59 protein-coding genes, 1 tRNA gene and 1 pseudogene (1 of these 61 running past the window's edge) are annotated in these 55,856 nt (G+C 59.9%); 19 read left to right on the top strand and 42 right to left on the bottom strand.

Going from position 1 to position 55,856, the window contains the following annotated elements; all coding sequences use genetic code 11:
• Positions 1-159 precede the first annotated feature (159 nt).
• Both ACN0X7_RS04790 and ACN0X7_RS04795 read left to right on the top strand, forming a co-directional pair.
• Positions 160-1,233 (top strand): annotated as a pseudogene (locus tag ACN0X7_RS04790) (LLM class flavin-dependent oxidoreductase).
• A gap of 138 nt (positions 1,234-1,371) precedes the next feature.
• Positions 1,372-1,773: an MAPEG family protein gene (locus ACN0X7_RS04795; protein WP_417514677.1), complete on the top strand. Its 402-nt coding sequence runs from the start codon at positions 1,372-1,374 to the stop codon at positions 1,771-1,773.
• Between the two features lie 74 nt (positions 1,774-1,847).
• Here the strand turns inward: ACN0X7_RS04795 and ACN0X7_RS04800 are convergent, their stop codons facing one another.
• From ACN0X7_RS04800 to ACN0X7_RS04835, 8 genes are all read right to left on the bottom strand, one after another.
• A complete protein-coding gene (locus ACN0X7_RS04800; protein ID WP_417514679.1) occupies positions 1,848-2,885 on the bottom strand; it encodes an LLM class flavin-dependent oxidoreductase in 1,038 nt (345 codons plus the stop codon).
• Positions 2,886-2,889: 4 nt separating this feature from the next.
• The gene (locus tag ACN0X7_RS04805) at positions 2,890-3,627 is read right to left on the bottom strand and encodes an enoyl-CoA hydratase/isomerase family protein (RefSeq protein ID WP_417514681.1); all 738 of its coding nucleotides are present in this window, start codon (positions 3,625-3,627) and stop codon (positions 2,890-2,892) included.
• 17 nt (positions 3,628-3,644) lie between these two features.
• Positions 3,645-4,277, bottom strand: a complete 633-nt coding sequence (locus tag ACN0X7_RS04810; RefSeq protein ID WP_417514683.1) for a ceramidase domain-containing protein — start codon at positions 4,275-4,277, stop codon at positions 3,645-3,647.
• A 65-nt stretch (positions 4,278-4,342) separates the two neighbouring features.
• Positions 4,343-4,615 carry a hypothetical protein gene (locus ACN0X7_RS04815; RefSeq protein ID WP_417514685.1) on the bottom strand — a complete coding sequence of 91 codons (273 nt, stop codon included), beginning with the start codon at positions 4,613-4,615 and terminating at the stop codon, positions 4,343-4,345.
• 203 nt (positions 4,616-4,818) lie between these two features.
• Entirely contained in the window at positions 4,819-5,547 is a 729-nt protein-coding gene (locus ACN0X7_RS04820) for a TVP38/TMEM64 family protein (protein ID WP_417514687.1), read from the bottom strand.
• A 110-nt stretch (positions 5,548-5,657) separates the two neighbouring features.
• On the bottom strand, positions 5,658-6,275 hold the full coding sequence (locus tag ACN0X7_RS04825) for a glutathione S-transferase family protein (RefSeq protein ID WP_417514689.1): 618 nt from the start codon (positions 6,273-6,275) through the stop codon (positions 5,658-5,660).
• A 26-nt stretch (positions 6,276-6,301) separates the two neighbouring features.
• Positions 6,302-7,444 (bottom strand): trans-sulfuration enzyme family protein, encoded by a 1,143-nt coding sequence (locus tag ACN0X7_RS04830; protein ID WP_417514691.1) that lies wholly within the window; start codon positions 7,442-7,444, stop codon positions 6,302-6,304.
• A complete protein-coding gene (locus tag ACN0X7_RS04835; protein ID WP_417514693.1) occupies positions 7,444-8,139 on the bottom strand; it encodes a glutathione S-transferase N-terminal domain-containing protein in 696 nt (231 codons plus the stop codon). Before ACN0X7_RS04835 ends, ACN0X7_RS04830 begins: the two co-directional genes overlap by 1 nt.
• Positions 8,140-8,233: 94 nt before the next feature.
• Here ACN0X7_RS04835 and ACN0X7_RS04840 point away from each other — a divergent pair, with 94 nt between their 5' ends.
• Complete coding sequence (locus ACN0X7_RS04840) at positions 8,234-8,587, top strand: hypothetical protein (RefSeq protein ID WP_417514695.1); 354 nt, start codon at positions 8,234-8,236, stop codon at positions 8,585-8,587.
• Positions 8,588-8,619: 32 nt separating this feature from the next.
• Here ACN0X7_RS04840 and ACN0X7_RS04845 read toward each other — a convergent pair whose 3' ends face one another.
• Positions 8,620-9,324 (bottom strand): hypothetical protein, encoded by a 705-nt coding sequence (locus ACN0X7_RS04845; RefSeq protein WP_417514697.1) that lies wholly within the window; start codon positions 9,322-9,324, stop codon positions 8,620-8,622.
• A gap of 69 nt (positions 9,325-9,393) precedes the next feature.
• Here ACN0X7_RS04845 and ACN0X7_RS04850 point away from each other — a divergent pair, with 69 nt between their 5' ends.
• From ACN0X7_RS04850 to ACN0X7_RS04860, 3 genes are read left to right on the top strand one after another with little or no spacing between them, the layout of a single operon-like run.
• Positions 9,394-10,074, top strand: a complete 681-nt coding sequence (locus ACN0X7_RS04850) for a cupin domain-containing protein (RefSeq protein WP_417514699.1) — start codon at positions 9,394-9,396, stop codon at positions 10,072-10,074.
• Complete coding sequence (locus ACN0X7_RS04855) at positions 10,071-10,661, top strand: DsbA family protein (protein WP_417514701.1); 591 nt, start codon at positions 10,071-10,073, stop codon at positions 10,659-10,661. Before ACN0X7_RS04850 ends, ACN0X7_RS04855 begins: the two co-directional genes overlap by 4 nt.
• Positions 10,662-10,669: 8 nt before the next feature.
• Positions 10,670-12,115 carry an N-acyl-D-amino-acid deacylase family protein gene (locus tag ACN0X7_RS04860; RefSeq protein WP_417514703.1) on the top strand — a complete coding sequence of 482 codons (1,446 nt, stop codon included), beginning with the start codon at positions 10,670-10,672 and terminating at the stop codon, positions 12,113-12,115.
• Positions 12,116-12,124: 9 nt separating this feature from the next.
• On the opposite strand, the gene ACN0X7_RS04865 is transcribed toward ACN0X7_RS04860, so the two are convergent.
• Both ACN0X7_RS04865 and ACN0X7_RS04870 read right to left on the bottom strand, forming a co-directional pair.
• Entirely contained in the window at positions 12,125-12,913 is a 789-nt protein-coding gene (locus ACN0X7_RS04865) for an enoyl-CoA hydratase/isomerase family protein (RefSeq protein WP_417514705.1), read from the bottom strand.
• 48 nt (positions 12,914-12,961) lie between these two features.
• Positions 12,962-15,313, bottom strand: coding sequence for a molybdopterin-containing oxidoreductase family protein (locus ACN0X7_RS04870; RefSeq protein ID WP_417514707.1), 2,352 nt, complete (start codon positions 15,311-15,313; stop codon positions 12,962-12,964).
• Between the two features lie 105 nt (positions 15,314-15,418).
• Between ACN0X7_RS04870 and hemB the strand changes: the two genes are divergently transcribed.
• The gene (hemB, locus tag ACN0X7_RS04875; RefSeq protein WP_417514709.1) at positions 15,419-16,477 is read left to right on the top strand and encodes a porphobilinogen synthase; all 1,059 of its coding nucleotides are present in this window, start codon (positions 15,419-15,421) and stop codon (positions 16,475-16,477) included.
• Positions 16,478-16,512: 35 nt separating this feature from the next.
• Positions 16,513-17,145 (top strand): hypothetical protein, encoded by a 633-nt coding sequence (locus ACN0X7_RS04880; protein ID WP_417514711.1) that lies wholly within the window; start codon positions 16,513-16,515, stop codon positions 17,143-17,145.
• A 347-nt stretch (positions 17,146-17,492) separates the two neighbouring features.
• Here the strand turns inward: ACN0X7_RS04880 and ACN0X7_RS04885 are convergent, their stop codons facing one another.
• From ACN0X7_RS04885 to ACN0X7_RS04965, 17 genes are all read right to left on the bottom strand, one after another.
• The gene (locus ACN0X7_RS04885) at positions 17,493-18,722 is read right to left on the bottom strand and encodes a beta-ketoacyl-ACP synthase (protein WP_417514713.1); all 1,230 of its coding nucleotides are present in this window, start codon (positions 18,720-18,722) and stop codon (positions 17,493-17,495) included.
• Complete coding sequence (gene fabG, locus ACN0X7_RS04890; protein WP_417514715.1) at positions 18,719-19,456, bottom strand: 3-oxoacyl-ACP reductase FabG; 738 nt, start codon at positions 19,454-19,456, stop codon at positions 18,719-18,721. Before fabG ends, ACN0X7_RS04885 begins: the two co-directional genes overlap by 4 nt.
• On the bottom strand, positions 19,453-19,923 hold the full coding sequence (locus tag ACN0X7_RS04895; protein WP_417514717.1) for a hypothetical protein: 471 nt from the start codon (positions 19,921-19,923) through the stop codon (positions 19,453-19,455). Before ACN0X7_RS04895 ends, fabG begins: the two co-directional genes overlap by 4 nt.
• On the bottom strand, positions 19,920-21,086 hold the full coding sequence (locus tag ACN0X7_RS04900) for a beta-ketoacyl-ACP synthase (RefSeq protein WP_417514719.1): 1,167 nt from the start codon (positions 21,084-21,086) through the stop codon (positions 19,920-19,922). The genes ACN0X7_RS04895 and ACN0X7_RS04900 overlap by 4 nt, the downstream gene beginning before the upstream one ends.
• A 33-nt stretch (positions 21,087-21,119) precedes the next feature.
• Positions 21,120-21,650: a DUF3261 domain-containing protein gene (locus tag ACN0X7_RS04905; RefSeq protein WP_417514721.1), complete on the bottom strand. Its 531-nt coding sequence runs from the start codon at positions 21,648-21,650 to the stop codon at positions 21,120-21,122.
• A 50-nt stretch (positions 21,651-21,700) separates the two neighbouring features.
• Positions 21,701-22,927 carry an NAD(P)/FAD-dependent oxidoreductase gene (locus ACN0X7_RS04910; protein ID WP_417514723.1) on the bottom strand — a complete coding sequence of 409 codons (1,227 nt, stop codon included), beginning with the start codon at positions 22,925-22,927 and terminating at the stop codon, positions 21,701-21,703.
• Positions 22,911-25,136, bottom strand: coding sequence for an MMPL family transporter (locus ACN0X7_RS04915; RefSeq protein WP_417514725.1), 2,226 nt, complete (start codon positions 25,134-25,136; stop codon positions 22,911-22,913). The genes ACN0X7_RS04910 and ACN0X7_RS04915 overlap by 17 nt, the downstream gene beginning before the upstream one ends.
• A gap of 38 nt (positions 25,137-25,174) precedes the next feature.
• Entirely contained in the window at positions 25,175-25,675 is a 501-nt protein-coding gene (locus ACN0X7_RS04920) for a LolA-related protein (RefSeq protein ID WP_417514727.1), read from the bottom strand.
• 56 nt (positions 25,676-25,731) lie between these two features.
• On the bottom strand, positions 25,732-26,151 hold the full coding sequence (locus tag ACN0X7_RS04925) for an acyl-CoA thioesterase (protein WP_417514729.1): 420 nt from the start codon (positions 26,149-26,151) through the stop codon (positions 25,732-25,734).
• On the bottom strand, positions 26,148-27,863 hold the full coding sequence (locus ACN0X7_RS04930) for a glycosyltransferase family 2 protein (RefSeq protein WP_417514731.1): 1,716 nt from the start codon (positions 27,861-27,863) through the stop codon (positions 26,148-26,150). Before ACN0X7_RS04930 ends, ACN0X7_RS04925 begins: the two co-directional genes overlap by 4 nt.
• On the bottom strand, positions 27,863-29,545 hold the full coding sequence (locus ACN0X7_RS04935) for a hypothetical protein (RefSeq protein WP_417514733.1): 1,683 nt from the start codon (positions 29,543-29,545) through the stop codon (positions 27,863-27,865). Before ACN0X7_RS04935 ends, ACN0X7_RS04930 begins: the two co-directional genes overlap by 1 nt.
• Positions 29,542-30,090 (bottom strand): hypothetical protein, encoded by a 549-nt coding sequence (locus ACN0X7_RS04940; protein ID WP_417514735.1) that lies wholly within the window; start codon positions 30,088-30,090, stop codon positions 29,542-29,544. The genes ACN0X7_RS04935 and ACN0X7_RS04940 overlap by 4 nt, the downstream gene beginning before the upstream one ends.
• 79 nt (positions 30,091-30,169) lie before the next feature.
• The gene (locus ACN0X7_RS04945) at positions 30,170-30,439 is read right to left on the bottom strand and encodes an acyl carrier protein (protein WP_417514737.1); all 270 of its coding nucleotides are present in this window, start codon (positions 30,437-30,439) and stop codon (positions 30,170-30,172) included.
• Positions 30,432-30,695: a phosphopantetheine-binding protein gene (locus ACN0X7_RS04950; protein WP_417514739.1), complete on the bottom strand. Its 264-nt coding sequence runs from the start codon at positions 30,693-30,695 to the stop codon at positions 30,432-30,434. Before ACN0X7_RS04950 ends, ACN0X7_RS04945 begins: the two co-directional genes overlap by 8 nt.
• The gene (locus ACN0X7_RS04955) at positions 30,676-31,470 is read right to left on the bottom strand and encodes a lysophospholipid acyltransferase family protein (protein WP_417514741.1); all 795 of its coding nucleotides are present in this window, start codon (positions 31,468-31,470) and stop codon (positions 30,676-30,678) included. The genes ACN0X7_RS04950 and ACN0X7_RS04955 overlap by 20 nt, the downstream gene beginning before the upstream one ends.
• Positions 31,470-32,165: a beta-ketoacyl synthase chain length factor gene (locus ACN0X7_RS04960; protein WP_417514743.1), complete on the bottom strand. Its 696-nt coding sequence runs from the start codon at positions 32,163-32,165 to the stop codon at positions 31,470-31,472. The genes ACN0X7_RS04955 and ACN0X7_RS04960 overlap by 1 nt, the downstream gene beginning before the upstream one ends.
• A gap of 5 nt (positions 32,166-32,170) precedes the next feature.
• Positions 32,171-32,596, bottom strand: coding sequence for a hypothetical protein (locus tag ACN0X7_RS04965; RefSeq protein ID WP_417514745.1), 426 nt, complete (start codon positions 32,594-32,596; stop codon positions 32,171-32,173).
• Between ACN0X7_RS04965 and ACN0X7_RS04970 the strand changes: the two genes are divergently transcribed.
• On the top strand, positions 32,579-33,340 hold the full coding sequence (locus ACN0X7_RS04970) for a hypothetical protein (RefSeq protein WP_417514746.1): 762 nt from the start codon (positions 32,579-32,581) through the stop codon (positions 33,338-33,340). The two genes, ACN0X7_RS04965 and ACN0X7_RS04970, sit on opposite strands and share 18 nt — an antisense overlap.
• Positions 33,341-33,351: 11 nt before the next feature.
• Here the strand turns inward: ACN0X7_RS04970 and ACN0X7_RS04975 are convergent, their stop codons facing one another.
• Positions 33,352-33,876 (bottom strand): acyloxyacyl hydrolase, encoded by a 525-nt coding sequence (locus ACN0X7_RS04975; RefSeq protein WP_417514748.1) that lies wholly within the window; start codon positions 33,874-33,876, stop codon positions 33,352-33,354.
• Positions 33,877-34,025: 149 nt separating this feature from the next.
• Here ACN0X7_RS04975 and ACN0X7_RS04980 point away from each other — a divergent pair, with 149 nt between their 5' ends.
• A complete protein-coding gene (locus tag ACN0X7_RS04980) occupies positions 34,026-34,544 on the top strand; it encodes a DUF4823 domain-containing protein (RefSeq protein WP_417514750.1) in 519 nt (172 codons plus the stop codon).
• A gap of 154 nt (positions 34,545-34,698) precedes the next feature.
• Here the strand turns inward: ACN0X7_RS04980 and ACN0X7_RS04985 are convergent, their stop codons facing one another.
• From ACN0X7_RS04985 to ACN0X7_RS05005, 5 genes are all read right to left on the bottom strand, one after another.
• Positions 34,699-35,784, bottom strand: coding sequence for a tyrosine-type recombinase/integrase (locus tag ACN0X7_RS04985; RefSeq protein ID WP_417514752.1), 1,086 nt, complete (start codon positions 35,782-35,784; stop codon positions 34,699-34,701).
• Positions 35,759-36,229: a helix-turn-helix domain-containing protein gene (locus tag ACN0X7_RS04990; RefSeq protein ID WP_417514754.1), complete on the bottom strand. Its 471-nt coding sequence runs from the start codon at positions 36,227-36,229 to the stop codon at positions 35,759-35,761. Before ACN0X7_RS04990 ends, ACN0X7_RS04985 begins: the two co-directional genes overlap by 26 nt.
• Before the next feature lie 42 nt (positions 36,230-36,271).
• The gene (locus ACN0X7_RS04995) at positions 36,272-36,490 is read right to left on the bottom strand and encodes a helix-turn-helix transcriptional regulator (protein ID WP_417514756.1); all 219 of its coding nucleotides are present in this window, start codon (positions 36,488-36,490) and stop codon (positions 36,272-36,274) included.
• A gap of 133 nt (positions 36,491-36,623) precedes the next feature.
• Entirely contained in the window at positions 36,624-37,331 is a 708-nt protein-coding gene (locus tag ACN0X7_RS05000) for a hypothetical protein (RefSeq protein ID WP_417514758.1), read from the bottom strand.
• 60 nt (positions 37,332-37,391) lie between these two features.
• Positions 37,392-38,579, bottom strand: a complete 1,188-nt coding sequence (locus ACN0X7_RS05005; protein WP_417514760.1) for a tyrosine-type recombinase/integrase — start codon at positions 38,577-38,579, stop codon at positions 37,392-37,394.
• Between the two features lie 376 nt (positions 38,580-38,955).
• On the opposite strand from ACN0X7_RS05005, the gene ACN0X7_RS05010 reads away from it, so the two are divergent.
• From ACN0X7_RS05010 to ACN0X7_RS05030, 5 genes are all read left to right on the top strand, one after another.
• Complete coding sequence (locus ACN0X7_RS05010) at positions 38,956-40,182, top strand: tyrosine-type recombinase/integrase (protein WP_417514762.1); 1,227 nt, start codon at positions 38,956-38,958, stop codon at positions 40,180-40,182.
• A 274-nt stretch (positions 40,183-40,456) separates the two neighbouring features.
• Positions 40,457-41,185, top strand: coding sequence for a hypothetical protein (locus ACN0X7_RS05015; protein ID WP_417514764.1), 729 nt, complete (start codon positions 40,457-40,459; stop codon positions 41,183-41,185).
• A 95-nt stretch (positions 41,186-41,280) separates the two neighbouring features.
• Entirely contained in the window at positions 41,281-41,625 is a 345-nt protein-coding gene (locus ACN0X7_RS05020) for a helix-turn-helix transcriptional regulator (RefSeq protein WP_417514766.1), read from the top strand.
• Between the two features lie 119 nt (positions 41,626-41,744).
• Positions 41,745-42,104 carry a DUF736 domain-containing protein gene (locus ACN0X7_RS05025; RefSeq protein WP_417514768.1) on the top strand — a complete coding sequence of 120 codons (360 nt, stop codon included), beginning with the start codon at positions 41,745-41,747 and terminating at the stop codon, positions 42,102-42,104.
• Positions 42,105-42,177: 73 nt separating this feature from the next.
• Positions 42,178-43,323 (top strand): hypothetical protein, encoded by a 1,146-nt coding sequence (locus tag ACN0X7_RS05030; protein WP_417514770.1) that lies wholly within the window; start codon positions 42,178-42,180, stop codon positions 43,321-43,323.
• 69 nt (positions 43,324-43,392) lie between these two features.
• Here the strand turns inward: ACN0X7_RS05030 and ACN0X7_RS05035 are convergent, their stop codons facing one another.
• From ACN0X7_RS05035 to hemC, 8 genes are all read right to left on the bottom strand, one after another.
• A complete protein-coding gene (locus ACN0X7_RS05035; protein WP_417514772.1) occupies positions 43,393-46,425 on the bottom strand; it encodes a type ISP restriction/modification enzyme in 3,033 nt (1,010 codons plus the stop codon).
• Between the two features lie 578 nt (positions 46,426-47,003).
• Positions 47,004-47,079, bottom strand: a tRNA-Thr gene (locus ACN0X7_RS05040).
• A gap of 82 nt (positions 47,080-47,161) precedes the next feature.
• A complete protein-coding gene (locus ACN0X7_RS05045) occupies positions 47,162-48,163 on the bottom strand; it encodes an NADPH:quinone oxidoreductase family protein (protein ID WP_417514774.1) in 1,002 nt (333 codons plus the stop codon).
• A 5-nt stretch (positions 48,164-48,168) separates the two neighbouring features.
• Positions 48,169-48,456 (bottom strand): putative quinol monooxygenase, encoded by a 288-nt coding sequence (locus ACN0X7_RS05050; RefSeq protein ID WP_417514776.1) that lies wholly within the window; start codon positions 48,454-48,456, stop codon positions 48,169-48,171.
• Between the two features lie 85 nt (positions 48,457-48,541).
• Entirely contained in the window at positions 48,542-49,942 is a 1,401-nt protein-coding gene (locus ACN0X7_RS05055; protein ID WP_417514778.1) for a heme biosynthesis protein HemY, read from the bottom strand.
• A gap of 3 nt (positions 49,943-49,945) precedes the next feature.
• Positions 49,946-51,424, bottom strand: coding sequence for a mitofilin family membrane protein (locus tag ACN0X7_RS05060; protein WP_417514780.1), 1,479 nt, complete (start codon positions 51,422-51,424; stop codon positions 49,946-49,948).
• A 24-nt stretch (positions 51,425-51,448) separates the two neighbouring features.
• Positions 51,449-52,162: a uroporphyrinogen-III synthase gene (locus ACN0X7_RS05065; protein WP_417514782.1), complete on the bottom strand. Its 714-nt coding sequence runs from the start codon at positions 52,160-52,162 to the stop codon at positions 51,449-51,451.
• On the bottom strand, positions 52,159-53,097 hold the full coding sequence (gene hemC / locus ACN0X7_RS05070) for a hydroxymethylbilane synthase (protein ID WP_417514784.1): 939 nt from the start codon (positions 53,095-53,097) through the stop codon (positions 52,159-52,161). Before hemC ends, ACN0X7_RS05065 begins: the two co-directional genes overlap by 4 nt.
• A 55-nt stretch (positions 53,098-53,152) precedes the next feature.
• Between hemC and tsaD the strand changes: the two genes are divergently transcribed.
• The 4 genes from tsaD to ACN0X7_RS05090 all read left to right on the top strand — a co-directional run.
• Positions 53,153-54,211 (top strand): tRNA (adenosine(37)-N6)-threonylcarbamoyltransferase complex transferase subunit TsaD, encoded by a 1,059-nt coding sequence (gene tsaD, locus ACN0X7_RS05075; protein WP_417514786.1) that lies wholly within the window; start codon positions 53,153-53,155, stop codon positions 54,209-54,211.
• Positions 54,208-55,185 carry a methylmalonyl Co-A mutase-associated GTPase MeaB gene (gene meaB / locus ACN0X7_RS05080; RefSeq protein ID WP_417514788.1) on the top strand — a complete coding sequence of 326 codons (978 nt, stop codon included), beginning with the start codon at positions 54,208-54,210 and terminating at the stop codon, positions 55,183-55,185. Before tsaD ends, meaB begins: the two co-directional genes overlap by 4 nt.
• Before the next feature lie 83 nt (positions 55,186-55,268).
• Positions 55,269-55,622, top strand: a complete 354-nt coding sequence (rpmB, locus tag ACN0X7_RS05085) for a 50S ribosomal protein L28 (protein WP_417514790.1) — start codon at positions 55,269-55,271, stop codon at positions 55,620-55,622.
• A gap of 164 nt (positions 55,623-55,786) precedes the next feature.
• Positions 55,787-55,856, top strand: the beginning of a protein-coding gene (locus ACN0X7_RS05090; RefSeq protein ID WP_417514792.1) for a PAS domain-containing protein. The gene runs 464 nt beyond the window's last position; the window shows 70 of its 534 coding nt (coding positions 1-70); its start codon is at positions 55,787-55,789; the stop codon falls past the right edge of the window.

The following is a 55,856-nucleotide window of genomic DNA, read 5'->3' on the forward strand; positions in this document are numbered from 1 at the left end:
GCACGCTCCCGCAAATCAAGTGAGTAAGGTCGAACCATCACATGCTGGCCTCCTTCTCCAGCCAGCATGTTGAATCAGAACCAGACTGATTTGGGAATCCTAAATCGATTCAATCAAATATGGGGACGCTCTAGTCTCCCCGCCGGGGAGGATCGGCACATGACGGCACCGCACATCGGGATCACCATCAGTTTCCAGCGCCACGCCGGACAGGGCGAGACGTGGGAGCAGATCTACCGCGAAGCGCTGGAGCTGGCCGCCGAGGCAGACCGGCTGGGCATCCGCAGCATATGGGTCAGCGAACATCACGGCGAGGAGGACGGCTACTGCCCCTCGCCGATCGTCGCGGGTGCCGCGCTCGCCCATGCCGCGCCCAACTGCCTGATCGGACAGGGCATCGCGATCGCTCCGCTCTACGGCCACCCGCTGCGTCTGGTCGAAGACCTGTCCGTGCTCGACAACATCTCCGGCGGACGGGCAATGATCGGCCTGGGACAGGGCTACCGCCCTGCCGAGTTCGCGGCCTACGGTCAGACGTACAGGCGGCGGACCCGCGCCTTCGAGGAAGCGCTGGAGATCCTGCATCTCGCCTAGACAGGAGAGCGGTTCTCATATGACGGCGAGATACACAAGGTGCGTGACGGCCTGTTGAGGCCCGCTCCGATCCGCCCCGGCACGCCGCCGCTCTGGCTGGGCGCAGCGGCGCCCGCGTCCCGCGCACGGGCCATCCGCTTCGACGCGGGGCTGATCATCGCACCGCTGATCGAACTGGACCATGCCGCGCGCCAGTTCGCCGACTACGACCTGAACGTGAAAGCCGCGGGGAAATCCGCCCTGCCCCATGCGCTGATGCGCGAGATCCTGATCGGCGACAGCGTCACCGAAGCCATCGACGCGCACAAGCACGCGCTGGATCTGGTCTACAGGCAGCAGTACGCCCCCGCCCGCACCGGCCTGACCCGAAAGGACCCGGAGACGGGAGAACGCAAACCGCTTTCTCTGGATGATCCCTACTATCTGTCGGAAGACTTCATGCAGGCCCGCTGGTTTGTGGGCGCGCCCGAACAGATCGGGGCGAAGATCAACCGCTGGCACCAGCGCATCGGGCTGCAGCACCTGATCTGGCAGCCCAAGCCGCCGGGGCTGGATCTGAAGACCGCGGTCCGGAATCTGGAACGCATGGCCGGGGAAATCATGCCGCATCTGAAGGGCCGTGAAGCGACAAACGGCTGACGCGCGTTCTGTCCGGTCGTCGGGTGGCCCCGCCCGCCTGGCGGGATGACATCCCGTGCGTTTGACCGTTGCAATCCAGATGCTGCGACGGTCTAACTCGGAACAGCGCCGGATATGCGGTCAGGAGGCCATACCACCATGCAGATAACGATGCTCTACGCCGGTCTGACCGGCCTGCTGCTCCTCGTCCTGTCCATCAGGATCATTGCACTGCGCCGTGGCCCCTCCGGGCCCAGTCTGGGCGACGGGGGCAATCCGGATCTGGCACGGCGTATCCGCGCGCACGGCAATCTGGTCGAATACGCACCGGTCATCCTGCTGATGATGGCCCTTCTCGAAAGCGCGGGACAGCCGGGCTGGGCGATCCATGCGGCCGGCATTGCGCTGATCGTCGCGCGTCTGATGCACGCCTACGCCCTTTCGAAACCATCCGGCAGCGTCGTCGGGCGCGTTGGCGGCACGGCGATCACGCTGCTGTTGCTCGGCATCACCGGCATCTGGTGCGTGCTCGCGTTCGGGCTGTCGAACCCTTCGATCTGACCGGTGATGCCTGAAACAACCAGAGCGGTATTCCTGGAAACAGTCTGAATGGTTCCATTCAGACTGTTCTCGCCCTAGTCGACAAGTTCCATCACCTGCTCAAGCTGCTTCAGCTGATCGTCGGCGCTCAACGCCGGGTCGAACCGCACGGTGATGCCGCTGACCCCGGCCCTGGCATAGGTCTCGAACCGCTTTCGGACCATCTCAGGCGTGCCGACGGCACCGAATTCCGTGATCATCGCATCGGGGACGATCTTCGCCGCATCGTCACGGCGTCCCTCGATCCAGAGCTTCTGGATCTCCAGCGCCTCGTCCTGGAATCCCGAGCGCTGGAAGGCTTCATTGTAGAAGTTCGTCTTCGCCGATCCCATCGCGCCCATCTGGAACGCGATGCCTGGCCGGCGTGCATCGATCAGGCCTTCCACATCCTCACCGATACCGATCGCGCAGGCGGCGTTCAGATGAATGTCGTCCATCGAGCGTCCGGCTTTCTCGGCTCCCTTGCGAATGAAAGCCAGATGCGCCTCGGCGTGATCCGGCGAGAAGGATGTGCCCAGCCAGCCATCCGCCGCTTCGCCGGTGTACTCCAGCGACTTCGGACCCAGCGTTGCCAGGAAGATCGGTATCTCGGTCGGCGGGAAGTCGAGCTTGATCGGCTTGCCTTCGCCGCCCGGACGCGGCAGCGTGATGGTCTCGCCGTCATATTTCAGCTTCTCGCCCCGAAAGGCCATACGGATCACGTCGACGGTTTCGCGCAGGCGCGTCAGCGGCTTGCGGTAGTCCTGCCCCTGCAGGCCTTCGACGACCTGAGGCCCGCTGACGCCAAGCCCCAGAATGAAGCGGCCGTTGGACAGGCTGTGCATTGACAGGGCCGTCATTGCCGTCATGGACGGGACCCGCGCGCTGATCTGCATGATTCCCGTACCCAGCTTGATCCGGCTGGTCTTGGCCGCCAGATAGGCGAGCGATGTCGCCGCGTCCTGTCCCCAGGCCTCGGCGGACCAGGCGCAGTCGACGCCCATGGACTCGGCGGCCTGCACATACTCGGCGACCGCCCCCATGCCGGAGCGGTCATACCCGCCGACGCTGATCGCGACTTTCAGAAGTGCCATGCCTCTATCCCTTCCCGAATGCTTTCAGCCGTTCTTCCAGATCGGGACCGCGCCCCGGACTGTTGCGGCGTTCGAATTCCAGTGCGCCCCAGTGGCCGTGATTCTGGCCCTGGTTCACCAGCATCTTGTCGCCCCTGAGCGTGTGCCAGGAGTTTTCCAGAAACCCTTCTGCCATGGCCGTCACATGATCGAGCAGGCGCTCGTCATCCACGCATTCCATGGCCAGTCCGATGCTGACGGCCTCTTCAGCCCCGATCACGCGGGCCGAGAACATCATTTCCTTCGCGCGCTGCATGCCGACCCGTTCCGGCAATCGGCGGCTCATGCCCCATTTCGGTGTCATGCCCCACTTGCCATGCGTGTCGGAGAACCTTGCGGACGATCCGGCGACGATGAGATCGGCTGCAAGGGCCAGTTCGAGACCGCCCGTATAGCAATGTCCCTGAACGGCGCAGATCACCGGCTGCGGCAGGTTCTCGATCAGATCGACCGTATCGGACTGGTAATTCTCGGTCGGCGCGACATCGCCGTCCTGTATCGCGCGCAGGTCATTGCCCGCGCAGAAGGACCGCCCCGCGCCGCAAAGGATGACCGCGCCGATATCGTCGGTCTGCTTGTGCAACGCCTCCACATGGGCGCGCAGTTCGACGAACAGGCTTGGCGACAGCGCATTCAGCGCCTCGGGCCTGTTCAGTGTCAGTGTGCACAGTCCCGCGTCGTCGCGTCGCTCGACAAGCGCCATGGTCGATCCCTCCCCGGTTACTTCGTGTCGTTCTTCGAAAGCGGCCAGATGGCCAGCCCCAGAACGATGCCGTTGAGGATATGCCAAAGAAAGTGCGTGCCATAGGGCCAGGCTGCGCATACCGCCTCATCCATCGCCCGGAAGATGAAAGACGGGATGAAGACGACAACCGCAGCGCCCACCCATTTCCAGGCCGGATGCCGCGCGCGCCGCGCCGCAACCGCCATCGCGCCGCCGGCCGCCAGCGGACCGAGATAGAATGCGCCGGGTACGGGCACGAGCTGCGCGAGCAGCATTGCGGCGACGATCATCCCCGCAGGCCACAGCAGGGAAACGAAGATGTTGGTTTCAAGCCAACGCCGGGCCCCGAAGTACAAGGTGAACAACAGGCAGAGGCTCAGCGCCGCCGTATCGGCAACCGCGCTCCATCCGTTGGCGTAGGTGTGAAAGAGAAAGCTGCCGACGCCGGTGGCCGACAGCAGAAAAAGCGGGATCATCAGCGAGGGACGCCGCAAGCTGCCCTGTCGCGCGGCACCCCGGGCGATCAGCAGGGCGGCAATGATGAACGACAGGTTGGTGACCGCATTCAGCGGCTCGTCCCAGAACCCCGGCACCAGCCGTTCGCAATAGGCATCGACATGTTCAAACATGCCTCAGAGTGGGCGATACTGCGCGCGCCACGTCAAGCGTGGCAGAGTCGCGCTCCGGAGGGGCTTCAGACCGCGCGGGCAACCATCCAGGCACGAGCCTGTTTCTGGGCTTCGGCGATCTGCGCCGATGACATCAGTTCAGCCATTTCCTGCCGTTCGGTCCGGGCACGCATATCGCCTGCCGTCGCAGCGATGTTGAACCATTTGTGCGCCTCGATCAGCCCACTCTCGTCCGTTTCGGTGGCATAGATCAGACCGATCCTGTACTGCGCGTCTCGGTCGCCCGCATCGGCCATGGCCATCAGCTTGTCAAGTTTGCTCGGATCATAGTGTCCCATCTTCCAATCTCATCTCTCGTGTCAGCGACGACGACCCGCAGAGTGCCGTGCCTTGCGAGGAAGCTTGCGACCAGAAAGGTTAATGAACGGTTCCCGAAAGCCGTCGAACAATGAACAGGCCGGATCCTTTGACAAAGAATGGTTTGTTGCCGTGGCAAGTTCTTTGGCTGTCGCGTGAAATACGATGAGACATCGGCGGAAATTCAGTTGTCCTCGACAACTTCTTCCAGCCCATGCTCCTTCAGCTTCGCGCTCGCCTTGCGCCCCACAAGAATTGTCACGATCAGGGTCGCGACGATGCCGACACCGAAAAAGACATACTTCAGCGCGGAAGCCTCCTCGCCTGCCGCCGCCGCGCCGCCGAGCGACCCGATCCACACATACAGAAGCGTGCCCGGCATGATCCCGAAGAAGGTCGCCAGCAGATAGGGAAAGAACCCGACGGCGGTCGTGCCGAATACCCAGTTCTGCAGGCTGAACGGTACGACCGGCGACAATCTCAGCAACGCCACGATCTTCCAGCCGTCTTCCTCGATGGCTGCATCGATGGCGCGCAGCTTGGGCCGCTGCTGGATGACCCGCTGCACCCGCTCGCGCACCAGATAGCGGCCCGCGAGGAAGGACATGCCCGCACCGATGGTCGCGCCGATCACGACGATCGGAAACCCCCACAGGCCGAACGCGACACCCGCCGCCAGAGTCAGCAGGGCCCCCGGTACCAGCGCCAGCACGGCGAACGCATAGACCAGGGCAAACACTACCCAGCCGACCGGGCCCAGCCCTTCGATCCAGGTCCGGAAAGCCTCGATCCAGTCCGCGATCGGCAATACCGAATAGGCCGCAATGATCGCAACCAGGACCGCGAGACCGGCAACGATCTTCAGCCAGCCCGGCATCCCGCCGGACTTCTTCGCCTGATCTGACTCTGTCATCAACCTGCCCCCGGTCACCATGTCTCATTGGTTAGAGCCGACAGGTGATCATCTGGAAACCCCCGCGCCAGAGGTCTCACGCGAGCTTGATACCATCGTGCGCCAACGTGTTACGGCACTTCAAAGCCCTTCTTCACCGCGTCGCGTGCCCAGATGCGGTCATACCAGCGCTTCAGGTTCGGAAAGTCTTCCAGTTCCATGCCCTGCCATTCATGGCGCGCGATCCATGGGAAGGTCGCGATATCCGCGATGGTGTATGTATCGGCCGCCAGCCAGTCGTGCTGCGACAGCTGCTTGTCGGCCACGCCATAGAGACGCCTGGTCTCGTTGGTATAACGGTCGATGGCGTAGGGAATCTTTTCAGGCGCGAACTTCCGGAAATGATGCGCCTGACCCATCATCGGACCCGCGCCACCCATCTGCCACATCAGCCACTGCATCGTGTCCGTGAACTTGTGCGGGTCGCCGGGCAGGAACTTTCCCGTCTTCTGAGCCAAATAGATCAGGATGGCCCCGGTCTCAAAGACCGAGATGTCTTCGCCGCCGGGCCCGTCGTGATCCACGATCGCCGGTATCTTGTTGTTCGGGCTGATCTTCAGGAAATCCGGATCGAACTGTTCGTCCTTGGTGATGTCGATCGGATGCACCTGATAATCCAGACCGCATTCCTCCAGCATCACCGAGATCTTGCGTCCGTTCGGCGTACCCCACGTATAGAATTCAATCACTTGGACTTCCCCTTTGACAATTCGATTCAGATATCCAGCGCCTGATCCAGATCGGCGATCAGGTCGTCGACATTCTCGATCCCGACGGAAAGGCGCAGCAGATCGGGCGGTGACATGGTGGCCGCGCCTTCGACCGTATGGCGGTGCTCCACCAGGCTCTCGACCCCGCCCAGCGATGTCGCGCGCCGGAAAAGCTTCAGGCGGGCCTTCACGGCCTTCGCGCGCGTTGTCCTCTCGCCCCGCACCAGCACCGACAGCATCGCCCCGAAGCCGTTCCGCATTTGCTGCTTCGCGACCGCATGCCCCGGATGGTTCGGCAGACCCGGATAGATGGCGTCGACGTCGTTGCGGGCATCCAGCCATTCGGCGATCTTCTGCGCATTGGCCGATGCCCGCTCCACCCGTATCGCCAGCGTACGCATGCCGCGTGCGAGCAGCCAGGCCTCGAACGGACCGATGATCGAGCCACCCAGCCCCCGCTGCTTTCTGGCGTCCAGCCAGAGTGGATGCTCCACGTCCTTCGTCACCAGCGCCCCCGCCAGCACATCCGAGTGACCGTTCAGCGACTTGGTCGCCGAATGCATCACGAAATCCGCCCCGAAATCGAGCGGTCGGGTGTGCAGCGGCGTGGGTACCGTGTTGTCCACGGCCAGTACCGCGCCGGCTGATCTGCAGGCTTCGGCCACGGCAGCGATATCGGTCACGTGCCACATCGGATTGCTGGGGGTTTCCACCCAGACGATCTGCGCAGGCTTCCGCGCCAGGGCCTCGACATAATCCGACGCGTCGTTGCCGATCATGCGCACCTCGACATCGAAACGCGCGCCGAAGTCCTGCAGCCAGACCTTCAGGGCAAAATACATGATCTCGGGGATGATCACGCTGTCGCCCGCCTTCAGGCACTGGAACAGCGTCGATGCAGCCGCCATCCCCGACGGAAACAGCATCGCCCCGGTGCCGCCTTCCAGCTTCGCCAGCATCTGTTCCGCCAGTTCGAAGGTCGGGTTCTCGTCACGCGCGTAGACGGCACCGCCGGGCAGACTCAGGTCCGGATCGCGCTCGTACGTCGAGGCCGGATAGATTCCCGGTGCCAGACCGCGACTGGCCGGTTCGACGTGCCCGAGCGCCTGCGCCAGGAATGTCTCCGGATTGTCCGATTCCGAACTCATCAGCGTTTCTGGAACTGCTTGTCGCCGAACAGGTTCTTCTTCTGCTCCTCGCCCATGTCTTCCGGCTTGCGCCGCAGCTCGCGCCCCAGATCGACACCGCGCCGGACCGCCGGTCGCTGTTTCACCAGATCGTACCAGCGGCGCACGTTCGGATAATCGTCCATCACGATGCCCTGCATGCGGTGCAGCATGAACCAGGGCATCAGCGCCATGTCGGCGATGGAATATTCATCCGCGACATAGTCCCTGCCCGCCATCCGGCGATCCAGCACACCGTAGAGGCGGTTGGATTCGTCCAGATACCGCTTCTTCGCGTAGGGAATATCCTCGGTCGCATAGAGCTTGAAATGGCCGTTCTGACCGAACATCGGCCCGACCCCGCCCATCTGCCACATCAGCCATTCGATCACGCGGTATCGACCGGCAGGATCCTTTGGCAGGAACATGCCGGTCTTCTCGGCGAGGTAGATCAGAATGGCACCCGTTTCCATCAGGTGATAGGGCGCGCCGCCGGGCCCATCATGATCGACGATCGCCGGCATCCGGTTGTTCGGGCTGATCTTCAGGAAATCCGGATCGAACTGCTCGCCCTCGCCGATGTTCACCGGAATCATGCGGTACGCCAGCCCGCATTCCTCCAGCATGATCGAGATCTTCCACCCGTTGGGTGTGGGCCAGTAATACAGATCGATCATGGGTTTCCTCTCGGACTGACTGTCATTCCCGCGCGCGTCGTGATATGGCGCGGGGCATGAACCTAGTGAACGTCGAGATGCGGAGACCGTCAACATGAGTATCGACCGCGAGGCCCTGATTGACTGCCTGGAACGGATGGCCGTTGAGGATGACACCGAAGCGCTCGCCGCCAGCCGCGAAGCGTCTGCGCTGATGGAAGCCTCAGGCCTTTCCTGGGATGAAGTGATCCGGGAAGGACTGCGCCGCGCCCCATCGGCTGCGGCCCTCGATCTTGGCGAAGACGATGCGTCGGTCGCCAAGGCGCTGAAGGCGTTGCTGGCCAAGCCCGACCTGAACGAGAACACGGCCGAAGACCTGCGCGACTTCCAGGCCGATCTGGAGAAAGGCGAACTCGACCCCGACGACCGCAAATACATCCTGGGACTTTACGCGCGCGTCGGTGGCTAGAACCGCCGCGCTGGTGCCCACGAACCGGACGGCTAGCTGATGCTCGGCACCCGTATCCAGGTCGCGTAGGCACTGGCGACGACTTCATCGCGCGCGTTCAGCACGGCCGATCCCGCCCAGGCCTTGCGCCCCTTGGTGCCCATGCGCCAGGCCAGCACCGTGCAGAGTTCGCCTGCCATCACCGTGCCGGTAACCTCGCCTGCAATGCGCCCCAGCAGCATGTTGACCCCGGCTTCGTCATGGAAGGCATAGGCACCCGGGCAATCCAGCGCCGCGAAGACATAGCGTTCGGGGATCCGGCCCTCCGTATCCGCGAGGCCGGGATGCGCCTCCCATTTCGCGGCAACGAGATCGTGTCCCTCGACGGGCGACGCAAACACCCGCAACGTGCGTCCCACCTCGCCCTTCACACCGCATACGAAGCAATGGGGAATCGGACTGTTCTTCGCGCCGCGATAGTTCGGCAGCGCCGCCAGGACTGCCGCGTCGGATGGTTTTTCCGGTATCTCGACGCTGAAGGTGCCGGGCTTCACCGATCCGACAAGCGCACCTTCATGACGCAGTTCGAAACCTTCTTCGGTCTCGACGATCTGCATCGGCGTTTCGAGCGGCGGCGGCGATCGCAGCGTGATTTCCGCCGGCCCGTCAATCAGTTCGGCGAGCACGCCCGCGATGTATCCGCCGTTGGCGGACTGTGTCGGCCCCTGGAACCTGCGTTCGACGACGATCTGCTGCACGATTTTTCCCTCTCCCCTGACCGCGCCAGTTAAGCCACTATCGACGGAATTGGAAATGGAGGATCGGGCATGAGTGATCTGCACGGCAACCGCGGCAAGAGCGTCGTCATCAACACGAACCAGATGGAATGGCAGGCCAGCCCGTCAGAAGGCGTCTGGCGCAAGCGGCTGGAACTGATCGGCGACACGGAAAAAGGCATGGTGACTTCCATCGTCAGGTTCGATCCCGGCGCAGGCTTCGCGCGGCATGACCATCCCCTCGGCGAAGAGGTTCTGGTCCTTGAAGGCACATTTGCCGATGAGCACGACAGCTATCCGAAAGGAACCTGGACGCTGTTGCCCAACAACACCCCGCACGCACCGAAGACCGAAGCCGGATGCACACTGCTGGTGAAACTCTGCCAGTACGCAGGGAATCATCGACCGGCCTATCGCAAGGACACGACCGAGCAGACCGGCTGGCGTGAATCGGCACCGGGGCGCCTGCGTTTCGATCTGTACGATGACGAGGATCATCCCGAGAAGATCTACCTGTCCCGCCTTGCACCGGGGACGCGGGTTCAGCATCACACCCACGACGGCGGAGAGGAAGTCTTTGTGATCGAAGGCGAAATTCACGATGACGACGGACGCTATCCGGCAGGCACGTGGCTCAGGCTGGCCGACGGGTCCAGCCATGCGCCACGCACCGATACCGGTTGCCTGCTGTATGTGAGATCGGGACACCTGAAAGCAGACGTCGCCGCATGACCGACATCATCCACTTCACCGACTTCAAGAGCCCCTTCGCCTATCTGGCGATGGAAGACGCGTTCCGGCTGGAAGACGAAAGCGGTCAGAAAATCCGCTGGGTTCACTACACATTGGAAATTCCGGAGTTTCTGGGCGCGGTCGAAACCCGCAGCGAGAACGACTGGCGCAAGGTCAAGTACGCCTACATGGATGCGCGGCGGCTGGCCAACCGCAAGGGCCTGACCGTGCTGGGACCGAAGAAGATCTTCAACTCGCGCCCCGCCGGGATCGGCATGACCTATGCCATCGAGCAGGACCTGCTGCGCCCCTACGCCAGCACCGTGTTCGAGCGGTTCTTCAAGCGTGATCTGAACGTCGATGTACCCGACGAGATCCGGCGGGTGCTGTCCGACATCGGGGCCGATGTGACCGGATTCGATGACTGGCTGACCGGAGACGGGCTGAAACGCCACGAGCAGGAACGTCAGGAAGCCATCGACATGGGCGTCTTCGGGGTGCCGACCTTCGCCATCGACGGCGAACTGTTCTGGGGCGGCGACCGCATCTGGATGGTCGAGGAAAAACTGAAGGATCTCGCCGGATAGGAACCGCCATGCCCGATCATGACCTGCTGATCCGCAACGCCCGCCTGATCGACGGAACCGGCGCGCCCTCGACAACAGGCGATCTTGCCGTCAGTGACGGTCGCATCGTTGCTATGGGCGACCTCGGAAAGACATCTGCAGATCAGATCGTCGATGCGGACGGGCTGGCGCTTGCGCCCGGTTTCATCGACAGCCACTGCCATGACGACCGCGCGCTGATCGAGATGCCCCTGTTGGAACCGAAGGTCAGTCAGGGTGTCACCACGGTCATCAACGGCAATTGCGGCGTCAGCGCCGCGCCGTTTCTGCCGGGCCGACCGGAGGGACCGCCGCCGCTCAATCTGATCAACCGGAGCGGCGAACCGGGTTTCGAAAGTTTTGCGGACTATTTTGCCGCGATGGAGGCCGAACCCGCAGCCGTGAACCACGCCTGCCTGTGCGGCCACATCAATCTGCGCAACGCCTTCATGGATGACTTCGACCGACCCGCGACGGCGGCTGAGATCGACGGCATGTGCGATCTGCTGGACAAGGCGATGCAGCAGGGCGCGCTCGGCCTCTCGACCGGCCTCTACTATGCGCCCGCCAATGCCGCACCGACCTCGGAGGTGACCGCGATCGCCGGTGTGCTTGCGCGCTACAACGGCCTCTATGTCACTCACATGCGGGATGAAGAAGATTTCGTAACCGACTCCCTGGAAGAGACTTTCCGCATCGGTCGTGACGCCGGGACACCTGTCATCGTCAGCCATCACAAGTGCACCAGCCCGCAGAACTTCGGCAAGTCCGAGGTGACACTGAAGATGATCGAGGCCGCGCGGTCGAACCAGACCGTCGGTCTCGATGCCTATCCCTATACAGCCAGTTCCACCATCCTGCAGCCCGAGCGGGTGCACAAATGCAGCCGCGTGATCATCACCTGGTCAACGACGATGCCGGAGGCGACAGGACGCGACCTGTCGGACATCGCCGCGGAAATGGGATGCAGCGACACCGAGGCAGCGGAAAAGCTGATGCCCGGCGGTGCCGTCTATTTCGCTATGGACGAGGCCGACGTGTCCCGCATTCTGGCATGGCCCGACACAATGATCGGCTCCGACGGTATCGTCATGGACCGCCATCCGCATCCCCGCGCCTGGGGCACCTTTCCCCGCGTTCTGGGTCACTACGCTCGGGATGAAGGCCTGTTCAGCCTGGAAGACGCCGTTCGCAAGATGACATCGCTGACTGCGGACACATTCGGCCTGAAGGGGCGCGGTCGCCTTGCAACCGGATATGCGGCCGACCTCGTCCTGTTCGACCCGGCGACCGTCATCGACACGGCAACGTTCGCTGAGCCACAGCAACCCGCAGCCGGTATCGAGATGGTGTTCGCCAATGGGATCCAGATCTGGGGCGGCGGCGCATCGACCGGTGACCGACCGGGCCAGCACCTGACCCGGTCGCCGGCATGACAGCCGCTCCTAACGTCCCCTGAAGTCAGCCTTGCGCTTGTTCACGAAGGCGTCCACGCCTTCACGTCCGTCTTCCGAACGCATGGATTCCGCGATACCGACCGTCTCCCGCTCCATCTGGCTTTCCAGCGTTTCGTGCATGCTGTCATGGACCAGGTTCTTCACCCGCCCGTAGGCTTTCGTCGGTCCCTCGGCCAGCATCGCGGCCATCCTGCGGGCTTCGTCCATCAGGGTTTCAGCCGGGTGGACATAATCGACCATGCCCCAGCTTTCCGCCTCGGCAGCACTCAGCAGCCGGTTGGTGAGCATCAGGTCCAGCGCGCGCTTGGTACCGACGCGGCGCGGCAGGAAATAGCTGGATGAGCCGTCCGGCGACACGCCGAGCCGGGTGTAGGCCATGGTGAACTTGGCACTGTCCGCGGACATGACAATGTCGCCCATGATGGCAAGGCTGAACCCGGCACCGGCGGCGGTACCGTTCACCGCCGAGATCACGGGCGCGTCCATGCGGCTGAGGCGCGATACCGCACCGTGCAGATACATGGTCATGTGCTTGACCATGGTGGGCAGCTTCTCACCCTGGGTGCTGAAGAAGGCGACGTCGCCGCCGGCGCAGAACATCTTGCCCGTGCCGGTCAGGATCACGGCACGCACGTCCGGATCCTCGTCGCAGCGAACCGCGACATCGAACAGCTGCTTCGACATCTCCAGATCCAGCGCGTTCGCCTCATCGGGCCGGTTGAGCGTGATGGTGGCCACCCCGTCCGCGACCTCGTACTTCATGGTGCTGTATGACATGCGATCCTCCCCGATCGGTTGGTCTGACTGTCGGCAATATAGTCCGGCTTACTCGGCGGCGGCCATGCCGGACTTTGCCACGGTTTCGGTTGCCGGGCGTATCTCGCACCAGTGGAACCGCAGCGGTATCGAGCCGCTGATCGGGTCGGCATCTCTGGTCGACAGCACCGCGTTCATGTTGGTCGGCAGGCCGTTGGCCGCATTCTGCCGGGCCGTCCAGCCGTGCTGCGCGACAACCGTGTCCGGTTCCTGATCCTCGACCAGCTTCGCACGGGCGAACACTTCGCCGTCCCGCGTCGCGATTTCGACCCAGTCCCCGGCGCCGATGCCGCGTTCCGCTGCCGTTTCAGGGGCGATCTCGACGACCGGATCGGGCGTGAGCTTCCTGAGCGCCGGAATGTTGCGTCCCTGACTGTGGCAATAGGCGACCGTCTTGGCGGAACTGAGTCTGAGCGGAAAATCGATGCGCCGGCCTTGGGAATCAGGGTTGTCGGCCAGTTCGGGAAGAGGCGCATGGCCATGCTGCAGGAACGTCTCCGAATAGAGTTCGATCAGGCCGGACGGAGTCGGGAAGCCTTTCGTGCGGTATGACTGCTGGGGTACATGCCCGTCCAGGTCGATACCTTCGGGATGCTGCCTGAGGTCATCGAGGTCGATGCCCGATGGCGCGAGCACATGCCGGTGTCCGGCATCGACGTCACCATCGAACATCTGTTCCGACAGTCCCAGTCGCCCGGACAGGCCCAGCACGATCTCGATGTCGCTGCGGGCCTTGCCGACCGGGTCCACGACGGCCTGACGCAACTGAACCCGGCGCTGTCCTTCCAGGGACGCATCGAAGCCGGTACGCAGGGCCTCGCGCTCCCAGGATGTCGAGACCGGCAGCACGATGTCGGCATAATCCGCGGCGTCATTCAGGAAGAAATCGGTGTGCACGTGGAAGTCGAGTTTCCCGAGCGCCCTCTTCGCCATCGCCATGTCCGGCTGCGCCGACAGCAGGTTGCCACCGAAGGAGAATAGCATCCGCACGGGATACGGATCGCCCTCCAGCACGGCCCGATAGGTGTCGCGCGCCGTCACCCATCCGTTGCGGCCCGGTCCCAGCGGGCGATCGGCCAGCCCCAGCGTCTTCGCGCGCTGTTCCGGCGTCACCAGGTCATGGCCAGAGATGTCATTGAACGGGGCCGCCGCACCCGGCACGTTGCCGCCCTTGCTCCCGTAGTGGCCAAGCAGGCTGTAGAGGATCGAGATCGCCCTGTCGGTCTGTGTCGCGGTCACGCTCTGTCCAACGCCGTTCCAGGCATAGTAGGCGACAGAACCGCTTTCGGTGAGAAGGCCGGCGGCTGCGCGAAGCCGGTCCGGCGCTACGCCGGTGACGTCCGCCGTGCGTTCGGGCGACCACGCGGCTGCGGCCTGTTTGAGGAGCTGAAGCACCGACGTGCAGGCCATCGTCCCGTTCGTCCCCGCAGCCTCGATCGCGCCGAACAGGACCACACCGCCCGGACCGTCGCGCCATTCACGCGCGGTCATGTCGTAGGCAACGAGTCCTCCATCATCCGCACGTGCGAAAGCGATGTCGTCGCGACCGCCCGGTTCCAGATCGCTCTGACGCAGCAGAGCGCCCGTATCGTCGCGTACCAGCAACGCCGCATTGGTCCACTGACGTACGAAATCCGCGTCGAACGTCTCGCCTTCGAGAATCAGGTTGATCAGCCCCAGCGCCAGCGCCTGATCCGTACCCGGCCGCACGCGCAGCCACACATCCGCGCGCTTTGCATACAGCGTCCGGCGCGGATCCACGACGATGGTCTTCGTCCCCCTGCCCCGTGCCTCGCGAATCTCGACGGACCGCGCCAGCCATGTCGTCGCCGGGTTGTGCCCCCAGATCAGCGCGCATTCCGTGTTGGCGAAATCGGGCGTGCCGATATCGCTGCCGTAGGTGAAGCGCGAGGCGAAATCCTTGTGCCAGTTGCAGATTTCCGTGCTGTAGATCGTGTTCGGACTGCCGAAGGCGCGGATGAACCGCTCGATCCAGGAAATGCCGTCAGAGATGTGGGTGCCGCTGCCCGTCGTGACCGAGAAGGCGACCTGTTCGGCACCGAACCGATCGCGTACATCCCCCATCCTGTCGGCGATCTGATCGAGCGCTTCGGTCCAGGAGATGGCTTCCCATTCGACCGGCGCATGGCCTTTGGGCGAAATCCGGCGCATCGGGCGCGTCAGCCGGTCCGGGTGATAGACCAGTTCCGGCGAAGCGTGGCCTTTCGGGCACAGCGCCTTGCCGCTCGGGTGTTCCGGCATCGGCTGAAGACCGGTCAGACGACCATCTTCCACGATGGCCGTACAGCCGCACCGCGAGCGGCATTGCGCACAGAAGGCGGGCTTGCGTTCTTCAGACATCTCCGGCTTTCCCCGATCTGCAGACTGTGACGCCGACGCCTTTGCCCGGCACGGCACGCTGACCTATACTGCCGCCAGCATACACATGATCGACAGGCCCGTGCCATGAGCGAAAATCCCCTGCCCTTCCGCCAACCGATGCCCGCCACCGTCGATCGCGAAGACCTGCCGTTATCGGCCTATCCGCGCGTCCGGATGCGGCGCAACAGGGCCAATGACTGGTCCAGGCGGCTGGTGGCCGAGAACGTGCTCACGGCGGCCGATCTGATCTGGCCGGTCTTCGTCCATGACGGCGACGATCCGGTCGAGATCGCTTCCATGCCGGGTGTCCGGCGTCAGTCTCTCAGCAGCCTGGTCGATGCGGTCGGCGAGGCCGGCGATCTGGGTGTGCCGCTGGTGGCGATCTTCCCCGCCATCGACGCCGACCGGAAGAATGACGAAGGCACCGAAGCCACCAATCCCGAAAACATCGTCTGCCAGGCCGTCCGCGCGCTGAAACAGGCCCTGCCGGAGGTCGGCGTGCTCTGCGATGCGGCGCTGGACCCCTTCACCAGCCACGGCCATGACGGCCTGATCCGCGACGGCTATGTCCAGAATGACATCACGGTCGAGGTGCTGATCGAACAGTCCCTCAACCAGGTCGAGGCCGGGTGCGACGTCATCGCGCCGTCCGACATGATGGACGGCCGCATCGGTGCCATCCGCGCCGCGCTGGAAGCCCACGGCCATCACAACACGCAGATCATGTCCTATGCCGCGAAATACGCCTCCGCGTTCTACGGCCCCTTCCGCGATGCGATCGGGTCCAAGGCCAACCTCGGCAAGGCGACCAAGGCCACCTATCAGATGAACCCGGCCAACGGCGATGAGGCCATGCGTGAAGTCGCCATGGATATCGCCGAGGGTGCCGACATGGTGATGGTCAAGCCGGGCATGCCCTATCTGGATCTCTGCCGTCGCGTGAAGGACGAATTCCGCCTGCCCACCTTCGCCTACCAGGTGTCCGGCGAATACGCGATGCTGGCCGGAGCCGCCGCCAACGGCTGGCTGGACGGCGAGAAGGTGATGATGGAAAGCCTGCTGGGCTTCAAGCGGGCCGGTTGCGACGGCGTGCTGACCTACTTCGCGGTCGAGGCGGCGAAGAAGCTGAAGACCCTCGGTTAACGGTCCATTAGCCATGTTGCCGGATGATCCGGCGCATGACCCAGACGCCCCGCTTTCGCAAACCCGCCCTGAAGACATCCGTGGCCGCCGTTGCATGGTTCAACGCCGCCGCCGAATCGAACGGAACACGCCTGCAGCCGCGCAAGCTGCAGCACCTGCTCTACATGGCCCAGGGCCTGTTCGCCGCCGCGAACGACGGCCGCGCGCTGATGCCCAGCCGGTTCATCGCCGGCTCGCTCGGCCCCTGCGACCCCAATCTCTATCCCGTGCTCGAAGTCGCCGACGAGAGCCACCGGCCCAAGGAGATCGACCCCAAGGCTGAAGCCTGTCTGTCGCTGATCTTCCGGAAATTCGGCACATTGCCTGTCGAACAGCTTGAGGGCTTCGTCGAGGCGGACGGAATCTTCGCCGACGTACGCGAGCTGGCCCCCGATGCCGAAATTCCGCTCGATCAGATGGGCCCCGCGTACCGCCGTGCGTTCATGGGCGACGCCGAACCCTGCCGCCCGGCCCCTGCCCCCCGAAAAGCCGCCCCTGCGGCTCAGCCTCAGGATCAGGCACCGGTTCCCGCACACAGGCAAAGCGACGACCTGCCCGAGGGCGTGCCGAAAGTGATCACCGGCGGCAAGCCCGTGAAACGCTGGGCCCCAAAACGCCGGGTGTACTGAAGCACCGGATATCCGAAAGACGGGGGAGAGGAGTGGTGCCGCTGAGTGGCAACGCACTGACAACTTAACCTACTGCATTCAATTCGATAATTATGCCAAATAACTTCTATGTACCAACAAAAATACCAACAAAGTTGACTCCCCCCTCCGATACGCGACATCGCGAATGTAGAGAGGACACTTCCCCAAGGGGGCAATTTTCAAGAGTTCGTCAGTGTTCCTGCAACTCGGGACCGCCAAAGTGTGTCCGAGTAACATGATGACACTCTGCAGCGCCCGGCTGGATCTTGTGTAGATCAAGAACAAGTCAGGTCCCTCCAAAAAATTGTATTGATGGGGACATTTCTCTATGTCGCGCGAAACACCAAAGAGGTGTTGATGCCCCCGAATGCGAAATTGTTGGAGACAACATATTCGCAATCGATTTTCCGACCCCCAGCCCCTTGAACGTAATCCAGTGCGCCACAGCGTTCGTCAACGCGTTGAAGGTTCGCGGTTCCGGCGAACCAACCCTCACGGCGCATTTCGAGCGCCAGCCAGGCTTCAAGCGCGCCGCAGGCACCAAGAGTATGACCGAAGTGCCCCTTCAATGAATGAAACGGAACCTTGTCGCCATAGACTTCCGACGTTGCCCGGGATTCTGCGATGTCACCAAGTTCAGTTGCGGTACCATGCCCACTAATGAAACCCACGGCATCCGGAGTGATCCCGGCCATGGTCAGCGCTTCCCGCATCGCCAGCGCCTGGGTCGCCTGCATTGGTTGCGTGATGTGAGCACCGTCTGAGTTGGTAGCGAAACCGACCAGTTCGACAATGATCTCCGCCCCTCGCTCGCGCGCATGCTCGTACTCTTCAAGTATCAGAATGGCGCTACCTTCGCCGATGACCAGCCCATCTCTGTCGGCGTCGAAAGGCCGCGAGGCGATACCGGGATCGTCGTTACGGGTACTTGTTGCATAGAGCGTATCAAACACTGCTGCCATCGATGGGCAGAGTTCTTCTGCTCCCCCGGCAATCATGACATCGGCATAGCCATGCCGGATCGCCTCGAATGCGTACCCGATACCCTGGGAGCCGGATGTACAGGCCGACGAAGTGGTGATGACACGGCCACGTAACTGAAAGAAGACACCAATGTTGACCGGTGATGTGTGGTTCATCATGCGGACGTAGCTGGTGGCGTTCAGCGAACCGGCCTTGCCGCTTTCGAGGAACTTGACGAAATCCCTTGCAGGTTCCGTAGACCCATAGGAGGAACCGCAGGACACACCGGTCCTGCCACTGGTCAGAACCGGGTCGTCGATCAGGTCAGCGTCCTGAAGTGCCTTCTCAGCAGCACTGACCGCCAATGTTGCGACGCGTCCCATAGAGCGCATCTTCTTGCGAGGGTAGGCCTTCTCGTGCGCAAAATGATCGGCTGGTGCAGCCAAGCGCGTGTCGAGATCCTGCAGGTGATCCCATTGCGGCATTGACCGCGTGGCAGTCTCCCCCGCCAGCATGCGATCGCGAATCGCGGGCCAGTCGTTGCCCAGCGCCGATATGCCCGCCATTCCGGTAACTGCCACACGCTTTGTCACGATACTCCACCATTCACCGAAATAACCTGTCGCGTAATATACCCGGCCTCGGGCGAAAACAGATAGCCAACCAGTGAAGCCACCTCTTCAGGCCTGCCAAAGCGTCGTAGCGGGATGGACTTGTTTACATCTTCAGCTGGCAGACCTGCGGTCATCGCAGTTTCGATCAGCCCAGGGGCGACACAATTAACCGTGATCTTCCGCTTCGCCAGTTCGACGGCCAGCGCCTTGGTCGCGCCGATGATGCCCGCCTTGGAAGCACTGTAGTTCACTTGACCTCGGTTCCCGACCTGTCCAGATATCGAGGACAGCGTAACGATACGGCCACCATCGCGGAGCCGTATCATTGGCATGACCAGCGGATGCAGCACATTGTAGAAACCATCTAGGTTGGTCCGGATGACGCTGTCCCAGTCCTGATCGCTGAGCGAGGGAAATGCGTTGTCGCGAGTCGTCCCGGCGTTTAGGACAATTCCCCAGAACGAGCCATGGTCTGCGACCTGCCTTTCCAGTTCATCCCGCGTCTGCTTTCGGTCGGAAACGTCAAACCCGATTGTGTCGGCCTTCCCACCAGCGGACCTGATGCGTTGAGCGACTGCAACCGCACCTGCTTCGTCACGACCGTAATGAACCACGACAGGATGCCCCATACCGGCAAGCCACTCGGCCGCCGATGCCCCGATCCCCTTGCTCGCTCCCGTCACAAGTACGCGCCTGTCATCCGTGTCCGTCATGCATCGGCTTCATCGTTTGAGAGGAATCCGGAGAGGTCCCGGGGTCGGTACACACTGAGGGTTCCAGTTGCTAGAACATCCCCGGACTCAGCCTGAAGTCGGCATTCGAAGGAGCCCAGTTCTTCAGCATCCAATCGGCTGTTCACGTGCACAGTCACGGTTTCTCCCAAACGGATCCAGTCCCGATAGGTACGATATCGCTGACATCCCAGCAGGAAACCAATAGCCGGGGCACGGCCCTTGCGCTTCTGGACAAGACCATCCTTCGCACAGATCGACTGCGCCATCATCTCCAATCCGACATAGGTCGGCACGCCTTCTCCAGGCACCAGAAAGGGATGATCGGGTTCAATGGTGATGGCAACCGACAGTTGGCCCTCTTGTTCATCCCGAACGTTGGAAACAAGGCACATGCGCCCCTGGTGCGGCACGAGCTCGCTGATATCCGGGTACTCTGACTGCATCATGTCGGCTCCAGTACCAATGCCGTATTGTTGCCGCCAAAGGCGTAGTTGCAGCTCATGGCGGCCGCGCCAGCAAAGTCTGCATCCGATTCCAGCAACTGAATGTTTGCGAGGCCTGGATCGTTCTCGCCGTCGTTGCGGTTGCGCGGAAGACGTCGTCGCTTGATGGCATGGGCAACGAAGGCGGCCTCGATAGCACCAGCGGCACCCAATGTGTGTCCGGTCAACGGCTTTGTGGAACTGCAGGGTGTCGTGTCACCAAATAAGCCATGAACGGCTCCCGCCTCCATCAGGTCGTTCTGCACGGTGGCAGTGCCATGCAGATTGATGTAGCCGATTTCATCGGGAGTCCTGCCCGCCATCTGCAGAGCCGATGACATTGCGATCCGGGCCCCGTGGCCTTCAGGATCAGGGGCACTGATGTGATGCGCATCGGAACTTTCGCCCCACCCCGAAACGCGAACAGCCGACGGTTGAGCGGTCAGAACAAACAACGCCCCGCCTTCGCCGATATGGATACCCGATCGATTGCGGCTGAATGGCTTGCAGCGTTCCTGCGACAGGGCTTCCAGAACACCAAAACCGTTCAATGTCATGTCGCACACCGTATCGACGCCGCCGCAAATCACGGTATCGCAAAGGCCCTGCTTGATCATCCTGGCAGCAGAAATGATGGCTTTCGCACTCGATGTGCAGGCGGTCGAAACGGCGTAGGTCGGCCCTTGCGCACCCACCTGGCGGGCGATGAACAGCGCCGGATCGCCAAGTTCCTGCATGGAGAGTTCGAAATTGCTTGGCCACCTCCCATCCTTGACAAACCTGGTCATCGCATCCCCGGCATCGCCGATGCCCGATGTGCTGGTGCCAATAACGATTCCAAGCCGATCAGGGACAGTTGCCGAAACAATATCCTTCGCGCGATGCGGCAGACAATCCAGCGCAATTTTGGCCAAACGATTGTTGCGCGATTCCGGTATGCCGCTTTCTCGCATCAATTCATGGGCATTCAGATCGACCGAACTGATAGGCACGGTCCGACCATCTATCAGCCTAGCAACATCCAAGTCTGGCAACGCATCTGCAAATAGAGCGTCAGCGACCTGTTCGGAGCCAACGCCGAGACCACACACAACCGAGTCGCCCTGTATGAAAACATCTGTGGTCATTTGTCCTGGCAATCATTAGTACGAAACGTGTGCTCACTTCATCGCTGCGGGTTTCGACACGATAGTCAGGTAATAGCCTTGTGCAAGATTGAGCAATCTTGTTTCTGTGCGAGCCGCATCGCCTTTGTGATCAATGACGATCACCGGGTCACCATCACATTTGATTGTTCGCCGTCCAATTTCGTCCGCGACTCGACCGCCAATGAGATGGGTTTCAATGATCGAAGCCGGCCAGAAGGAAAGCACGATATCCGCCAGAACCCGACGTCCATCTAGCCCGACAGGAACAGCGGTAGTCTTATGGACATCGATACCCCCAGCCGTCCAGTTGATGGTGAGCAACGGCGGCCCACCGGGGAGTGAAAAAACAGCCGTCACGGCTTCACGACCAAGTTGCAAGTCACCTTGAAACCGTAGTTGCTGTCGGTCGTGGACGGTCGTGATAAGCTGCGATATCCGGGTCACTTCCGGATAGTACGGTTGCGCAGGGAAACGCAGCCCGACGCCTCCGCCAATGTCTACCAGATCGGTATCTGTTTTCGTCAGGCGGTCTCCGTCCTGCATGGCACATCCAGCTACCGAGAACATGAAGGCAGTGACAAGCAGTATCCGGATCAGCACAGTTCGTGCACCAATTTTAGGTACCGCTGCGGATTCTGCACGAAAAGGTTGTCCTTGTCCCAGACATATCCAGCTAGGATGGAAATGATCATGCTCTTCAGTTTATTGGGGCCAGGAGGCTGGTTCATGATGATGTGTTGCAACTCACCCCTGTACCAGGAATTGACGAATGCACGGAACGTCTCGATCCCGCTGGTGAGCGGACTTTCGTAGTCTGCCTTCCAGTCAACGGCTTCACCTGACAGCTGCCGGTGAGCCACGTCAGCCGCCAGTGACGCAGATTTCAACGCGATGGTCACGCCAGAGGAGAAGATCGGATCCAGAAACTCGGCGGCATTGCCCAACAACACCCACCCCGGGCCGGTTAGTGATGCAACGGAGGCCGAGTATCCCGTCAGCCGCCCGATATCCCGTATCGGTACCGCGTCCGACAGCAGTTCTCCCATCCGACCGGAGGCCTTCACCAGTTCTGCGAACCGTTCTTCATCGTCGCGACCGGCTGCTGCGATGTCAGCCTCCGTTCCCACTACACCAACCGAGCTGCGACCGTTGGCAAGGGGAATGAGCCAGTACCAGATCGATGGATTCACTGGGTGGATGGAAATCAGGATCTTTTCGCGGTCAAAGCTGGCGTCACGAATATGATCATCGAAATGCCGGAACAGGGAACTGCGCACGGGAAAACCGGACGGACGCTCCAGATCCAGCAACCTGGCAAGGCTTCGACCGAACCCGCTGGCATCCAGAACCAGCCGCGCGTCAACACGGGCCGGATTGCCCCCCTCGTCCTCGATGAAAATGCTCGCGCCACCGCCGTCGGCTTCCGAAAATCCTGTGACCCGGGTACCAAACTGCACGTTCGCCCCCGCCTCTGCAGCACCTTCGGCGAGCACCTGATCGAAATCGGCGCGTGTTACCTCGAATGTCGAAGCAAATCCGTCTGCGGACTTCTCACTGAAATCCAGTGACTGCGCTTTCGGACCCTGCTGGAAGGCAGCGCCGTCTTTCTTCTGAAACCCTGCAGTCGTCACCCGGTCGCGCAAACCAGCCTGTTCGAGGAACTGCATGGATTGGGGCAACAGGCTCTCGCCGATAGAGAAGCGCGGAAAGCGACCCTGTTCGAATACCGAGACGCGCCAGCCTCGCCTGGCAAGATCTGCCGCCGCGACCGAACCTGCCGGGCCTGCACCGATGATGGCCACATCACACGCGCTGTTCATCGGGCTCGATCATCCTTCGATTGTTCACCGGCAACATGAATGAAAACACCATAGAGCCAAGGACTCCAACGGCTATGGTCAATCCGAACGACTGCACAGGCAAAGTGTTGCTGAATCCCAGCATCCCCATCGCCGCGCAGGTCGATAGGGCAGCCACCAGAACTGCCGTGCCTGTCCATCCGGTTCTGTCCAGCGCCATTTCCCATTGAAACACGGAAAAGTCGATACCGCTGCCAAGCACGACAAACAGAGCCAACGTTGAAAACAGCGTCAGAGGCTGGCCCAGCAACGACTGCAGGCTTATCGCCAGCAGACAACCCAGCAAGGGCGGCACCACAAGCCACAATGCTGCCGCGCGCCGATAGACCAGCGTGAGGAGCAGCGCCGCCAGCACTGCCGACGCAACAATCGCTGTCAGGACCTGCTGTCGGTAGGCCTGAAGTGCCGCACCGTAAGTCTCCACCGGATCGACCAAGCGCCTCGACGCAGAAGTTGCAGTCGTCGGGTCGATTGTTGAACCTGTGAGCAGGGGCGCAAGAAGATGCGACTGCCCATGATGCTCGAAACCAGCCGTTGTAATCCATGATGGACGCGGTACTGATGCCCTCTCCAATAGCGGTTCATGTGCCGCATCCAGGCCCAGGTCGACCCGTAGCGCGGCCATGTGGGGGCCAAGCAGATGTGTATCGTATGCATTTCGGATCCCAGATCGCCGAACATCCGACGGGTCGAATCGACTGACTGCCAGAAAGCTGCCGGGTGATCCGTCAGAATGCGCCAGAAAGGTTTCCTCCTGACGCAACGCGGCCTGCCGATCCTCCCCTGACGATAGCAGGAAACGAGCGGAAAACTGCCCCTGATTGCCCGGATGCAAGATCTCCCGGTCTGCAATCAGCTGGGGTGATGGCTGCTGGAAACGCCTGACATCATCGATAAAGCTGATAGTCAGCAGGCCCGGCACAGACATTCCCGCGACTGCCAGTACCGCCGCAGACAACCAGATCCGCCGTCCGACGCTGGCCCGGACTAGACGGGCGGTTCGAAGGACCTGGCGCAGTCCGGTGGCTCGATCCCGCGCAGGCCGATCCAACCGAGGCAGCAAAGTCGTGGCAAACAGCCATGCCGACACCAGCCCGCCTATGGCGAAGATGCTGATCTGGCGGAACACCTCGATATCGAAGAACAGCAGAGCGGCGAAACCAGCAGCAGAGGTCAGCATGCTGATCGTGAGCGCACGCCCCAGCCCCGAAACACTTGCGGATCCACCGTTGTGTTCCGCGAGTATTGCGGCGCGCCGGGCCGCCAGACTGTGCACCGCGTAATCGGCGGAGATGCCAGTCAGCGCGGATCCAAACACGAAGACCGAGAAATGCACCTGCCCGAAAACCGCAAAACAGAGGCTAGCGCCTCCGAGGGTGCCTGCGGCTACGGTCGTCAATGCAAGACCAGCACTGAGTGGGCTTCCAAATGCGAGCGTGTACAACACCAGGATCAACAGCACACTGATACTGCCCACCCAGGTGATATCCCGTTCTGCCCGTGCGCCGGCATCCGCAGAAAAGACAGCGGCACCGGACATCACCAGATCAAGCTCAGCAAACCGCGCTTCCGATTGCCATTGACCGACGGCATGGTCGAGATCTGCCTGCACGTCCAACGCATAGGGCGATGCCGTCAGACGACCCGTCAGTATGGTAATACTGTCGTCTACGGTGCCGACACCTAGGGTGGCCATCAGGCACTCCATATGCCGCAACTGCAATAGGAAGGGGTCCTTGGTCAGGTCGACGCCAGACAGCGGGATCACTCCGGAAAAAGCCAAGACTCGCGCCCTACGCGCAAGCCGCTCACCCCACGCCTGATCCAGCGCATTGATGTCCCGCTCGCAGGCGATTTCATAACGGTTGGCTCGCAGCCAGGCCGTCGTTTCCGCCACATCCAGAGACGCCGGCACGTACCGGCCAGTGGCCAAAAGTCGGGCTTCGAGGTCAGAGGCGGCGCTGTCCCTCAGCTCCGTACTGCCGCCCATTATTCCGAATGTAAGGCGTGACGCTGCGGTGGCCGCCGCGTATTGGATCGCCGGAATTTCGATAGCCACAGCGGCCGTCTGCGGCAAGATGGACTGGATGTCAGTGTCAACGCCAACGTCCATCACGGATAGCCGCAGGCCCAATATGATCAATACCAAGACCGCCGCTGTCACCGCCATCAGATGCAACTGTCGCAATGTCGAGCCCGTCGGCAAAATCAGTTAGTCGGGCACGCCGCCGGACCCGACGGCGCGACCTTTCCAACAACAAGAATTTCATCTCGACCACCGCTGAGATAACGGATCGAAACCTGTTCGACGACCTGACATCCCGACACATCGATCTCCGCTATGATATCCGCCAATCGGGCCGCGCGTGGCGTCATCGTGACCTTCCACGGCTCGCCCGAGGCCCCTTCCCGGCGGGACAGTCGGAAAGCGGACTGCAATTGATCGAAATCGCCCCTGAAAATGTCGGAAATGCTGATCTGGCGGATCACTTCCTGGACCATCTCCGGTCCCAGAGGCTGCGGCTCCTCGCCTTCGACTGACTGAGTGATTCCGTCTGCCGCGACCACTGTACGAATGTCAAACGGCTGGCAAACCTGCCAGACAAAGCGTTCCTTGTCCGCCTGCATCATGCCTGAGGACCGAAGTGGGTTCGGCAGATCGGGGAGGTGTCTCTTCTGGCTGAAGCTGCGCGGCGCTTCATCCAGCATCAGTTTGTCCAAAGACGGACACGTCGCCAACGCTGAGCCTGTCGACATCAACAACATCAGGACAGATAGGGTGCCAACCGGTCGCGAAAAATCCCTGGCGTTTCCCAAAGCATCTCCTCCGTCGTCTTATCCACGGCCACCTGCACACTGTAACCCCGCGTGATTTTCTGGCGTTCTTCCGTATCGCGTATCAGGTAACTGATCTTCAGCCGGTTCTCCCATTCGACAATCCCGGCTTCGACCTCGAAGGTCTGGGAGAGTGTCAGCGGTCGGTAGTATCTCACACTGAGGTCTATCACCGGCCAGACGTGACCGCCCGCCAGCATCCGATCGTAGCCATAGCCGATTTTCTTCAGCAGCGCCGCGCGGGCTTTCTCGAAAAACTGGACGTAGTTGCCGTGCCAGACAATGTTCATTGGATCCAGATCATGGAAATGCGGCTGATCGGTAATGATTGCGCTGACAACTGGCTTCACGGGCTGGCATCCTCTGGTCGATCCGGCTCTGTATCCGGGGAATCTTCGACGTCCTCGTTATTCCAGAATGGGTAGAAGTTAAACCACTGCAATGGCGTTTTCGCCACTTGTATTTCAAGCATGGCGGCAAAACGTACCGCATATTCGCGGATCGCTTGTTCACGGCGTCCGCGTGGCAGGCGAACGGGGTCGGCAAATGCCTCGAAATGTACCTGATATCTTTCCCCGACCTTGGTGCAGAACATGACATGGGTCGGACACTTTAGGATTGACGCCAGGATGAATGGGCCCTGCGGGAACTCGGCGATAGCGCCCATGAAGGGTACCTTCACGGTCCGGCCATCCCGGGTGACCGGCACTCTGTCCGCCGCCATGACCACCCATTCCCCCCGCTCAATAGCCGAGGCCAGCTGTATAGCCGTCTCAGGCCCAACACTGGTCACCTGTGTCATGCGCACCGTGGACTGGCCCGAGAATCGTTCGACAAGCCGGTTGAACATCTCGGCATGAACCGTATGGACCAACACATTGACCCGCCAACGACCGCTGACACCAGCTATGGCACGGAGCACTTCCGGATTGCCAAGATGAGCCGTCAGTATGAACGCTCCGCCAGCAAGTTCGGCCTCACGGAAGGGCCCCTCCATGATGCCGGTGACATCGTCTGGCGAGGACCTACCGGTCCATGCCTCGAACTTGTCCACCGCAGACCCTGCAAAATTCATGTAGTGACGAAAACTGGTGCCGATGCCCGGTGGCGCGGGCAAGTATCCGCTTGACCAGGCGCGCTGCAGAAAGTCTGCCGATGCCCGCCTTGCCGTCGTTCCGGTCAGGAAAAAGAATCCCACAATCGGCGTCAACAACACCAAGCTGATCCGTCGCCCGAGTATCTTGTAAACGAGGGCCACCAGATAGAGACCGGTGTAGGTGCCGCGTTCGCGGAGACTGGCCCAGTGCAGTCGTCCTTCACCCTTGTCATCAGATGCCAGAAGCCGAACCGGCCATCGCGCCAGCATGCCGACGAACAGTCGGCACTGCATCAGTGTCAGCAGCACATTGTCGCCCAGCATCCTGAAATTCGATGAATTGTCGTCCGGATAGACCACCCGCACTGGCGAGGCGACAATCGGGATCCTAGACCAGTGCGCCTTGACCAGAACTTCGATATCGAAGTCCATCCAGCGGCCGCGTACCTTCTGCTTCCCGACTACATTCAGGGTCGGCTGCACCGGGTAGATCCTGAAGCCGCACATAGCGTCGGGCATACGCAGCGAGTTCGCATTCACCGCAACCCAGAACGCCGTGAATTTTCGTCCCACTCGACGGCCAACTGGCGCGGTTTCGTCGAACATCGGGTCACCTGCAACCAGGGCGTCAGGATCATCTCGCGACGTTGCCAGCAAGGAAGGCAAGCCATCCAGATCATGCTGACCATCCGCATCAATTTGAACGGCATGCGTAAAGCCACGCTCGGCTGCCCGCGCCAGGCCGCAAAGGACGGCAAAACCCTTCCCGCCGTTGAAGCTGTGGCGCAGATATTCGACATCCTGGAATTGACCGCAGATTTCCGAAATGTCCCGTCCCTTATCAGGCTTGCTGCCATCGTCAATAACCACTACCGGCAGGTCCAGGTTGGACAGTCGATTCAGTATGCCACTCAGCGCCTGTACGTGATTGTGTGTCGGTATGATCGCGCAGTAGGTGTCATCCATCATCCACGCCCACCGATCCGACCCGACGCGGTTTCGGTACCATCACGTTCGAATCGAAACCAGAGCAGCGCCTTGCCGATATCTCTTCGCAAGTGGAGGCTCAAGTGGTCGCCAGGTCGTGCAACACGCTTGAACTTCAGCTTCATCAGATTCGAGCCCTCTGGCTGCCAATCCCAGATCTGCTGTGCGGCCTGCATGGCCATGTGAACTTGGGCAATGCCCGGCAGGATCGGCTGACCCGGAAAATGGCCTTCGAACCACGGCATGCTGTCCGACAGATGAAGCCCGACGGAAGCTTCGGTTTCGTGGGCTTCGATTTCGGTCAGCGGAAGCGTGTCGCCGTTCGCGACCCCGTCGATGAAGAGAGACTGCAAGGTCTCCAGCGTGACCTTACCGTGGCTGTTCATTGGCAAGTGTTCCACGAAGCGCCAGGATTTGGGTCGTTCTGCCGGTGACAGCTCTCCCGACAGAGCGTTACGCAATGTTCGACTGAACCTGAAAGAACCTGCTTCCGCGAGCTTCTCGAGACCGACAGGGGTCAGCGTTGCTACCGCAGCCAGCCTCTCGGGAAGGCCCGGGATCAACAGTGTTCGACACCTTGCGATATCTTCAAGCGCGCTGATGCTCTCCTCGACCCGCACCATCGACACCCGAACACCTTCGACTTTCATGACAGGCCCGACCCTGCCCGATATCTGAAACCGGCCATCCGGCAGCAGTGCGCCATGGTCACCCAGATCACAGACACCATCGCCGTCAGCATGCGCCGACTGCACCCTGATCTCACCGGCGTCAGACAATATCACCCCAACGCCTGGCAGCGGCTCCCAGGCCTTGTTGCCGTTCTCCTGCGTCCGCCACCCGACGCCGCCGGTTTCGGTGCTTCCCAGAACTTCGATCGGCCACGTGCCCAATGAGAGACTGGCATTGGCCGCATCATCCGGCATCAGCGGGCCGCCTGACGAGAAAACCTGATCTGGCCGGCATGACGTACCTTCCGGAATGCGGCCAAGGTGCGCCGGGCTGGAAATCAACGCGAGTCGTGCGTCTGCCGACCTCGCGACGATCGTCTCCCAATAATCCACGGTCTGATCATGGCTGATTGTCCCAGTGTGAAATGGCCAGAACAGACGAAACAGCAACCCGTAGATGTGATGATGCGGCACGGTGCCAATCACATCCTGAAGCCCGGTTCCCGGCCATATCCGAGCAAGTGTTGCAGCTTCGACATCAAGCTGAACAATCGATTTCCGGACAGGTTTGGGCGCTGCGGTGGAGCCCGAAGTGAAGAACGTCAACTGCAGGGTGGCCAATATACCGACATCGACCGATGCATCAGCATCCTGACCGTCGGGTATCGCGATCGACACCGTGTTCCCGTATGGCAGCGCCATATCAGAGGCGATGGGCTGACCGGCAGCAACGGACTGAAGATAAGATTCACCCGCATGTGCTGGAAGCACCACGTCACGGTTCGCAATCGCCGCAGCAAGCAACCCGGCAGCAAACGCCGCAAGAGAATTTGTAAACAGGAAAAGATCGCCGTCGTGAGCCGACAAATCTGTCGCAAGCACCTGTGCAGCGGCCCGAATCTGTCCGGCAGTGATAGTGCCCCGATGTCCACGAAACAGTGGTCGCGTTGCAGGCAGGGTAGCCAGGCCGTGCAGAAGACTGACGCTCACTCTGGTTCCTCTGCTTGGCGGCGCACCCGAATGCGGACAACATACTCAATAGCAAACAGGCATCCGGCTGCAAGATAGGCAATCAATCCATTGTAGACTGCCCAGACGGTCAAGTCAGCCAGCCAGACGGTCCCCAGCGCAACCGTCCCGTTCAAAACAAAGAAAACACACCAGACAGTAGTCACTGTCCTGCAATACCGCAGGGCTGACGAAGGCAGGTCGTGTTCGGTGATCCGCGCCAATTGCTCGATCATTGAGGGACCGTTCAGCAAGCTTGCCCCGAAGACCGCCAACAACGCCACATTCACTGCAACAGGGTATAGACGGGCAGCCAGTTCATCGTCGATCAAGCCTACCACCGCGATCACACCCACCGCCACTGCCTGTGCGATCACCAGAACAGCGGCGCCCCGATCCATCCGCCCCGAGACGATCTTGAGAATGACAGCAAAGCCCAGCAGGCCAATGATCGGCCACATGCCGATGCGGTCCGCTGAAAACAGCACCAAAAAAGGGAACAGGATTGCAACAGTACCGGTCGTCACGGACGAAAAACGCCTGAGCCGTCCAGCGTCTGAAAGGAAGCTGCTCACAGGGCGTTGAATGTATGCTGGCATGCTTCGATCAGGCGGCGCTCTTGTTGATCAGATCGTGCACACGATCCACGACATCACTGACGGTCCGTACCGACTTGAACTCTTCAGCAGAGATTCTCACTCCGGTCAGTTCTTGGACCTTCACCATGAGATCGACCGCGTCGATGCTGTCCAGATCCAGGTCCTCAGCCAAATCCGCTTCCATGACAATATTATCTTCAGGAAGATCGAAAAGCTCGACGAGAAATGCCTTCAACCGGACGAAAATCTCTTCCTTTGTATTTACAGTCTCAGGCATGCGCCCCCTCCGCGACGAACTTCGCAAGATTTCGTACTGTCGCAAAATAGGTTTTCAGATTTTCATCGTCCGGATCGATCTCGATTTTGTACTTCTTTTTCAATTCGACACCAATTTCAAGCGCGTCGATGGAGTCCAGCGCCAGACCTTCGTCGTCGAACAAGGGTTCGTCCGAGCCGATTTCTGATGGCGATACATCCTCTAGGAACAGTGCATCCACAATCAGTTGTTTCAGCTCAGCTTCCAACTTTTCCATCAGGCATCAATTCCTTGTATCGCGCGGCAACATGCTTCGTGATCTGCCGGACAGCCCGGGAAGGAAGCACCTCCAAATCTAGTGCAGACAGGTCAATCCGCTCCGCAACACGAACAGAAAAATGCGGTCGCGAAGGTGGAATATCATACCATTTTTGTCCCTTCAACAAGGTCGGCGGTTCGCAGCGCATCTCGACCAGACGCATCGGCGCACCTGCCCGATAGGCCAACTGCGCAAATCCCCGCTGTAGCTTCATCGGTTCACCAGGTCGAGTACGAGATCCCTCTGGAAAAACAATGATATTATTGCCTGCTACAAGACCTTCCGAACATTTGCGCAGCAATTCTTCCGGATCATCACTGTTTGGAATATAGTTGGCGGACCGGACAGCACTCCGCATTACTGGGTTGTTCCACACCCCTTGCTTGACGATGCACTGGGCATTCTTCATCACTGAAATCAGAACGACAATATCCAGCAATGTCGGATGATTGGAGATAACAATGACCCCCTGATCTGACTGCAATTCTGCAATCCCCTCAAATTTTAGCTCCAACACACCCAAAATCGACATGAATTTCAAATAAACCTTCCACGAACTGGCAATTGCGCGTCGTGCCATCTCTTGCCGAAATTGCCGATCCGAGCGATAAATCAAATTGATAGCAGGGAAAAATGTCACCGAAAAAACCAAGCCGACAACACCGAATATCAGGAACGATACTCCTGTTGCAAAGAGACGCCATAGATAGTCAATTTGCTTCCTTACCGACATTAGATCATAGACCAATGCGAGTTGCGCAGAACCATTTCAGATAATCCCGACTTCAGGCTGGACAGCAACGACAAATAGCCCTCGCAACCCAATGAATGGCATACTGGGGATTCATTTTTAGCATCAGCCATTTCGAGACGCAGGCCGATGCAGACATTCGCCTCCCATTTCGACATCAACTCGCGGTAGGAACCGGTCGCCGGCGTGTCAATCAAGACTACAAGGTGCGTTCGCTTCAAATCAGTATCTGTCGACATCTGCAGCCATGAATCTGTGAGGGTGCAATGTGCAGTCATGAGGCCTGCCGAGATGGCTGAATGCGGAGAACGGTCTTTCCGGATTTGGTTGGTCACGCCACAACCGGCATTCAAGACCGAGTGTGAAAACAGTGTCGGTGACGGTGCTTCAGCAATGCCGACGGATCGCAGGATCGTTTCTGCGCTTGTTAGATTGCCGTAGCGTGAACCGAGTGTCAGCGAACAAGCATCGCCGTCTCTGGCAAGACCTAGAACGCAACGCACAACTGAACGTTCAAACGCACCTAGGCGCCTTCGCGAACCGGCAGGTATGGATTTCTCCACTACCATATTGGTCTCAACCGCTTCCGCTGAGCCGGCACCATCGCGCCATTCCAATGCGCACCAGTCCATCACCTTCATGGCGGGAAGGAATGGCATTGCCTGTGCTAACGCCACCAATGCTATTTCACAGCCGCCGCTTTATTGACCTCACGCACAATATCCTCTTCGAGGAATTTCACCCACTTGTTGTAGTTACGATGGATGTTTTTGCCGTCATATCGAAGGACTGCACTATCGGCATAGGTGATGGAAAACTTGTCCTCTGAAAAGGGTATCTGGACCTTTGCGGAGTGCTGGCGAATGAACAGTTCAGCAATCATCAGGTTTGTCGACTCACGCTTGAAATTCCAGGATTCGTTCCGCCCCTTTCCGGCTTTGGAAATTGCTTCGGCTACATCATCTAGGGTCAGTTGGTTGGACACCGAGAGCGGAAAGCGCCTGTCCGTCACATTGTAGATCGGCTGTTCGCGAAGACAGCCGCTCAGGAGGGCCACGGCAATAACCACAACGATCAAGGTAATTCCCTGTTGTGTCATCTTCTTCATTTTTCAGTCCCTTGGCCGGAAATTGGTTACCATGAAATCGTATCGGTTCATCAACCGAAATTCCACAACTTCGGACGCAAGACGGGAGAGGGTTTGATTCTGGCTGATCGCGAAATCACGGTGCATATCGCCGCCGGTGAGGTTTCGGGATCGCCACCGATTCAGCGGACCGGGAAGGCCTCTCAGCGCAGGGTAGCAGCAAGATGCCAGGCAATCCTACACGGCCTATGGCCGGATTCCGCCAATGTGACAACTTCGGTGAGCCATTCTCGCGGTCGCGTAGTCGTCGCAACAACCTCCCACTGCAGAAGTGGCCTGGGAATCGACATTGAATATGCAGACCCGGGACGCAACTGGCCCGGTATTCTTGATCTCTTGGTTCCTGCATGCGGAACGGCATCAGATTGCCACCACGGCGCCCTTATCTGGACAGCCTACGAAGCATTCTTCAAGGCAAACGGCCATTTTCCGACGCTGACTCAAATTCAGTCTGTTGCCAGACGTGCTCGGCAAATGGCCGATGATCAAAGTACACATGCTGTGTACCCCCTCGGATCCTCCGTCATCCTCTCGACTTGGATGCCGGTGGACGTCAATTTTGCCATCGGGATCGCCTTGCCCTCCAAGCTTTTTCAGCCCGGATCGGCCCGGATAGGGCTGGTATGGCATTTCGCTTCAGAGTCCGGGTACATGGACAATCAAGGCACCACCAAACGCTTCTCGGAAACAGCCATCCAAGATTAATTCATTGCCTATCAGTTAAGGGGTATTGAGTAAGTCAGGCTGACGGCTTCGGATCCCGGATTTCGGTCATCGCCCAACCCGGCGTTCGAGAAATGATAGAACATCAGGCTGACCCGGACACGGTTATCAAAACGATAAGCAACCTCCAAGCCTGAGCGGATCTGGAAAATGCTGCCCATGTTCTTCCCTCTGTGCCGCAGATAGGCACCGACCGCAACGCTGGGGGAAACTACTAGCCGTTTCCCGAAATAGACGTCCGTTAGAACGCCAGCGTATCCAAAATAGGACGGATCGGTCGTTACTGTCGCCCCTGCAAAAGGCTTGAATATCCAGAACCGCTCGCCGTGCCTGTACTCGATCCGACCCTCGCCTGCTGCCCTGTCTCCTTTGATCGGATCGTAGTAGCCAGCGCCAAGAGAAAAGAACGACGGTGGCTCCGCCGACGCTGGTTGGCTGAATACCAGTATCCCCATCAAGCCGAAAATAACCGCCTCAGCCCCACTCCGCATGATCCTGGCAAGCACTTGATTTCCCATTCGGACGCCCCTTCGTCGACATCTGCTGCGGAACCGGAATATCGTTAGCGGGTTAGCAGCACGCCAACCGATTACATAGTTAGCAATTGATTACCTCTAAGTGCTCGCACATTCTAGCGGATCGTCAAATTCAAAAATGAGCCACACTTATGACCATCAAGATCATTTCAGTGATATTCGCCGTCATCTTGCTTACCGGCTGCAGCAACAAGTTCAAAACAGATCAGTTCACACCGCCACCGGCTCCGATCGCTCAAGGTGCCAAGGCAATTATCATGATGGCCGAGGATGGCCAGTACGGCGGGCGTCAATACTTTGGTTCCGGAAGGATGCTTTCCGAACAGACTCAGGCCGCCGTTTCCAAGCATCTATCGAACGTCGCCATGTCTACAGCGCCCAATCTGCACACTGCTCTATCTGACGCGCCGACGAGTTCGGTCGACTATGTGATCGAACCAAAAATACTGCACTGGGAAGATCGAGCGACTGAATGGTCCGGGCGCCCGGATCGAATTACAATCAAGATCGTTGTTTGGGATGCAAAGACGGGAAAATCGATCTCAACCAGTCTGGAACGTGCTTCTTCCAAATGGGCTACGCTTGGAGGTGATCATCCGCAAGACCTCTTACCACAGTTGCTTGAGAATTGGTCAAATAGGGTCTTTTGACGGCGACGGGACATCTATCGCATTCGGCTTAGCCTATCCAGTTGCCACCCTTCGATGCTCGAAGAAAGTCGGGAACCGCCGGTGACACGGTTGAGTGGGCATCTAGGTCAGATCTATTGGTGCCCTTTGACGATTCAATACAGGTCACAATTCATCACCGACTCATACGCACCATGTTCGCAATTCGGTGGATCAACTCATCGTCAAGATCTTCGTTTGGGTGGCCCAAGTTAGCCATAATCTCCATCTGTCGTTCACTCGCCACAGAACCATAACTGATGAAGGTGGTCATTACTTTCTCGTGCCCCAGATTCTGGCTCCAGGCCTTGAACTCTTCCGGCGTGCGACACTGGCGTTGCCCAAGTTGTGTGAGCGTATCGCGGAGACTGTGTGGATTGAAATATGGCAGGTCGGCCGCCTCGAAGGACTCCCGGAAAATCCGTCGGATGGCGCTGGCGTTCTTCCAGTGCCGCCGTTCCAGTCCATTGGCGGCAAACAAGCCTGAACCATTCGGTGCAACGCGCGTCACAGGAAAGAGCGGATCGTCTTCGCCAAAATGCAAGACGATACGAAGATGATCGATCCAATCGACGACAATGGCTTCAATATCCTCACCGACCGGAAAGAACGAAGATGTGAAGGTCTTGGCGCGTTTGGTCCGCACTTCGCGCGCATCCTGATGAACAAGGCGGCGTTCGACATCGATGTGCTTCAGCGACATCGAAGCAATGGCATTGTCCCGCGCGCCGCTGAGCAGCGTGAAGGCGACAAGCGCACGGTCCCGACGCTCGACATCCGTGTTGGCCGGCATGATCGAAAGGGTATGGCGAATCTGTTCCATTGACGGCACCGGCTTCTCCCGCACTGCCCGCGCAATGCGCGTGTCATTGGCAGACAGATTGAAGTACTCCGCATCCGAATAGCCGATGCGCGACCGGTATCCCGGCTGGTCTGCCAGCCACTGGAAGAAAGTCTTCAGTGCCATCAATCGGCTCCGCATGGTTCCCTTGGCCAGCTGTTTACCGGTCGTGGGATTGATCTGTGCAGCGAGATCGCGCTTGAACTTCCGGGCCTGCTCGATGTGGAATTTCTTGAAATCCCTGAATCCGATCGATGCTTCGAACGCTGCGATTGCGGAAGCCGCCTGATCAACCGACGCTTCGGAAAGGCGTTTCGCCTCCCGCAAAAACTGAAGATGCCGGCGCTTGATTCGTTCATTGTCCGGATGATGCTTTCGCATGGGTTTCTGGCTCCTGTTCGATGTGTTCATTCACGCAGGGGGGAGGGCACTCCCCTAAGTGTTCCTCAGCCTGCGGATCGCAGACCTCCAGTTTCGATGAAAATGAGTGCAACTGGCGGTCGGACACGCGGCGGTGCATGACCGCCTGACACGCCTCGCAGAGCGCCCGAAGGTTCACGCTATAGGTGGCGCGGCTGACGACCTCCGCCATCCCGAGCGCCGACCGACGTGATGCACGGCAACGAAGACAGTAGAACTCGCCCGGTCCGCATTTGACCTTCGGCCGCCGCTGCTTCTTCAGGAACTCGATCAGATCGCCACCAAGGATGAGGTGCGGACGCTGGTCGGTGAGCGCAGGCAGCCCGTTCGCGATCCAGCGACGTATCGTGCCCTTGTTGCGATTGAGAACGCGCGCCGCCTCATCGACCGTGTAGTTGCGATGCATCTTCACCGCCCGCCAGTTCGGCTTGCCTTGCCGGGCCACGGGTCAGCCGCCGAGCTGACGCAGCAAGGTCCGGATGTCCTCGATGCGCCAGGCGGTAGTCCGCGGTCCCAATTTGACGGGCGCCGGAAAACGCCCTGTCCTTACCCCCTCCCACCAAGTGGATTTACCCACGGGAATAATTGGCGGCACTGGCGGATCAGCTTTCGGATTGCCGATTATCTGATTCAGACGGAGGTAGCCGGTCTCGGGAAGCTTTTGCATGGTTCGACCTCGTTCAGTGAAATACGAGGCTGTCTTGAAACGTCCGTGTTGGTTCATGTCCCAAATGGGATAGCGCCTATACCATTTGGGACACCGAGAAGAATTTGGGATAGCGACGCGTAATACAGTTTTGCTAGGAACTGCCCGCGTCGTCAGGCAGATCCCGAGGCAGCAACTCCGCCCCTTCCCGCAACCACTTCAAGATCGTGTCACGTTTCAATGAGACGCCTGCCCGATCCAGATCGTCGGCAATCTCCCTGGTGACATCACTGCGAGTGTCTGCCGGATCGTAAGCGTAAGCGCCGACAGCCATTCCAATCACAAGTCTGAGGAGGCTGGCTTTCACCTTTGGATTTATTTCTTCATTGTCTTGGTGAACTTGATCGCTTGGCTGCGATGAAGCGGCTTCGCCGTCCCCCACACCAGACAACGTATTATCTTTCGGAGAGTATGGCTCCGCCACGCTGGCTGCTGGCGAGACGGCCTCGTGCCAGGAATCATCGAACTTCAGACCAACATTCTCTGCCCAGGCAATAAACTCTGTTGGCTTGATCGGCATCGTGAGTAGACCATCTTGGTATGCTCGTATCGCAAGTTTCAAATGGTGACGACCAGGATCGGGTACGATCAAAGCTGTATCCCCAAACGCACTGTCTACCGTACGAATCGCCTTGTCCGGATCCTTGTTGTAGGCGAGTGCGATACCTTCTTCGAGGCTCCAGCTTGACGCTTTCGCCCAAAGTGAGATCAGGCGGTCGCGCTCAACGATCCAGTCATACGACCGCTCCAGCGCATTCCTGATCGAGGGATCCTTGTCGTTTTCTTCGCCCTTAGCAGTCATAGATACATCCTGAACGCGGACCGCTATTTCTTCAATCCGAGTCAGCCAAGGCAGCGACAGCTAGAGACTTCGAGTGTTGTCTAGAAAGTCGGCCCACCATGCCATCATTGCGACCCGGTCATTCCAGTGTTCTCCTCGGGCATAGGCCCGACGGACATCATTCACTTCGATGTGGCCAAGCTGACGTTCGATCACATCCGGTGCCCATTTTCCGGACTCGTTCAACAGGGTCGATGCCGTCGCACGGAACCCATGTGACGTGACTTCATCTTTTCCATAACCCAAGCGCCGAAGCGCAGCGTTCAGCGTATTCTCCGACATGCACCGCTGGGAAGATCGGACCGACGGAAACACCAGCACTGTATTAAGCGACAGGTCTTTCAGATCACGGAGAATGACCACTGCCTGCTCGGTTAATGGCACGCGGTGCTCACGCCGCATCTTTGTCCGTGCGGCCGGGATGATCCAGACTCCTGCACCAAGATCAAACTCGGGCCATTCAGCCGCGCGCAACTCACCCGGACGCGGAAACAGGAGCGCCAGCAGCTGAAGGCCCACCCGCGTTGTGATCTGCCCATCAAACCCGTCTATGGCACGCAACAGCCCGCCAAGCGCCTTGCGATCCGTGATTGCGGCGCGGTGTTTCACTTTCGGCGCGACGAGTGCCCCTCGCAACGCAACGGTCGGATCGTTCTCGGCACGGGCCGTCGCGATTGCATAGCGCATTACGCTGCCGACCGTGCTCCGCAACCGTCGAGCCGTTTCGAGGTGCCCCCGCTGCTCGACACGCTTGAGCACTTCCAGAACTTCGGCAGAAGAAATTTCCGCGACAGGCCGGTTGCCCAGCTTCTCATTCGCCATGCCCAGCAACCAGCGAACCTTGTCCAAGGTTACCGGTGCGCGGCCTTCCTTTTCCAGCTTCTGCAGATATTCCATGCCAACGGCATCAAACGTGTTTTCGGCATTCGATTGCGCGCGAAGCTTCGCCTCACGCTTCCTGTCGCTGGGATCGATTCCCTCGGCAATCAACCGTTTGGCCTCGGCCCTCGCCTCCCGCGCCTTCTCCAGCGAAGTTGCTGGATATCCGCCCAGGGCAAGGGTCTTCTGCTTTCCGGCATGGCGGTACGCGAGTCGCCAGAGTTTCGAACCGCCGGGCGTCACCAGCACATGAAGTCCCCCGCCATCCGAAAACTTGGTTGGTTTGGCGTCAGGTTTGGCGTTCCGAACCTTCGCATCCGTCAAAGGCATGTTGGTATCTCACTGTCAGTTGCATCGCTGATACCAACAATGATACCAACAAATTCGCCGGATACCAACGGATATAGCTGGACGATACTGTCCAACACTCCGCTTCATATGTTTGATTTTCTGGTGTTTTCTGGACTTTTCCGGATGGTGCCGGATGAGAAAGTGGTGCCGCTGAGTGGACTCGAACCACCGACCTACTAATTACGAACCGTATTTAGGCCATTTCTCCGACTTGCGCCAAGCTGCGCTAAACTACGTAATATACTGATTTTCAATAATTATTTCTGGACGTGGCGACTCTGACTTGTCACCATCTACGCCAAGTTTCGCCTTCTGCTGCTTCCAATATGCTTCCAGAAAAGCCGGTTTTGTTCTCATGCCCAGATTGACCAAACGCTACGTAGACAGCCTCCAGGCCGATGCCAAGGAAAGGATCGTTTTCGACGAAACCTTGCCCGGCTTTGGCGTCCGCGTTCTGACCAGCGGGCGCAAAACCTTCATCATCCAGTATCGTTCAGGTGGACGCACCCGCCGCGTCAAGCTCGGACGCTTTGGAACAGTCACCGCAGACGAAGCACGCACCCGCGCCCGTGAAATGCTTGGCGCTGTAGCAGGTGGTGAAAACCCTTCGGAGGATGTGCGGCAGGCTCGCATCGCGCCGACCGTTTCAGCCCTTTGCGACCGCTTTATGGACGAACACGTCGCGCAGCATTGCAAGCCGAAAACCGCGCTGGAATATCAGCGTTCCATCGACAAGCACATCAAGCCCGAACTTGGAGCCTTCCGGCTGGGCGACATTTCGCGCCCGGACGTGGCGCAGCTTCACCATCGGATGCGCGAGACGCCCTACATGGCCAATCAGATCATCCGCATCATTTCCAAGATGTTCAATCTGGCTGAAATCTGGGGATTGCGCCCGGACGGGTCCAATCCCTGCCGACATATCAAGAAATTCGCAGAGCGTCCGCGTGAACGATTCCTGTCAAAGCCTGAGATTGCGCATCTGGCCAACGTGCTTGACGAAATGCAGGCCGAAAACCCTGAGATTTCCTCCGCCGTCACCGCGATCCGCCTGCTGATGCTTACAGGTTGCCGGTTGAGCGAAATCCAGCAACTCAAATGGGAATACGTGAAACCGCCGTATCTCGTGCTGCCCGATACCAAGACCGGCGCGCGCAAGATACCGATTGATGGCACTGTGCAAGCTATACTCGACGGCATTCCGCGCCTGCCCGACAATCCTTACGTAATCACTGGAGTTGTACCCGGTCAGTATCTGACGGACCTGCAACGCCCGTGGCGACGCATCCGCAAGCGCGCCGGGCTTGAAGGCGTACGCATTCACGATCTCCGCCATACGTATGCGTCAAATGCTATTGCCGCCGGACTGCCGGTCGAAATGATCGGCAAGCTGCTCGGCCACACCCAGATTGCAACAACCATGCGATACGCACACCTTGCCGACGATCCCGTACGTGAAGCCGCAAGCCTTGTCGCGCGGATCACTGGTGAGGCGATGCAGACGGCACATATACAGCCGACAGCGACGCCCCATTCAGATGTGACGGCGAACGTGATCCCGATCCGCAAGGAAGCTGGATAAGTCCGACACCACACGTACGTACGTAAGGGTCAGTCAAAGCCTTTGAGCAAGGTGCCCGTACGTACGTACGGAATTCACTTGGACCGTACATACATACACGTGATCTCGCTGCTTCGGCCTTTGTCGGACACGTTACGTGTTTGCGGATTGGAAGCGAATCGCTGAAACATCAGAACTCGATAAATTTGACCCCGATTCAATGATGTAGGTTTGATCGCATACTGACCAGTGGGCGATGAATCTGACCCGCACATTTTGATCAGGAGCCAGAGCAGTGACAAAATCGATTTGGCCCGCTGATCTTCTGGAATTTTTTCCTGAAGCCCGCAATCAATACCCAGATAATGCGGTCCGAAAATTCTGTTTACGGTTCGAGATTCCAGACGAAAAATTGCAACAGTTTTTGAACAAACTTGCTCTGGCTGGACGCGACTACATCAACTACAGCGAGGTCATCGAAAATCGCCAGATCAAGAAAGAGGCTTTAGCGAAATTGCGGTCTTTGACCAGCGCAGCTGAAAGGCTTGAGGCGAAACTCGCAGAGGCAATGTCGGAATTCCATATGCCGCTCTACAATGCATGGATGCATCATGTTCATCAGATACACGATGGCGAAGACGCACCGTTTCGACAGATTGGTGCTGCCACACCGATCGAGAATGATGCCGAAAAAGGCTTCAATCTTATCGACTACGAGGATGCGTTAGCTGGCGTACGAATGCTTGCCCTTTGCGCACAAAAGGCACCTGAATATTTGAAGGAGGGACGCAAAGGCAGACCTTCACACTGGCATATAGACCATTGGGTTCGGCTACACTGCGATTTCTGGCACGAAGACTTGGGCCGGAAAGTCACGCTGGACAGACACAAGGGCGAGTTGACCTCACCGGTCGGCATCTTCCTCACCGAACTGATGCGTCAACTCGACAGTGATGCAATCAAGTATCTGCCTCAAGCGCTCGAAAAATATCAGCACAGGCCAAAACGCACTTCGGAAAAATAGGGCTCGAATTTTCCCATTTCTCCGAAGCGAGTTTCAAAGCCTCTCCCGCTCATTATCGCTAATCTCCTCTCAACGAAACAACAGGAGCATTGGCAATGCAAAGTGAACTGACCATCGAAGTCGAGAATACCGTATATCTCGACCAACTATTGAACGAGACAGAAGCCGCAGAATTTCTCTGCTACTCGGTACGTGCCCTTCAAAACTGGCGGGTACGTGGCGGCGGACCGGACTTCATCAAAGTGTCCGCGCGTTCGATACGGTATTGCAGGCGCGACCTGATCGCGTGGCGCGACAGCCATCGCGTGTCGAGTACATCACAGCGACCGAACACGGCCCAAGACAACAAGTTTTGCCCCGGCGGGGTTGACCGCACCGACGGGGATTTTGAGGGCGGACGCGGCGAAAGCCTTTTGCGCCGAAACCGCAACCGCGCCTGAAACAGCCGGGGCGTTTCCGAAAGGAAACCCCCGGCCCTTTTTCCTCCCTCAAAACAAAGGCGGTCCCTGCGCGGAGCGCGCTTACCCCGAACCAGAACCCACCATGCAAAGGAAAACCAATGACAACCATTGGACAGTTGGAGTCCGTCAATCGCGACGGTGCACAGGCCCTGCAAGGTCACATCGCAACCCTTGCGCTGGATTGCTCGATTCTGCTTCTGCCTACAGGTGAAGCGACAGGCAGCAGCCGTCCAGCCTACCGCGTTCATGCAGAGAAAGCCGCAGACACTCTTGTCGAAATCGGCGCGGCCTGGCGCAAACAGAAGAAGGACGGCTCAGGCGAAAGCTTCCTGTCCCTCACCCTCGACGATCCCAGTTTCGAACGCCCGATCAACGTCGCGGCGTTCGCGAACGGTTCGGATGGCACCTACCAGATCACGTGGCGTCGCCAGACAGACCGCAACGCGAAAGCCGTCTGACACCCGACTTCCAATAAGGGGGGTCTTTGTAACACCCCCCTCTGCACTGACTTGGCGTAATGGAGCGCAAACAATGTTCAAACTTCTGCATTCAGGCTTCGACAACATCGACATCGCCATCCAGGGATCGTTCCCGCCGAGGGTGCTCGCCCAACTCCGGGACGCGCGCGACGAAGCAGCGGCACAGATGGAACGCGCACTCTGCCATCTGAGCGACGGCAAGATCGCAGTCCATGTCGCCAGCCATGGCGCGCGCGGCGGTTACGCATTTCTGCTGGATACAGGCCCCAACGGTGCGAATTGGCTGATCAAGGACAACGCCAGCCCGGATCAATGGAATATCTTTGTTTCGCCACGTTCCACGATGCTGCTGGCAAACGGCTACGCGGAGACCTTCGCCATCATCGAGCGTACAATTCTTAATCTGGGAGGCCGCATCACTGGCGTATCCCTCAATCGCGTAGATTTCGCGATGGACTTCCAGACACGCGGCTTCGAACTGGACATGGGCCGGTTCGTCACCCACGCAAGATGCAAACTGAAGCCTCATTGGAGCGCGAACAGCACCGCGCCAGAGTCAGACCAACCCCGATCCGTCCTGAACGGTCGCCGCGTGGAAAGCGTCACCATCGGTTCGATGCCGGGACGGCAAATCATCGTTTACGACAAGCGCGCCGAAGCCATCGCCAAACAGAAGCCGTTCTGGTTCGAAGTTTGGGACGTGGACCGATGCGATCCTGAACTGGAAGTTTGGCGCGTCGAAGTTCGCGCGGGTAAGACCCACCTGAAAGACGCCTACAACATCCGCACCATGGACGACTTTGAGGACAGCATCGGCGACGTGATCGTCAACAGCCTTGACCGCATCCGATACCTGGCCGAACGCCAGACGGACAGCAACGTCACCCGGCAGGCCCCCCACCCGCTCTGGGAAGCTGCACAGGCCGTTGCAAGCGGCAACCTGCTGGACTTCCGCTCCGGGCTGACACCTGACCAGATACGCACCATCGAACGCGACAAGGCGATGGAGGTTTACATGAAACAGGTTAGGGGCAACGCCATCGGTTATGGCGTAGCGAAGGGGCTGGACGACGACGCCATCAAGGCGCGCCTACCCGACCTGATAGCAGACCAGTTGAAGGCGGCGAATGACGACAGCGCGGACCTCCACAAAGCCATTGCCCGGACCCGGAAAAGGTTACATTTCGTGACCGAATAGACGCCGGATGATTCCAAGGCTTCGTGTGAAAGTGGGATCGCCCTTGAGAGCACATCGAAACTGAACGTATTAGATCGACATTTCGATAGTCCTCATTATCCGATCTGTCTCCGACAGGATTTTGAGAATGCGCTGATAGTGTTTCACATCTTCGAACGACAAGACGCGTCCTCTACGATCCTTGAGCCATTTCTGGGCAGGTTGATAGCCGCCGATATAGAAATCCCATGATACAGGCGGTGCGTCGGCAAAATACTGGCTGTCATTGATCCAGACACGATCACCCTGGAAGCGAGGCTTACCTACTACATTGTCACCCTCGCCCGTGAACGGGTATGGGGTCGCGCCGATAGAGGTTGGCTCCATCAGGTGGAGCTTGCGCAACTCCGTGCCCTTGGCGGACACGTCCCAGAATTCGTCTGGGGTGGTCGGCCACGGGATGCGGGGAAAGTCGATTTTCAGGAATTCGGCGTAGGTCTCGCGGTAGACAGGGCAATGTAGGACGCCATAGATGTAATCGAAAACTTGCACCTCGTCGGGCTTCCCGTGGTCGGGGTGTTCAGCCATCTTTCGGAGCTTCTTGTAGAGCTTACGGTCGAAGTTCACTCTGCGGATTTTGTCGAGATCTTGTTCATCGGGGTAGAGGTAGAGGGGGGCGTTCATCGCATTTGTGGCAGTAGTTCCTGACAGAAAGATTGCCTCTGACGGAGCCTCTGTCACAAACACATGGGCAAATGCTAAGTCTCGAACTTGCTTGGATATCAACAACCCAATTTGTGGTTTGTGGGCATAGTGGCTCATAACTGCCTGTCGCCCTCGCTCAACCTTGTCTGGGTCGTTGTAAAAATAGTTCACCTGAAACTGTCGATAGCTAAGCCGTTGAACAAATTGCTCTTCATACTCACCATACGCATTGACGATTTGACCACGTAACATATCGCGATCAGATGCAACCAAAACACCATCTTTACCAGTGACGATCCCATTGCTGTTCACCGCCATCAACTCACCTAAGGAAAAACCTGCCCCCCATTTTTCTTCAGTGTCATAGTCCCAACTTTTGAAAAAGAACCTCGGCTTTCGGATTTCGATCTGTGAAAGGTTCGTCAACCCGAAGCCTTCTGTATCGCTTAAGGCTTCATACTTTGCCTTTCGATCCCCCCATAGATCGCCATGCATGACCTTAGCCAAGCCTTTTACACCGTCCTGATTCTTCACGCCGATGATGATCGAGACACCTTGCTGAATGTCGAAAACGTTCTTATCGGGTTTTCCTTCTGGCGTGACCTCTTTCTTTTTGGCATTGCCGTGCAGATCGAGAACCCAAATGCGGTCGAAGGTGTTCAGTAGATGCCACCGCATCCCTCGGAAGGTGGGATTGTCGAGATAGCCATGATTGGTGATGAACCCCAGAATTCCCTCGCCATTTTCCTGGATCAAGTGCGATGAAAGACGGAGAAATTTCACGTATAGATCATTGATCCACTTCGAGTTTTTCTCTTTGAGCTTGATCTTGCCGCCGGGTTCTTTCTTGTAGTCATCCATCAGATCACCGATCCAGCCCTCAGACACGCCGCCCTCTCCCAAATAGGGCGGGTTGCCGATTACGCACATGATGGGCATGTCGCGCTTGATCGTATTCGCGCCCTTGGCTTCACGGGATAGCCATTGCGTGAAGGGCAAAGTCTGGTTGGCAGGCTCGCCTTCCTCAAGGCTGTTCGTGAGGTAAACAGACAGGCGAGGCGGTTCTTTGGTGGGAATATAGCCCAGTTCAGTGAGGATCATATCGAGTTTCATGTGGCACATGGCATAGGACGCCATGAGAAGCTCAAACCCGTGCAGGCGGGGGATCAGATCATCCTCGATGTACTTCGACCACATGGCAGGTGCGATGTCCTGAACCTTGGGCGCAATCTGCTTGATCACCTCAGCCAAAAACGTGCCCGTCCCTGTGGCCGGATCGAGAATTTGCACGCGGTGAACGTCCTTCTTGATCGTGAGGGGCTTGCCCTTTTTGTTGGTTTGTCCTGTGTCCCAGTCGATTGTAACCTTCGATGTGTCGGCCAGCCCATCCGGCAAGCCGAACTCCGCCTGCAATACCTCATCGACGGCGCGTACAATGAAATTCACAACGGGTTCGGGCGTGTACCAGACGCCCCGCGCCTTGCGCTTCTTGGGGTTATAGGCCGCGAGGAATGTCTCATAGAAATGCAGGAATGGATCGTTCTGGCCTGTCAGCTTGCCAAAGCCCTGCATGATTTTCGCCACATCACAGGCTTGGAACACCCGCGCAAGATCGTCGATGATCCATGAAATACGATCGTCGAGATCGTGACCCGCCACGTAGCCAAAAAGGGAGCGCAGGAACGGGTTGGACTTGGGAAGCAACTCCAGTGCTTCTTGTCTGCTGAACGTGTCCAGTGTGGTGTCATGCAGGCGTGCGGCAAACATTCCGTAGGCGATGGTTTCGGCGTAAATGTCGGCGAAATCTTCTGACGTAATGTCGTGAATTAGATTTTCCTTGAACGCTTGATATTGAGCCGAAAGCTCAGTCTGAAACTCGGCGTCCTCGCGTAGCGTTTTGTCCAAGACGTCTTTGATAAGGTTCGCCTTACCTGCCATGCGCTCGGCCAAATCGCGCGGATTGGTGATTGTCTGAGGGCGTTGTATGACGAATTCTCGAAGCAGGTTTTCGAGGGTGGCGAAATCATCCGGGCGGGACTGAATTCCCATGAGATAATCGGCAATGCTAACCGATGCCACAAGCACGCCGTCACGGTAGAAATCCCAATCGAGGCAGTTCGTGTAGATCAGGTTAGGCAGGGCGGCCAGATATCGCTCTTGCTGGTCCTTGTTACTATCTTTGAGGGCGCGGATGCCAATGGGGATGTCTTTGGCCTCGACGTGTCCGATGACGATCTCACCTTGAGAAACAACGAAATCCGGTGCACCACATTTTACCCGCTTCGGTTCGTTTAAGGCGGTGACGTTTGGAGCAATGGACGAAAGTAGGTTTTGCAGCGCAGCGCGGTAGGAGTGTTCTGTAGCGGACCCTGTACCGTGAATCGCATTAATTTCATCAAGAAAGCTTTGAATGTTCATCGGCATATCAAACTGTAAATTTCATTTTTTGTCGGCCTAGGTCATTCGTAAGGGTCAGACCGATCTTATTGGTCTTTTGTATGAAGAACTACTGACCAGTTCTTCACCTCGCCACATCACAAATCCCATAATGCTCAGGCATACCACGCAATGGGTTTCCAGTGCGAAGCACGTACAAGATGTCATTGAGAAGCGTCAATTGAGTGCGCGGGGAAGAGCCCCAGCCTGCTCTCAGGTAGCCCAAGCGGCCCGATCACCGCTCACTCCTCTTCCGTTAAGGTCTCCCGATTCACACCAGCCTTGGCGTAAAACCAGCGCCGAATCATCCTCGCACTGATTTGAAAATTCCGTTGCAAACAGCGTCTGGACTGAGAAATCCACCATTTCGCCAACCACGATCCTCTGAACCCCAATCTCTGCTCATCCGCTCGGCAGCGCAAAGTTTCCAGAAACTGACAAGACAATTCAAGGGTGACACCAACGTCGAAATGAGCCGTTCGAAACGTTTCCAACTGCTTCCAAAGTGCTTCCAAAAATTTGCACCGAGCGGAGAAGCAGCCTCTAAGTCATTGAAAAGATGGTGCCGCTGAGTGGACTCGAACCACCGACCTACTAATTACGAATCAGTTGCTCTACCAACTGAGCTACAGCGGCACAGGCACACGCGAAAGCGCCTGCCGGAGCGCGGGTCTATAGCCCGATCCGTGCGCACGGGCAAGGCCCCAAACCGCTCCCGTCAGGGTGCGATAACGACGCGCCCCACGGAAACGCGATCGCGCACGTCGGCCCATGCCTCGCGATAGCGTTCCAGCGGATATGTCGCATGGACGCGCGGGTGGATCGCCCCCTCCTGATAGAGCCTGGTCAGCGCTTCCATGACCCGGGCCCGGACCGGCGAGAAGCGTACGCGCTCATCGTTCGGACTCCAGCCCCAGTAGGTGCCCCAGTTGAAGCCCATGACGGAAATATCCTTCACCAGCAGCAGGTTGGCCCCGATCTCCGGGATCGTGCCCGAGGCATAGCCGATGGTCAGCAGGCGACCGCCACGGTCCAGCGCACGCAGCGATTCGTGGAACACATCGCCGCCGATCGGGTCGTAGACCAGATCCACGCCCTGCCCGTCCGTCAGGTCCAGCACATCCTGCTTGAAGCTGTCGGCGCGGCTGTCCAGGACATGATCGGCACCGCGTTCCCGGAGCCAGTCGCGCTTCTCCGGCGTGCCGGCGCGGGCGATGACGGTCGCGCCATGCGCCTTCGCCAGTTCCACTGCCGCAAGGCCGACACCGCCGCCCGCGCCATGCACCAGCACCCGTTCGCCGGGTTCCAGCCGCGCACGCAGATGCAGGGCACCATAGGAGGTGCCGTAGGATGAGAGTAGCGGAATGCCTTCACCGAAATCCATGCCTTCCGGCAGTGGATAGATCTGGCCGGACCAGATCGCGACCTTCTCCGCCATGCCGCCCCAGTCGACGAACGACATGACCTTCTGACCGATTTCCAGGCCTTCGACGTCGTCCGCCATCGCGGCGATGGTGCCGGCGACTTCGGTACCGGGGACGAAGGGCCTCGGCGGTTTGCGCTGATACTTGCCCGAAACCACCAGATTAGTCGCGAAGGACACACCGACCGCACCGACCCGGATCATCACCTGTCCGGGCTGCAGTTCCGGTTCAGGCAGGTTCTCCTCGAACTCGAGCTCTTCGAAAGGCCGCCAGTCGCGGCAGACAACAGCCCGCATGACCCTCAGCCGGCACCATCCATGCGGATGACATCAGGCGGGCCCGCCATGAACGCGCCCATCTCCTTGCCGATGGTCTTGAAATGATCTGCGGCGCGGTGCGCGCCGACGGCATCCATATCCTTGTAGGCTTCCAGAAAGCGGTACTCGTTCTCGTTCTCGGACTTGAACAGCTGATAGAACAGGCACCCGTCCTCGTTCGCATTCACGGCCTCGACGAGCCGCGCCGCGGTCGCCTCGAAATCCGCGCCCGTGCCCGGTTTCACCTTGATGGTTGCAACAACACCGATCATTTTTTCCTCCCCTGATGATCTGGTCACAGGTTAGGCGATGCGGCTGCGTGCCGGAAGGGCGATTTCGGAAAGGCTGCCCGTCGGATCAGGCGCGGGTCGGCGGCGCGTCTTCCGCTTCGGTGACCTCGGTCAGGGAAACCTCGGCGGGTACGTCCCGCTCATCCTTCTCAACCAGCAACACGGCTTCCTGAACCGGCTCGGCGTCGCGCCATTCCAGGCCGTCGAAGTGGGCGCATGCCGGGCAGTGAGGTTCCCAGGCCGGGGCCACGGCATTGCAGTTGTTGCACTGCCAGCGCGGCGGCTGCGGTGCCTCGGCGAGTTTCACCAGCCAGTCGCGCGCCTCTGCTGTGCCGTCCTCGGTCCGCTCGGCGGCGTCCACCATCAGGCGGCAGAAGCGCTGGTCCTTGACAGCCGAACGATCGGCCGCGGCCAGCGCATAGTCGCGCGCCAGCGCGGGATTGTCGGCCTCCAGCGCCAGACGCCCCAGCAACAGCTGCGTTTCCTCGTGATCCATGTTGGTCTTGTTGACGGATTCGAACCGTGAAAGCGTCTGCGCCGGATCTTCATCCGGCTTCAGTTCGACAATCGCCCGGCCGATATCGGGGTGGTGCAGACGCGACCAGGCGGCAGCCAGATGTTTTGCAGCCCGGCGTTCCCGGCCCGCCGCGACCTGAAGCCGGGCCTCGGTGATGATCGCGGGGACATGGTCGCGATCGTGTTTCAGCGCGACTTCCGCATGCGACAGGGCGGGTTTCAGGTGACCGTTGCGCTCTTCTTCCATCGCCATGGCCGTTTCGAGGACAGCGCGCAGATGCTCGCCGCGCTCCTTCTCGTAGACTCCCGCGCGCACGGCCCCGCCCAGCGTCTGCAGCGCACCGTTCCAGTCGCCGGCAGCGGTCTGCAGATCGAACAGCGCGCGTTGCGCCCATCCGGCCTCAGGGCTCAGCCGGTTCGCTCGTTTGGCCAGTTCAAGGGCTTTCTCGTGATCGCCCCGGTGCCCGGCCTGGATCAGCAGGCCGCGCACGGCAACCAGTTCGGTCTCGGGCGAATCGAGCATGGCCCTGAAGTGTTCATCCGCCGCGGCCTCGTCACCCGACAGCTGAGCGGCCTGCGCCTTCAGAAGCTTCGCGATGGGCGGGTGGTCCAGATACCGCTCTGCCTTTTCGGCTGCCTTGTTCGCCCTGCGCCAGTCGCCCGAGGCGATGGCGGCCATGCCTTCCGTCAGCGCCCGGTGTCCCTTTTCGCTGCGGTTGCCTGCAAAATAACCGCGAATGCGCGCTGGCCCGGACAGAATCCATCCGATCAGGCGAAAGATCGCGATCACGATGGCGACGATCACGACCAGTCCGAGAATGACGATCGGAACAGAGGTCTGAACGCGCCAGTCGCCCCAGCGCAGATCGACCGCGCCGGGGTTCTCGACAAGCCAGACAGCCCCCATCGCCAGGGCGACGATGAGGATGAGAGCGGCAATAAGACGAATCATGGATCAGTCCCCTGCCGCGAGATCATCGAACAGGCTCTTCTGGAGTCGACCGACGGCTTCCTCAAGTTCAAGCCGTTTTCGTGCGTCGGACAGCCAGTTCGACATCTCCCCGGCCGCGGCACCGTCCAGTGCGGCCAGTTCGGCGACCGCGGCAGCAAGATCGTCGCCCTCCAGCCTCTTCTCGGCCCGCGCGAGGATGGCTTCGGTGGTGCCGCCTTCCAGTTCACCGGTACGACGCACCTTGACGAGATTGCCGACGCGCTTCATCGCCCCGCTGATCCAGCCGTCATCCTCACCAACCTGATCGGCCACGATGGCCCGGCTGGCGGCATTGGGGAAACGATCCTTCAGATTCTTCAGGCTGGGCACGCCCTCAGGTGCGTGAGCCGCGATCGCGGGATGATCGGCACCATTCACACCCAGCCGGGTTACCGCGTCCCACGATCCCTGAAAGGGCTGATCGGACACGGTGGCATCCTTCAGCCGCCCGACAGCCAGCACCATCGCGGCCTGTGCTGCCAGCCGGGACTGGCGCGCATCGCCCGCCTGTTCCGCCTTCACGGCCAGCGCATCCAGGCGATCCATCAGGTCGCCGGTTTCACGCTGCAGGGATGTCTGGAACTCCGAACGCAGCCCGGACAGCCGCTCGTCGAGTGCGCCGGTGATGTCGGACTGTCCAGCCTGAACCACGTCAACGCGCCCGTCCAGTTCGGCAAGCCGGCGATCCAGGTCGCTCAGTTCCGCCCGCAGGGCTGCGACCCTGCCGTCGTCGTTGCCGACCTCAATGGTTGTGGGTGTCTGCGAGACGACGACCGGATCACTTTCGACGACCGACAGCCGCTGGTCGAGCGTCGCGATCCGTTCAAGCAGTTCAGCCACGCGCGGGTCGTCGGCTGACGGACCGGAAAGGCCGGACATCCGGGTCTGCGCATCCTCCAGTTCGGTTGCCATCCCTCCGATGCGGGATTCAAGCTCCGCGATCCGGTCGTTCACGGCGGTCACATCCGCCCGAAGGCCGGCGGTATCGCCGACCGAAACCGGACGGGAACCGATCTCGTCCACCTCGGTTTCGAGCGCTGCCAGCCTGGCCGCACTGCCTTTCGGCACCTTTGGAAACTGCGACAGAGCGAACACGCCACCGGCACCCAGAATGGCAATCACCGCCAGCACACGGGCCAGACCATCGCTGCCGGAGCGTTCGACAACCTTCGGTGCGGCAGGCGGCAGTTCATCACGGGTCTCGTCCGCCTCATCGGCTTCGCCCTGCGGCGCCGGTTCGGAATTCTCCATCACGAAACCCGCGCCGGAGACCTTCTCGCCACTGTCCTTCTCGCCGCTGTCGGGAACGGAGCCGGCACTTCCCGCCTCCGTCTTCTCGGCACTGGCTTCACCGTCGTCACGGGTCACCGCATCTGAGGCATCGAGAGGCACCTTGTCTTCAGGCGTGGTCGTACCGGTCTTCTTGTTCTTGTCCGAGTCCATACAGCTTTTCCGCTTCCTTACCGGCTACCTGACGTCTCCAAGACACCGTAGCAGCGCTTCCTGATTTGGCCTGTCCGCAATTCTGACTTCCCGGAAGGTCACCGGAGCCAGAGCCTCGGCCGCACGCTCGCTGATGCAGATGGCAGCGATTTCACCGCAGGCAAGCCGCAACGCGTCGAACGGTCTCACCAGACTAGCAAACGTGCCCGCGGACCGAGGGGAGAAAAAAAGCACCGCGTCAATCTGCCGACGCGTCAGCGCCGTCACGCAGTCCGCCGACAGCGCTTCCGAGGCGACGGCGCGGTAGCCGACCACCCGGCGCACCCGGTAGCCCGACTTCTCCAGCGCGCCCTTAAGGTTTCCGGCGACATCGCGCCCCGAGATGTGCAGCAGGACGCCATTGTCCGGCTGCAGTTGGGCAGTGGTCATACGGACCAGATCGTCAACGTCGCCATCGGCGTCACGGACATCGCCGAATCCGGTCTGCCGGGCGAGTTCCGCCGTGCTCGGACCGACGGACAGGATCCTCAGATCCCTGCGATCCGTTGCCCGGACAAGTGCACGCACACCATTCCGGCTGGTCGCCAGAACCGCCCGGACACCGGAGAGGTCGAGCTTCAGATCCGGCTCGAAAACGACATTCAGAACCGGCTCTACGACGGCCGAATGCCCCAGCTTTTCCAGCAGTCCCACGGTCTGCCCGGCGTCATCATCGGGCCGGGTGACGAGAACTCTCATACGATCTCTGCGAGGAAGGCCGGTCCCGCCGAAAGCTTCAGTTCGGCTCCCGCATCCTCGCCCATGCGTTGCGCGTCATCCACGCTGCCCCGGCGCTCCGTCACCCGCCGGTCGGTACCGTCCGGCATCACGATCTCGGCGCGAAACCAGAGTTTGCCGGGTCCGTCCGGCAAGGCCAGCCCTGCAATCGGCGTCCGGCAGGATCCGTCCAGGGCCGCCAGCATGGCGCGCTCTGCGGTCACCGCGTGCTCGGTGACCAGGTCATGCAGCGGTTCCAGCAGCGTCCGTGTCGCGTCATCGTCGCTCCGGATCTCGACACCGACCGCGCCCTGGGCAACGGCGGGCAGCATTTCCTCCGGCTCGATCAGCGCCGTGATCCGCTCCGTCTTCTCAAGCCGTTTCAGACCGGCGTTCGCCAGAAATGTCGCCGCGACCTCGCCCGCATCCAGTTTGGCGATCCGCGTATCGACATTGCCGCGGAAGTTCACGACCTTCAGGTCCGGACGGCGGAACAGCAACTGCGCCTGACGCCTCAGGCTGGCCGTCCCGATGGTGACCCCCTCCGGCAATCCGGCGATGTCGTCGGCAATGTTGCTCAGGAACGCGTCACGCGGATCCTCTCGCGGCAGAAGGCATGAAATCTCCAGCCCGTCGGGCAGGACCGTTGGCATGTCCTTCATCGAATGCACGGCAAGATGGATGTCGCCGCTCAGCAACTGCTCCTCGATTTCCTTGGTGAACAGCCCCTTCCCACCCAGCGCAGCGAGTGCGCGGTCGCGAATCCGGTCGCCGGTGGTGGTGATCACCACGATCTCGACGGCTGCATCGGGAAGGTGGCTGTGGGCGGCGTGCAGCCTGCGCTTCACCTCGTTGGCCTGCCAAAGGGCCAGCGGGCTGCCGCGGGTGCCGATCCGAATGCTTGCTTGTCCGTTCATGGTCGTCGGTGTTACCTCCGGTTGGCGCGGTTGACCAGCGTCAAGAGGCACAGATTTGCGAATTCTCGGCATTGAGACCAGTTGCGACGAGACGGCTGCCGCCATCGTCGGCGGCGATGGCACGATCTTCGCCAATATCGTCCACTCCCAGATCGACGACCACACGCCCTTCGCCGGCGTCGTGCCCGAGATCGCGGCGCGGGCACACATCGAAAAGCTGGATGGGGTGATCAGCAAAGCGCTGGATGATGCCGGATGCACGCTGGCCGACATGGACGCAATCGCGGCCACGGCGGGTCCGGGCCTGATCGGCGGGGTGATCGTGGGGTTCACGACGGCCAAGGCGCTCGCGCTCGCGACCGGCAAACCCCTGATCGCCGTGAACCATCTGGAGGCGCATGCGCTGACGGTGCGCATGACCGGCGACGTGGCGTTCCCTTACCTGCTGCTGCTCGTCTCGGGTGGACATTGCCAGATTTTGCTGGTCCAGGGCGTCGGCCAATATCGCCGCCTGGGCGCAACCATCGACGATGCGGTCGGTGAAGCCTTCGACAAGACGGCAAAACTGCTCCAGCTGGGATTTCCTGGCGGACCCGCCGTCGAACACCGCGCCCGTGACGGCGATCCCGACCGATTCGCCCTGCCGCGCCCGATGATGGGCCGTCCCGAACTCGATTTCTCGTTCTCCGGCCTGAAGACCGCTGTCCGCCAGACCGCGCAGAAACTGGGTGATGAAATCACCTATCAGAACATCTCCGATCTGTGTGCCGGTTTCCAGACGGCCATCGCGGATGTGCTGTCGGACCGCATATCGCGCGCCATCAGAACCTGCCGGGCGGAGAGCAGCGAACCGATCACGACCTTTGTGCTGGCGGGCGGCGTCGCAGCGAACCGGTTTCTGCGCGATCGGCTGCAGGCCACCGCAACCGAAGCGGACCTGCCCTTTACCGCGCCACCGCCGGCCCTGTGCACCGACAACGGCGCGATGGTGGCATGGGCCGGGGTCGAACGGTTCAGACTGGGCATGCTGGACGACCTGCGGGCCGCACCGCGCGCCAGATGGCCGCTCGACGGCAACGCACCCGCCCTGCCCTTTGCCGGAGCGAAATCATGAGCGAGACGGCTGACCGCATTCTTGCCGGCAACCGGCGCGCGCTGGCCCGTGCGATCACGCTGGTCGAGTCCAGCCGGGCGGATCATCGCGAACAGGCGCAGGCGCTGCTGGCCGAAATCATCCACGGCACGGGCGGCGCGGTACGACTGGGCATCTCCGGCACGCCGGGTGTCGGCAAATCCACCTTCATCGAGGCCTTCGGCCAGTTCCTCACCGCGCAGGGACTCAAGGTTGCCGTGCTGGCCGTCGACCCTTCCTCCAAACGCACCGGCGGGTCGATCCTGGGCGACAAGACCCGGATGGAACAACTGGCGCGTGATCCGAACGCCTTTATCCGGCCTTCGCCTTCGGGCGGGACGCTGGGCGGTGTCGCCCGCCGTACGCGGGAGACCATGCTGCTGGTGGAGGCCGCGGGGTACGATGTCGTTCTGGTCGAAACCGTCGGGGTCGGGCAATCCGAGACCACCGTGTCGGACATGGTCGACATGTTCCTGCTGTTGCTCGCGCCGGGCGGCGGCGACGAACTTCAAGGCATCAAACGCGGCGTGATGGAACTCGCGGACCTGATCGTCATCAACAAGGCCGATGGCGACCTGCTCGCCCCGGCAAAGCGGGCCGCAACCGAATATCGCGGGGCGATCGGACTGATCCGGCCGAAACATGCGGAATGGCGCGCCCGCGTCCGCCTGGCCTCGGCGCTCAGGAACACGGGCATCGACGAGATCTGGCGCGACATCGAAAAGTTCCGGCAGGCCATGGGTGAAAACAGCGGTCTGGAACGTCTCCGGGCGGAGCAGGCGCGCTCCTGGATGTGGCAGGAACTGACCGACGGTCTGGTGCAGGCCCTGACGCAGGACCGGCGCGTCGCCGAAGCCCTGCCGGAATGGGAAAGCCGCGTCGCCGAGGGCCAGGCGACACCCGGCGCTGCCGCGGACGCACTGCGCGCGCTGTTTCTGGCGCAATCGAAGGGTTGACCCGCCGGTGCCCCTTGGCTAAACACCGGCGCTCGGGTCCAGCTTGGACCGTTCCTATTTCAATCTTCGGCGGGAGAAGAGCAATGGCTCGGCGCTGCGAGCTGACAGGCAAGGGTGTCCAGACCGGCCACAATGTCAGCCACTCAAACATCAAGTCCAACCGGCGGTTCCTGCCCAGCGTCCGGCGCGTGAAGCTGGTTTCCGATGCGTTGAACCGTGTGGTTGCGTTGAAGATCTCGACGCACGCGCTGCGCTCGGTCGAGCACAATCAGGGCATCGACAACTTCATCGTGAAGCAGTCGGATTCCAAGCTTTCGCTGAATGCGCGGCGTCTGAAGCGCGACATTCTGAAAGCCCGCGCAGATCATGGCGATGCTGCCGACCTGACCCTGCCGGCAGAAACCGACGCCGATGCGGTCGAAGAGGTCAACGCCTGACCGCCGCATCAATCGTGACTATCTCGAAAAGCCCCGGTTTGAAACAGCCGGGGCTTTTTTTGTTTGATCCCTCGCGATTGCTGAAAGCTTAAGCATTTGGATACACCGCGTGTGATTAGTGTAATGTCGCATAGTGCGTAGAGTATGCCGAGGCGGAGAACAGCGTGCAGAGTTCAGCCAACATCCCGAGCCTGACGACCCCGCAGACGGGCGCCGAACCCGATCGTGCGGGCT

Source organism: Minwuia sp., from assembly GCF_048263705.1.
Classification (GTDB): Bacteria; Pseudomonadota; Alphaproteobacteria; order Minwuiales; family Minwuiaceae; genus Minwuia.

Excerpts from the sequence above, each read along its gene's own strand:
- ACN0X7_RS04815 (WP_417514685.1), bottom strand. The coding sequence starts at position 4,615 with ATGGGACACTATGATCCGAGCAAACTTGACAAGCTGATGGCCATGGCC.
- hemB (WP_417514709.1), top strand. The coding sequence starts at position 15,419 with ATGAGCGAAAATCCCCTGCCCTTCCGCCAACCGATGCCCGCCACCGTC.
- ACN0X7_RS04850 (WP_417514699.1), top strand. The coding sequence starts at position 9,394 with ATGAGTGATCTGCACGGCAACCGCGGCAAGAGCGTCGTCATCAACACG.
- fabG (WP_417514715.1), bottom strand. The coding sequence starts at position 19,456 with ATGACGGACACGGATGACAGGCGCGTACTTGTGACGGGAGCGAGCAAG.
- ACN0X7_RS04895 (WP_417514717.1), bottom strand. The coding sequence starts at position 19,923 with ATGATGCAGTCAGAGTACCCGGATATCAGCGAGCTCGTGCCGCACCAG.
- ACN0X7_RS04910 (WP_417514723.1), bottom strand. The coding sequence starts at position 22,927 with ATGAACAGCGCGTGTGATGTGGCCATCATCGGTGCAGGCCCGGCAGGT.
- ACN0X7_RS04820 (WP_417514687.1), bottom strand. The coding sequence starts at position 5,547 with ATGACAGAGTCAGATCAGGCGAAGAAGTCCGGCGGGATGCCGGGCTGG.
- ACN0X7_RS05020 (WP_417514766.1), top strand. The coding sequence starts at position 41,281 with ATGCAAAGTGAACTGACCATCGAAGTCGAGAATACCGTATATCTCGAC.
- ACN0X7_RS04870 (WP_417514707.1), bottom strand. The coding sequence starts at position 15,313 with ATGTCTGAAGAACGCAAGCCCGCCTTCTGTGCGCAATGCCGCTCGCGG.
- ACN0X7_RS04920 (WP_417514727.1), bottom strand. The coding sequence starts at position 25,675 with ATGCTGGATGAAGCGCCGCGCAGCTTCAGCCAGAAGAGACACCTCCCC.
- ACN0X7_RS05050 (WP_417514776.1), bottom strand. The coding sequence starts at position 48,456 with ATGATCGGTGTTGTTGCAACCATCAAGGTGAAACCGGGCACGGGCGCG.
- ACN0X7_RS04990 (WP_417514754.1), bottom strand. The coding sequence starts at position 36,229 with ATGCATCGCAACTACACGGTCGATGAGGCGGCGCGCGTTCTCAATCGC.
- ACN0X7_RS04930 (WP_417514731.1), bottom strand. The coding sequence starts at position 27,863 with ATGGATGACACCTACTGCGCGATCATACCGACACACAATCACGTACAG.
- ACN0X7_RS04795 (WP_417514677.1), top strand. The coding sequence starts at position 1,372 with ATGCAGATAACGATGCTCTACGCCGGTCTGACCGGCCTGCTGCTCCTC.
- ACN0X7_RS04840 (WP_417514695.1), top strand. The coding sequence starts at position 8,234 with ATGAGTATCGACCGCGAGGCCCTGATTGACTGCCTGGAACGGATGGCC.
- ACN0X7_RS04860 (WP_417514703.1), top strand. The coding sequence starts at position 10,670 with ATGCCCGATCATGACCTGCTGATCCGCAACGCCCGCCTGATCGACGGA.
- ACN0X7_RS04905 (WP_417514721.1), bottom strand. The coding sequence starts at position 21,650 with ATGCAGGACGGAGACCGCCTGACGAAAACAGATACCGATCTGGTAGAC.
- ACN0X7_RS05065 (WP_417514782.1), bottom strand. The coding sequence starts at position 52,162 with ATGAGAGTTCTCGTCACCCGGCCCGATGATGACGCCGGGCAGACCGTG.
- ACN0X7_RS04835 (WP_417514693.1), bottom strand. The coding sequence starts at position 8,139 with ATGATCGATCTGTATTACTGGCCCACACCCAACGGGTGGAAGATCTCG.
- ACN0X7_RS05055 (WP_417514778.1), bottom strand. The coding sequence starts at position 49,942 with ATGATTCGTCTTATTGCCGCTCTCATCCTCATCGTCGCCCTGGCGATG.
- ACN0X7_RS05010 (WP_417514762.1), top strand. The coding sequence starts at position 38,956 with ATGCCCAGATTGACCAAACGCTACGTAGACAGCCTCCAGGCCGATGCC.
- ACN0X7_RS04915 (WP_417514725.1), bottom strand. The coding sequence starts at position 25,136 with ATGGCGGTGACAGCGGCGGTCTTGGTATTGATCATATTGGGCCTGCGG.
- ACN0X7_RS04865 (WP_417514705.1), bottom strand. The coding sequence starts at position 12,913 with ATGTCATACAGCACCATGAAGTACGAGGTCGCGGACGGGGTGGCCACC.
- ACN0X7_RS05025 (WP_417514768.1), top strand. The coding sequence starts at position 41,745 with ATGACAACCATTGGACAGTTGGAGTCCGTCAATCGCGACGGTGCACAG.
- ACN0X7_RS04985 (WP_417514752.1), bottom strand. The coding sequence starts at position 35,784 with ATGCGAAAGCATCATCCGGACAATGAACGAATCAAGCGCCGGCATCTT.
- ACN0X7_RS05045 (WP_417514774.1), bottom strand. The coding sequence starts at position 48,163 with ATGCGGGCTGTTGTCTGCCGCGACTGGCGGCCTTTCGAAGAGCTCGAG.
- ACN0X7_RS04980 (WP_417514750.1), top strand. The coding sequence starts at position 34,026 with ATGACCATCAAGATCATTTCAGTGATATTCGCCGTCATCTTGCTTACC.
- ACN0X7_RS04855 (WP_417514701.1), top strand. The coding sequence starts at position 10,071 with ATGACCGACATCATCCACTTCACCGACTTCAAGAGCCCCTTCGCCTAT.
- ACN0X7_RS04975 (WP_417514748.1), bottom strand. The coding sequence starts at position 33,876 with ATGGGAAATCAAGTGCTTGCCAGGATCATGCGGAGTGGGGCTGAGGCG.
- ACN0X7_RS05005 (WP_417514760.1), bottom strand. The coding sequence starts at position 38,579 with ATGCCTTTGACGGATGCGAAGGTTCGGAACGCCAAACCTGACGCCAAA.
- ACN0X7_RS05000 (WP_417514758.1), bottom strand. The coding sequence starts at position 37,331 with ATGACTGCTAAGGGCGAAGAAAACGACAAGGATCCCTCGATCAGGAAT.
- ACN0X7_RS04880 (WP_417514711.1), top strand. The coding sequence starts at position 16,513 with ATGACCCAGACGCCCCGCTTTCGCAAACCCGCCCTGAAGACATCCGTG.
- ACN0X7_RS04900 (WP_417514719.1), bottom strand. The coding sequence starts at position 21,086 with ATGACCACAGATGTTTTCATACAGGGCGACTCGGTTGTGTGTGGTCTC.
- rpmB (WP_417514790.1), top strand. The coding sequence starts at position 55,269 with ATGGCTCGGCGCTGCGAGCTGACAGGCAAGGGTGTCCAGACCGGCCAC.
- ACN0X7_RS04950 (WP_417514739.1), bottom strand. The coding sequence starts at position 30,695 with ATGGAAAAGTTGGAAGCTGAGCTGAAACAACTGATTGTGGATGCACTG.
- ACN0X7_RS04830 (WP_417514691.1), bottom strand. The coding sequence starts at position 7,444 with ATGAGTTCGGAATCGGACAATCCGGAGACATTCCTGGCGCAGGCGCTC.
- ACN0X7_RS05030 (WP_417514770.1), top strand. The coding sequence starts at position 42,178 with ATGTTCAAACTTCTGCATTCAGGCTTCGACAACATCGACATCGCCATC.
- ACN0X7_RS05060 (WP_417514780.1), bottom strand. The coding sequence starts at position 51,424 with ATGGACTCGGACAAGAACAAGAAGACCGGTACGACCACGCCTGAAGAC.
- ACN0X7_RS04800 (WP_417514679.1), bottom strand. The coding sequence starts at position 2,885 with ATGGCACTTCTGAAAGTCGCGATCAGCGTCGGCGGGTATGACCGCTCC.
- ACN0X7_RS04955 (WP_417514741.1), bottom strand. The coding sequence starts at position 31,470 with ATGTCGGTAAGGAAGCAAATTGACTATCTATGGCGTCTCTTTGCAACA.
- hemC (WP_417514784.1), bottom strand. The coding sequence starts at position 53,097 with ATGAACGGACAAGCAAGCATTCGGATCGGCACCCGCGGCAGCCCGCTG.
- ACN0X7_RS05035 (WP_417514772.1), bottom strand. The coding sequence starts at position 46,425 with ATGAACATTCAAAGCTTTCTTGATGAAATTAATGCGATTCACGGTACA.
- ACN0X7_RS04945 (WP_417514737.1), bottom strand. The coding sequence starts at position 30,439 with ATGCCTGAGACTGTAAATACAAAGGAAGAGATTTTCGTCCGGTTGAAG.
- meaB (WP_417514788.1), top strand. The coding sequence starts at position 54,208 with ATGAGCGAGACGGCTGACCGCATTCTTGCCGGCAACCGGCGCGCGCTG.
- ACN0X7_RS04810 (WP_417514683.1), bottom strand. The coding sequence starts at position 4,277 with ATGTTTGAACATGTCGATGCCTATTGCGAACGGCTGGTGCCGGGGTTC.
- ACN0X7_RS04995 (WP_417514756.1), bottom strand. The coding sequence starts at position 36,490 with ATGCAAAAGCTTCCCGAGACCGGCTACCTCCGTCTGAATCAGATAATC.
- ACN0X7_RS04805 (WP_417514681.1), bottom strand. The coding sequence starts at position 3,627 with ATGGCGCTTGTCGAGCGACGCGACGACGCGGGACTGTGCACACTGACA.
- ACN0X7_RS04965 (WP_417514745.1), bottom strand. The coding sequence starts at position 32,596 with ATGAAGAAGATGACACAACAGGGAATTACCTTGATCGTTGTGGTTATT.